This window comes from Bacillus sp. ISL-39, assembly GCF_018613295.1.
GTDB lineage: Bacteria > Bacillota > Bacilli > Bacillales > Cytobacillaceae > Mesobacillus.
Genome location: NZ_JAGGQM010000025.1, coordinates 218,407 through 273,921, shown reverse-complemented (window position 1 = coordinate 273,921; position 55,515 = coordinate 218,407). Strand labels below are relative to the sequence as shown.

Sequence of the window (55,515 nt, the reverse complement as noted above, 5' to 3'; positions counted from 1 at the left end):
ACAAACTATTAGCTGGTTTAGTTGCATAAGCTTCTTCATAATTTACCATGGAATTCCCTAAACGTAATAAATTTAGGAACTCGTATATTGAATGTCATCCAGTTTATGTTCGAATAAAATGGTGGGTATTTTAGCATATAAAATAACAATGTGATAATGAACATTCTCATGCTGCTAATCAGTGTGCTAATTCTTATGCTATTATGGCATAAACCTTGATATATCAATAAAAAATGGCATGCTAAATCGAAAGTGATTTAGCGTGCCATTTGTGTTGTCTTTTCACGTTTTGCACTCCACAAGAGAAATTGTTAGTCATTTTGGCAGGGTGGCCTTTTTCTTTTTTACTCCAGGCAAGAAGCACAGGAACATTCCCTGTGCTTTCTTTGTCCTGCCCTTCAAAAGGATCAGCCCAAGCCTTATGCTGGCTTTTTTCCTGCTAAAAAGAAGGCGGTTATCCAAGCCGTAATCGGAATGACTAATGTTACCCCGATCCCGGCACAGAGGATTGTGATCATCTCTGCGCTGAAGATTTTTGAATTGATAATCTCTCCTGCTGAATAGGACAGGTCTTTGAACCAGATGAGCAGGGCGAGATAACTTCCGAAAAAAGCGAAAAATAATGTATTGGTGCTGGTCCCCAAAATATCCTTGCCGATGCTTAGTCCTGATTTGAACAAATCCTGTCTGCTGATATCTGGATTATGATAATGAATTTCGCGCATCGGAGAGGAAATCGCAATCGCGGCATCCGTTATCGCGCCAATCGTGCTCATGATGATGACCGACACGGCAATTTTAACAAAATCTACCCCGATATGAAGGGAGAACATGCCAAGCTCCTGGATTTCTTCTTCGCCAAAACCCTGGATTCTGGCCCGATCAGCAATGATAAAAATGAATGAAAGCAAAACAATCGTTGAAATCACGGTTGAGATAAAAGCAGTTGTTGTTTTCTTATTCACTTCATTGATGTAGAACAGATTGATGACGCTGATGAAAATACAGGCAATTAACGTAATCATAATCGGGTTCGCTTTTGGGTCATTCATGAAAATCACAGCAATGAAGATTACGCTGAAATTGAAGAAAATCGCCAAAAAAGACCGGACGCCTTTGCCTCTTCCAACTAAGGCCATCAAGATAAATAAAATGGCAGCCAACACTACTAGAGCATTCATAATCCAGCCCTCTTCCTGTTGATGAAAAAGATCGTCACATAGAGACCGATTGGGATGGTCAAGACGATTCCAATCCCGCCTGCCAATGCCCTGGCCATTTCAAGTGAAAGGTTCATGGAAAGAGCAAAGCCCAATGGAGAACCATTTTTAAAATAAAGAATCAGGATCGGAATCGAACCGCTGACATAGACAAAGAACAGAATATTCGTCATCGTCCCCATGATGTCTTTTCCAATCTCCATTCCTGATTTGACCAGTGCCTTAACAGGTATGTTATTGTTCTTTTCGAACATATTGAAAATAGAAGAAGACATTGTAATTGCAACATCCATGACCGCTCCGAGGGAACCAAGGAACAGCCCAGCGAGAAATACCATTTGATACGGCCGGGTGATAAACTGAAGCTCTTCGTACCGCAGTCCTTTTTCCGAGGTTCCCCAAAGGACGAGCCAGACGATGAACAGGGAAGCGAAAGTCCCTAGAAGCGTTGCGATGACAGCAGCGTAGGTTTTTTCATTAAAGCCATTAACGAGCAATAAAGAAATCACGGTAAAAAGGACAACAGCCACACTGCAGATCAGCAATAGGCTCCAATGAGGGTTGCTCAGATAAACATCCAATGCATACGAAAGCAGAAGGGCGTTGATCACCAGGCTGATGATCGAGAACAGACCCTGCTTCCTGCCGACAATCAATAGGACAAGAACAAACACCCATGCCACATACAAAAGGTATTTATCGCGTTTCACGTCCTTGATGGTACCCTGGAATTCTCCTGTATCCTCGATGCTCGAATCAATATCCACGAACAGCTCGTCTCCGGTCTTGAATTCATGGTCGTACGCTTTAGACGCAGAAAATTCATTCACCAGATAAATGAGTCCGCCTTTTTCATCGCCATTCTTTATTTCCGCGGTGATCCGCTGAGTAAAAAGAAAATCTTTGGTGCCAAGCGGATTTTCCACTTCCGTCTTTTCCGCCAGCTCTGTCTTCAGAACCTTCACAATCGTGCGGTCATACAGAAAGTAATTATTATGAACAAACACAACTGTCCCCGCAATTAAAAGGACAAACAGGGATAGCAAAAACATTTGCTTGTAAGACAACTTTTTAAATAGATTCAAGATAAGCCTCCAGATTTGGAAAAATAAAAAAACACCACGTCAAATGAAGAGGTGCAATTCAAATGATTGTAACCAAACAACATCCTTTCAGCTGTCGATTCAGGTTTCTCCAGATGTATTTAAAATCACCATGGTGTGCTGGTCAGCTCCAATTCACGGAGCCAGCCCAACAATATAGGTTTAGACACAAAATTATAGTAACAGTAGTGTTTTCTGTAAGTCAAACCGAACAGGGGGCTGTGCTCCAGATAGGGGTATCGCTAGCGGTTACAGGGCAATCGATGGAGAGGAAAGGGGTAAACAGAAAATCGTCTTATAGAAAGAGTTAAAACGGCCAGTGCCGGCTGATTAGAGATGGTGGCAACGTGTTTGGAAAGTCCCTTTTGTGAAGCAGGAGAGCTGTCCCTATGCTTACTGGTTTGGGACACGAGAACGTCCAACCGTGCCCGTGTCCCAAGTTTGCAGCAACTTGTTCCCGTCTGTACATAATTTTATCGTTTTTTCTTCTTTTCAGCATTCTTGATGGTTTCTCCATTAGGAAGGCTGTATAGTCTGCTTTTGGGCTCATGTATTTGCTGGGAGGGCCATAATCCGTGATGTCCCGAAAAGATATAACTGACCAGGCAGGCGACAAAAAAGAATTCTATTCCCTTTCCATGAAACATTTCCAGGGCCAGCAGAAACGCTGCTATTGGGGTGTTGGCGGCGCCGCTGAAAGCAGCGATTAATCCCAAAGCGGCGAGGAAGGACATTGGCAATTCTATATACGAGTGCAAAGCATTGCCTAATGTCGCGCCCATGAAAAATATGGGAATCGCTTCTCCGCCGACGAAGCCTGTCCCTAAGGTAATCGCAGTAAAAATCAGCTTGGCCAGAAAGGCAAAGGGAGGGACGTCTTCTGTAAAAGCTTGTTCCAGCATGCCCAGGCCGCGGCCATTGTAATCCTGCGAGCCGGCGATTAAAGTTAAAATCACAATCAAAATTCCGCCTAGGAATGCTCGTTTCATATGGTTCTTCTTGAAGATCCGATTAGTCGTATTTTCAATCCAGTGCCTTAATTGACTATAAGAAATGCTCAATAAGCTGAATATAAGGCTCATAAGGAGGACTTTTAAAAAGGTGATAATCGAAATTTCCGGTACAGTTGTGATAATGAATTCTTCATGTTTATGTCCCCAGACTGCTGTTGTTGTATAGTGGCCAACAAAGCTGGCGACAAGGCAGGGAATCAGTGCTTCGAATTTCAATTTACCCAGTACTGCCATTTCCATCCCAAACACAGCACCGGTTATTGGTGTGCCGAATGCTGCGCCAAAACCGGCACTTATGCCGCTCATGATGATCATCTTTTTATCCAATACGGTTACCTTGAAGAATTTGTTGACGGCTTCAGCTACACTTGCTCCCATTTGGACAGCTGCACCTTCCCTCCCTGTGGACCCGCCGAAAAAGACGGTAATAAAGGTACCCAGGTAGACGATCGGTCCCATTCTCCGCAGCACATGTTTCTTCCCATGAACCGCGTCGATGACTAAGTTATTCAGCTCGGCTGCATCATTTAAAGTATCATTTATAAAGACTTTGCCGAATTTCATATATATATAGCCTATGATAATGCCGCCGATTGGGAGGAGAGCGATAAGCCAGCCGTTTTTTTCGCGGACGGTTCCTAGGTAATCGTTTGTTTCCAGGAGGAATGTCGTCGCAGAACCTACTACTAACCCTATCAGTGCTCCGAAAAAAATCCATTGACTAAGAATGCCAAAAAATTTCTTGTACTTCTGGCTGGTATTCAACCGCAATCACCTCATTCCAACTTTTCAGGATGGCCTTTACTATGGCCTTGATTCTTTACTTCCTTAAAAATATCGTCCGAACCGCTTGCCGGTGAGGAATTATTGTTAAAGGTCGGCGTCGGCTGGCTGCCTTCTATCAGCGATTTGAGCATTTGAATATCCTCTTTCGTGGCATATTGTTTTTCGGGCTTCAGCATATATCCTAATTGGCCATTTGATTCAATCGTTGCCCATTGCAAATCGCTGAACTTTTGGATGTTTTGCTGCCTGAGCCGGACTTCCAGCATATCGACTGTTAAGCGCAATTTTTTTAAATTGGCTTCGTTTAGCTGGCCGTTCTCTACTACGAGGCGGGATTTCCCATAGATAAAAGTTTCCATAACGTTATATTTCAAAGTGATATATTCAATAAAAATGAGAGTGATGACCATCAACAAGGTAATGACCAGAGTAATCCATATATTTCTCTCGCTTACTGGCTGAATGATCAAGGAACCAACCGCGACCATCATGACCGTCTGCGCAACCGTCAGCTGGGAAATTGATTTTCTTCCAGCCAGGCGCAGTATAAGCACTCCACCAATGACAATGACAACAGATTTCCATATAAAATGTAAATCCAAGACCAGACCTCCTTTTCAGCAATCAATATGTATGTTGCTAAAAAGGGTGGAAATGTATGCATATAATCAATCTTATATGTAGGAAATACCGATTCCGTCATCGTAATAGCCGCCAAAATGAAGAAAAGCAAAGGGTATGTGCCCCTTTGCTTCTCTTTGGCTATCACTTTTTCGCAAGCGGCCTGTTCTGGAGATAGAGTGACAGGTTCGGGCTGCTTCCTGAGATGATATCTTCAGCAATGATTTTCGCCAGCATTTGGCTGTAAACTGTGCCGTTGTCGCCAAAAGCAAACAGGAAATAGCTGCTTGGATGTTCGTCATAGATCCCAATAACCGGAAGGCCGTCCATGGTCCCGCCATAAAAAGCTCCTAAATAATAATCGGGTTCAAACTGGATGGAAGGGAACATTTTGTGAAACTCATCGACCAGCTTGTCTCTCTTGTGAATCAGTTTACTGTCCCGGTCTTCCGGATAAATCGTATTTTCATCCAGTCCGCCAATGATGATCCGGTTATCAGCAGTTGTCCGTAAAAAAATATAAGGCCTGGCGGTTTTCCATAAAAGAGTCCGCTTGTGCCAGGAGGACAAGTCGTCAACAGGCTTAGAGGTGACCGTATATGTACTCACGAAGGAAATAAGCTTGTCCTTTTTCAATTCGACACCCTCATATCCGGCAGCAAAAATAACGCGTCCTGCTGAAATGGAGTATCCGTTTTTAGTAGAAATGATCACTCGTTTCGTTTGTGAGTCATAATGATGGCCATTCATTTCTGTGTTTTCAAAAATCTGTACTCCCTTGCTGGCTGCGTAGTCCATTAGCGCATGGGTGAATTTGAAGGGGTTCAGCTCGGCATCATCATAGGAGTAAATCGCTGCCTCCCGGCTGAAGGGATATTTCTCCTCAATCTCTTCTTTTGCGAGAAAAGCAACATCCAAGTCTTGCTGAAGTAAAAATTCATATTCTTTTCTCAAGGCCGCAATATCCTCAGGGCAGCTTGCTGAGTAAAGCGAATCCCTTCGGCGAAATTCACAGTCGATGTCAGAGGATTGGTATGCTGTTTCGATGTCATTGATGGCTTCCTGCAAGAGCTCTAAATGTCTTGAAATATACTCTTCTCCAAAGGTATTGACCAGGTTCGTGAACAGTTTCTCCCCGGAATACTGGATGAGCGCCGTATTCGAACTTGTGCTGCCGCTGCCAATTTTCTCTTTTTCAATGACAGCAATCTTCAATCCGGATTCTGCTAGATAATAGGAGCATTGCGCTGCCGAACTGCCCCCTCCGACAATCAAGACATCACACTCCAGGTCCTTCTCTAATCGAGGATAAGAGGGAGGAGAAGGGAAGGTTGCAGGCCAATAATAGGTACCGGTCATTAAATTCATATGTTTCCTCCTGCTTGGCAAAAAGATAATCCTATTATTTCCCTGCTTTTAAATGACATTCATATTTTGTAATTTAGGCCTCTGGATTTCATATCGATTACAATAATGAGGAAAATCTTTTACTTATTACAAAATTTTTATATTTATGTCATCGATATCAACTTTTTATTTTGTTAATCGTCTAAAAAGAGAAGCTAAACTGGGGGTGAAGCAGTGGAGAGAGAGGAAGCAATTGTTGATTTGATGGAACGCTTCGGCACAGATGTTTTGCATCTTGCTTATTCATATGTACGGAACAGGCAGACTGCGGAGGACCTGGCTCAGGAAATATTCTTGAAGTGTTACCAGAAGTTTGACACATTTGAGGGGAATTCACAGATACAGACTTGGCTTTACCGTATTGCCTCTAATCATTGCAAGGATTATTTGAAGAGCTGGCACCATCGAAGGGTTTTGGTAACAGATTATATCTCGGCGAAACTTGCTGGCCATCATGATGGGCCGGAATCGCAACTGGTCAGGAACACTGACAATAAAGAACTGATCGAAGCAATGTTCAAGCTGCCGGTGAAATACCGTGAAGTCATTTTCTTATTTTATTACCAGGAGTTATCGCAAAAAGAAATTGCAGAAGTCTGCGGATTGAATTTAAGCACCTTAAAATCCCGTTTGACCCGGGCAAAAGTGTTATTAAAGGAAATTTTACAGGAAAGGGGTGTTGGGTTTGGAGGAGCGGTTGAAGAAACTGAAAGCAGAAATGTTGAAGGGTGAACTTTCAGACTTTGAATTTAATCATAAAATGAAGCGGGATGTCATTAATCGTTTTGGAAAGCAAAGAAATGCTCATCGATTTCAAGGGCTGTTGCCAGCGGGATTGAGTGCAGCTGTTTTACTCTTTTTTAGCATGGGGATTTACTGGCTCGTCGAGTCTCATTATACAGAGCAACCCGGTGATACACCTAAGGTTGAAGAGGTCCCATTGGTCGACACTCCAGATACACCCGTTGCTGCAGAATTCGATGAAGGTATGGCAACAGCCTTATTGGATCGATATAAGGATACCATGAACCTGGTACTTGAGAATGCGAAGGACCAGCCGGAATTGAAATTTAAATCCTATTCAGAAGCAGCCGATATCCATGAATTATTTAATGATTTTATGGTCAGGAGCTTGATTGAGGAGATTTTAAAAGGAAGAATCGAGGAAAGGCAGGATGGATTGTATCTGATTTCAACCGGGGACTTCAATATTTATAGGAAAGAATCACCTTTTACACTCGAAAAAATAACTGAAACGGATTACCGATTTATCCAGACTCAGAATTTTGAAGATGGCAGGGTCGTGGAGTTTTCCGCCAGCTTTGGATTCAATTCTGGTTCCTGGAAAATCACTTCAATGGAATCAGAAGAACTGAGCGCTCCACAGCTTGAGGAGCAGGAAGCCGTCGACTTGCTGAACAAATACAATAGTGTCAGGGAAGCCGCCTTTAAAGATGCATTGGATCAGCCTAATTTTGAGTTCCGAACGTATAAAACGAAAGAGGAATTTTATCAGCTATTCCTTGATTTCATGTCGAAAGATGAGGTTGAACCAACCTTCAGCATCAGATTGGAAGAGAAAAACGGCAGCTTATTTTTGGTACCGATGGATTCAGTGAGAACCTTCTGGCCGGAGAGCCCGTATGTTTTCGAAAAAGCAGCTGATGGAGGATTTGTTCTGACTCAAATTCAGGAAGGCGATATGAACGGCCGGGAAAAGCTGACCGTTACCTTTAAGCAAGTGGAGGGCAAATGGAAAATCACTTCGATCAGAACAGATGCGGATTCTGGAATTTGGCTGAGTCAAAGAGATGCAGTGGATTTACTGCAAGAATACCATACGAATGTAGAGGGAATTTTTGCAGATGCGGTCGGCCAGCCAGAGAAAAAATTCAAAAGCTATAAAAGCTTAGAAGAAATCAATAATGAATTCAAAGGGTTAGCATCTGAAGAATTTTTAAATGCCCATCTCAGCGAGCATGTAACCGAAAAAAACGATGCTATCTATCTTTTGACAGAAGAAGAACCAATAAAGTACTCATATCAACATCACTCCAACTTAGGAAGAATCAACGACATAGAATATAACCTAACTCAAAAACAAGATGACAACATTATATACACTGCATCATTCAAATTAATTGGCGGCAAATGGGTAATAGATGGACTGGACATCACCGAAGCAGACTAAAAAAAGTGAAGCACAGGGACGGTTCTGCTGCTTGTTTTTAAGCAGTAGAACCGTCCCCCTGCTTTCAATATACATAATAGTCCAAAAATGTTACGGTTTAGGTAATAAAGAAATGAAAGGGAGGAGATATCATGAAAAAAGTAACGTGTTTTTTATTATCTGCTGTGTTGGTTTCGAGCCTCTTTTTATTCAATGGAAAAGCGGAGGCCAGCTCGTTCAGTGACATCAAAAATCACTGGGCAAAAGAGGACATGGAGTATTTGGTGCAGAAAGGGATTATCGGAGGCTATGCTGATGGTACTTTCAGGCCTAATGAAATTGTCACTCGAGCTCAGGCTGCGATCATGATTGGCCGCGCTCTTGGCTTGCCTGGGGAACAGCCGGTGAACGCCAGGTTCAAGGATGTTCCAGCCAGCGTAACGGGCTCAGGCTATATTCACCAGTTGGAACTGATTGGTGTGGCGGCAGGGTATGGAGACAGAACTTATCGGCCGCACAAACCGGTAAATCGGGGAGATGCAACCATTCATTTAATCAAATCGACCCTCGCTCCTTCAGACCGGAAAGGGTATCCAGAACATCCATTTAAAGATGTTTCAACAAGCCAGGCATCAGGAGAATATGTCATCCTTGCTTACCGTAACGGAATTGTGGATGGATACGCAGATAAGACATTCCGACCATATGAACCGATCACCCGCGCTCAGTTCTCGGTCTTTCTATCTCGATCTCTGCAAAGTGAAAAGGCCAGCGCTCCCCAGCTTGAGGAGCAGGCAGCCGTCGATTTGCTGAACAGATACAATTCTGTCAGGGAAGCCGCCTTTGAGGATGCATTGAATCAGCCAAATTCAGAGTTCAAAACATATAAAACGAAAGAGGAATTTTATCAATTATTCCTCGATTTTATGGCCAGAGATGTGGTTGAACAGACCTTCAGCATCAGATTGAGAGAGGAAAATGGCAGCTTATTTTTGGTGGGAATGGATTCAGTGAGAACCTTCAAACCAGAGATTCCTCATGATTTCGAAAAAGTAGCGGATCGATTATATGTGCTGAACCAAATCCAGGAAAGCGAAATGTATGGGCGGGAAAAGCTCATCATAACCTATAAATATATGGATGGAAGCTGGAAAATCAGTTCAATTAGAGCCCTGAATTTATTACAGTAATTCTATCGGAACGTGCGAGAAATAGGGCGACACGGGGATTTTTAGGTGTCTCTGTGAAAAAGTTGATGTTTCGAAACCACTGGAAAAGTTCCTTATTAAAGATTCTTTTCCCAGTGGTTTTTGCTTTTCTTGGTTTCTTAGCTAATTTGATTCTTAAATGTGGAGCATAACTTCATAAGGGTACGATTAGTGCGAAAAGGTACCCTTATGAGAAGGGGAGAGGATGCATAAGGGTACGATTAGTGCGAAAAGGTACCATTATGTGAAGGGAAAAGGTTGCATAAGGGTACGATTAGTGCGAAAAGGTACCCTTATGTGAAGGGGAAAGGGTGCATAAGGGTACGATTAGTGCGAAAAGGTACCCTTATGAGAAGGGGAGAGGCTGCATAAGGGTACGATTAGTGCGAAAAGGTACCCTTATGTGAAGGGTAGAGGCTGGATAAGGGTACGATTAGTGCGAAAAGGTACCCTTATGTGAAGGGAAAAGGTTGCATAAGGGTACGATTAGTGCGAAAAGGTACCCTTATGTGAAGGGTAGAGGTTGGATAAGGGTACGATTAGTGCGAAAAGGTACCCTTATGTGAAGGGAAAAGGTTGGATAAGGGTACGATTAGCCCGTAAAGGTATCCTCATGCGAATTAAAACCGCACGATATGGATCATTACGCGGTGGCGCAGCAATTCAATGTGCCTGTTTTTTAATCTGCCACTAGTTTGTGTCTCTTCATCCATAAAAAAACAGCGAAGCCCCTAGGGTTTCGCTGTTTCTATACTCATCAAGAGGCTTGTTCTTTATCCTCGACTGAGTAAATGAGAGAACTTTCTACGCTTAGCAGGCTTTTGCGCAAATCCTTCTTGTCATTGAGGATGATGACACAAGTATCCTCGAACTCTCCAAGGCCATTGATATACTTTTCGTATAACGCCTCTTCGGCTTCGTCGAGATCCGTACCTTTCGGAAGGTTCAGCTCAAGTCCGAGCACATATTGTTTACGCTCAGGGATCGATGTGATTTGCTTGCGGACAAGATATGCATTGGCAATCTCCTTGTACTGGGCAAGCTGATCCAATCCGGCCAGGATTTCGCCTGGCTCCTTGTCATGGGTAGTAAAGTGGTCTGTTGGCTGGATAAAATCGCATTCTTCAATGGAGGCTTCCACGCTTTCTGCCCACTTCTCCAGTTCTTCTTTCGTATGTTCAAATAACTCGCTTTGTTCCGTATCATAATAGTATCCGCATAATAGATCAAGAGCTGGCAGACGCAATTCCCAATCATAGGTCATCGCAAGGTTGATCAATTGTATTCCTTTATCTGCAGTGTCACTGGATTCCAGGTAATGTTCTCCCAGGGTTAATAGTGCTCCTGCGGTTCTTGGATCTTAATGATGCTTTTCAGCAATTTCCTCATACAGTGGGATTGCTGCTTCCAGACTATTAAATTCGACGGTTAAATAGGCTTTTTCCAGCAGCTCATCAAGAGTGGTCACTTGTTTTTTCGATAATTCTTCAAACCGCTGCTTTGAATCATTGAAGTTTTCAATCTCTTCTTTCCAGGTATCCTCATTGTGGTCGACCCACATTTTATTGAAGTCACTTACAATTCGGCCCGGGTAGGCGAAGAAATAGTCTAGCGCTGATTCAGCTTGTTTTTCCGGCAAATTGGCTTCTACCCCCAGAGCAGAAAGTCTATCCTTCAAGCATGGATGGGTATCTGTCATATAGCTCTCTTCAGCGAGCTGCTCATTGAAATATTCAGCTGCCTTTTGGTGATTGAGTGACTGGAGCTTTTCGGTAAAATTCGAATATGGCTGTGGGACGCTGTTTGTCCTCGCACATTCCTCGAACAGCTCGCTGTAAAAATCACGGTAGTAATATGGTGCAGCCACAGATGTAGCAGCCAATGCTTCTCCCATAGCCTGCGGGGAGGTTACGATCGCAGCCGAACGGTCTGCATCGTATTCCTCTTGTCTTGCCATGGCAAATGTATAGGCGTCAAACCGTGGGTAAAACCATTGGAAGAACTTTTTGAAAATAAATGTGCCGAATTGTTCGTTTTCCTCCAGTGAATGCAATAAACGCCCCCAGCTCATTCTCAGGCGGTAAATCTTTGCGCCAAGAGCCGTATCGGAATTGGAAATATGGGCTAGCTCGTGGGCAAGGATAGCTGTAAATTGCTGCTGGGAAAGTGTTGTCAGAAGCGGGATGCCGATGACGAGGACGTTCCGCTTTTTCCCGAACATGCCATATGCCGAAATTTGTGCGACAGAGGCATTGAATTCACTATTAAGTACAATCTCATCTATTTGTGGTGTGTTGATTTTAAGGCGTAAAGTGTCAATCATCTCGTACAGCTTTGGAGCTTCTTCCTGCTGAAGATAATATCCATCAGGCATGTCCATCTTCACAATCAGGGCCTTGATGATGAAGAATGACAGAGTTCCTGTCAAGAGCAGAACTTTCAGATTACCAAAGGTGAAATTCCCATCCGCGATCATGCCAATCGATATGGCCATTAAAAACAAAAACAGCGACAAAAATAATGCAACATAACCAAAACCCAATCCAGTGAGCATGATGACCTTGAATCTGTAAAGCTTCGGGTTGGCGGACGCCTGCTTTTCCAGCTTGTTCACCAGTGTTTCAAACTCTTGATTTGTCATTCTCATTCCCCTTTAATAAGTTATCGATAGTATTATAGCAAGGAGGAAGTTCTTGCTAAAAGATGCTTTTTATTGGAAAATATTAAAATATTTGATGTTGAAATCCTGAGTTAGCTATGTACCAAGAATGCGAGGGTGGGTCATTTTACCTGCGACTCATGGCTGATTGACCCGTTAATGTGAAAAAAGTAGAGTAATAGAGCAATCATCTATTGAAGGAGGAACCGAGATGTCATTGAAAACAAAATTGTTAGCGGTTACATTGATCGGGACTTTAGCAGCGGGGGGCTTTGCAGGAATCAACAGTTTAACAACAGACAACAGCCAGGTATCGGCGAAGTCTGATGCAGCAAAGGTATCAAAGGAGAACGTTTCCCAAAAACCGCCTAAAAACGTCATCGTCATGGTCGGGGACGGAATGGGGATTGGCCAGCTTGAAGTTGCTCGTCTGATGGAGTACGGCAAAGAAGGCCGTCTTAATATGGAATCATTGGAGAATGTTGCTTTGATGCATACATACTCTGCAAATAATACTGTCACAGATTCTGGAGCTGCTGGTACGGCAATTGCGACAGGAACGAAAACGAATAATGAGTCAATTGGTGTGGATGAAAACGGAAATGAAGTGAAAAGCATGCTTGACGCATTCCAGGCACGCGGCAAGAAAGTCGGTGTCATTTCCAATAATACAGTAACAGACGCAACACCTGCTGCTTTTACTGCGAGTGTGCCGAACCGCTGGAGTGGACAAGCTGAAGTAGCGAAGCAGATGCTGGAAAATGAATACGATGTCCTTCTAGGCGGAGGCGCAACCTATTTTGAACCAAAGCGTCATAATGGTGTAGATTTGGTTGAGAAATTTGAGGAAAAGGGCTACACATATGTTACGGATCGTAACGAACTGAACAATGCGGGCACTCCCGATAAATTGCTGGGTCTATTCCATTCGTCTTATATGAACTATAAAACAGATAAAGATGATGTTAACAGCAATGAGCCAACGTTAAATGAAATGACGAAAAAAGCAATCGATGTTCTTTCCAACGGCAAGGATGGCTTCTTCCTGATGGTAGAAGGTGCGCGTATTGACCACGCTTCTCACGCCGCTGACTTTACGGGAATTTGGAAGGAAACCATTGAGTTCGATAACACAGTTAAAGATGTAGTCGAATGGGCTAAAGATCGCAACGATACTCTAGTTGTAGTGTTAGCGGACCACGAAACGATGGGTGTTTCCGCAACAGAAACTATGGATATCGAAGGACTTAAAGCCATTGATGTGTCACCTGAATTCATGGCTGGAAAGCTAGTCATCGAAGACGGGACAGCTACAGCCGAAAGCGTTAAGAGCGTGTTCAAGGAGTATGCCAACATCGAACTGACTGATGAAGAAGTAGCAGAATTCCAGGATAATATTAAAGATGCTGAAGGAAAAGTGTACGCTGCATACAGAACCGGCTGGGAAATCGGATCTGTCATTGCCAAGCACAATAAAGTAGGTGTATTGGACAGAGCAGTACGTGCAGAAAGCACAACTGGCGGACATACAGGCAACATGGTTCCTGTATTTGCAACAGGAACTGGATCCGAGCGCTTTGAAGGCGTTCTAGATAACACGGATGTGATCAAGCTGATTGCTGAAGCTGCACGCCAGGAATATGCACATCCTGCAGGGAAATAACAGTAATGTTAAAGAAACCGAGGAGCATGGGGACGTACCCTGTGCTCCCTTTTTGCGTAAAAAATGCAGGCCGGGGGAGGGTCATCCCCTTAAATGAGAAGGACATCTGCCTGTATTTCTTCGTAAAAGTATAAAAACCACACACTGGTTCTTCCTCCCATCTCTTCAAAAATAAATAATAGCATAGAGGTACAGACATTCCGTATTCCATGAACTAATATGCCAGGGACTCCAACATACTCTATGATTTTGATATTTTGGTTCCTATTGAGATGCCCATTAACATTCCGATATTCCACGTTTCCAATAATTCTTGTAAAATTGTAAGGAAGAAGAAAGAGACCAACCGTAAAGTGGTGAGGGTGATTCAACAGTTATTTTTACTTCAGCGTGTCATTGATTATATAGAGAATCATATTAAAGAGGAGCTCAGTGCTGAAGAGCTTGCGAGAATGGTGGGGTATTCTCCTTATCATTTTTCGCGGATTTTTCAGAAGCAGACGGGTTATACCTTGATGGATTATGTGGTCAAAAGGAAGCTCCAGTTTGCTTTGTACGAGTTGGTGAATGGGAGAAAGATCATTGAAATCGCCATGGATTATGGCTTTGAAACACATGCTGGCTTTACGAAAGCGTTCAAGAAGTGTTTCGGAAGCCCTCCTAGTCTTTATAAGGAGCATTGTCCGACATCACTGCCGCAAAAACTGGATCTGATGAGCCTTCACGAAAAGAACACTGGGGGCATTGTCTTGCAGCCTCAGATTGTCCGCCGAAGTGCTTTCAATGTCGCCGGGAAAATCTTCAGGATAGAGAATTTTCCTTCTGATAGAAATGTACCGGCCTTTTGGGAGCAGGAGGGGTTGACAGATGGTTCGATTGAAACATACTTGTACAAAGAGTTGTCTCCGAAAAAGCATGGAGAGTATTGTATCAATTTGAGCCGCAGCCTTGATGAAGGCATGTGCCGTTATCTATTTGCTGTAGACTATGATGATGAAAAAGGCTTCCCGGATGGAGTAACTGCTGTACAAATTCCTGAGGCTGTCTATGCGATATTTCGGACGCCTTTGGTTGAGGTTGATCAATTCGCTGCGGCAATCAAAGGGACGTGGAGATACATACTCGAGGATTGGTTTCCGCACTCATCCTATGAAGTGGATGAAGAGGGCTTCGATTTTGAATTTTATGATGAGCATTGCCATTATTGGGATTATAAAAAAATCTATATGGAAATTCATATTCCGATCAAAGAAAAATCTCGAGAATGAAATCATCCTCGAGATTTTTTGATGGCCAGTTGATATAAATAAATCACTGGCGTTAAAAGAATGGCACTTGCAAGCATGGCGATTTTAATCGAAAAATTGGCGGCAATGAGTCCAATAGCCGGTCCTCCGCTAATCTGGCCAATTGCATCAACCTGGCCTTTTACCGAAAAGAAGGTCGCGCGTGTCGAGGAATCAGGAATGATTTTGTTCAGCCATGTATCCTCAAGCGGGGCCATGACAGACCTGGTTCCTTGGATGATCAGATAAAAGCAAAGCAAACCGATGATACCAGTCGAAAGGGCAAAACCGGTCAGTGACGCGATAATCAGAACACATCCGATTAATAAGGATACATAGATGGTGTTTAACTGATGATGGAGAGAACTACGGCTGATAAAATGAAGGCCGACAAATGACAGGAGCATCACGGCAAAACTAATGCTCCCAATCAGGATGACCAAATTCCCTTCTGTCAAGTTGGCGAGACCAGTTTCCTCAAGAAAATGAGAAATCCATAGACGGTCAAAGCCTTCACTGTATAGCCCGAAGAACAAGGCAATAAGGAAGAGAATCCGCATCAGATAACTAGCCTTTGTATAATGGACCATCTGATTCATATTACTTTTTAGCGTCGTCCAAGTGGATGTATTTTCATATTGAGCGGGTTTGAAATTCTCTTCCTTCATAAAAAGGAGCAGAAAAACAGCCAATCCCACCATGGATAATCCGCCAATGATGATCGGCAGATTGACCATGAAATAGTAACCGATCAACATGCTTAAAGGAATAGCGATGACTTCACCAAGCTTGCCAGCCTTAGCACCATTCACGAACGCCAGGGAAGCACGATCTTCCCCGACCTCGTCGGCAATCCAGGCTTGGTGTGCACCGCTTGTAAACGTGTAGCCAATTCCCCAAAGTACTTGAGACACTAAGACGGCTGCGAAAATCGGAAACGAGCCCTCGATGAGAAACCCGGCCCCAATCAAAAAATATCCAATAATTACAGAAAGCCTGCGACTTTTTAAGTCGGCCATAAACCCAGTTGGTACCTCAAACAGGAAAACAACTGCCTCCAGCACAGTGCCGACCAGAACGAGCTGCAGCGGATCAAGACCCACGACCTTCACATGATACAGCAAGTTAACCGTAAAAATAAATGTAAAAAAGAACTGCGACCAGAAACGTGTATATATATAAACACGATAAGAATCCATTTTCTTGATAAACGTCAATTTCATCTCCCCCTAACCAGATTATAGAGAGGGAGAAAGAGGTTTTCTTTTCCAAATTTGCGGTTTTTTTAGGAGGGTGGGGAAGTTGTTGCTTTTACGGCATGGACTCAACCAAGAATAATCAGTGGTTTCCTGTAACTATTTCGGTTCCCGAATGAGGCTGTGAACCGTCCCTGTATCTCAAGATAAATAATAAAACGGCCAAAGCTCTTATAGAATAAAGGGCTATAGCCGTTTAAATGGTGTTGATGCTATTATCGTTGTCATCTTGATAGGGTGTGGTTCAATTTTTTGCTGTTATTTTGGAACTAACTTCGCCTCTCCAGCGGGAATTGTTTATTACCGTTACATCCAACCCAGTAATGAGTTGGATGTATTTTCAGAGGCAGTCATTCTTTGGAATTAATAATATACTTCAACCCTGCGTGGGCCGTGCTGAATATGGGAATGGTTCTATTTAGTTCTCCGGCGGACATCGCCAGCTCCGGGGTAATTCCCACGAGTACGCATTGGGTGCCGATCAGTCTGAGGCAATCAATGATTCTTTGAAATTCCTGTTTTGCTTCGGTCTCGAACTCATGCAGTCCTCCAAGGTCAATCAGCACATACTGGATCTCTTTCTGGGTGCATTCCTTCAGCACTGTTACAAGAAGCTGGTCTGCCCGGTCTTTATCGAATTGACCGATCAACGGGAGAGCAAGTGTTTTCTCCCATACTTCGATCATTGGAACAGAAAGCGCTTTGATCAGCTTATCTCTTTCCTTGTCTTCCTCTGCTTTAGTTGTCACGTCCATCAGCATTACTACATACCCTTGCAGCTTGTTATTCTTGTCTTTTATCGGTGTAATGACGATATCCGTTACATAAAGATCCTTAATCGTTATTCTGGTACGGTGGCTCCCGCTAAGCCCGTCCATGATCCTCCGCTGATATTCCGGATCCTTATGGAAACGGGACATATTGAGCCCTATTATTTCTTTGGGGTCTGTGATGCCATACAATGAACCTACAGCAGATAGCAGCTTTGCTGCACTTGAGTTCATCCAAATAATATTATAGTCGGTATCTGAGATGACAATATTTTCACCGATGCTGTCAAGAGCAAGCACAGGGTCCAAATTTCCAGGCAAAGAGCCAATGGCGCTCATTTTCATTCCCCTTTACTGAGTAATCTTTTGTTGTTATTCCTATTATAATAAATGATAGGTTTCCAAGTCCATCATAGTAGAAACCTAAATTAAGATAAATAGAGCGTGGTTCTGCTATCTAAAGATATTTCGGCAGCCTTCTAGATCTCCACAGATAAAGCATTTTTAGTAGCTGGTAACAGATCCTACGATAATTTGGTGCGTTCTTATTAAGCAAAACCAGTGATCTTGCCATCAGAATGGTGGCTGTAGCTTTAGGGAGTTGACTAGCTCTTTAGACGAGAAGATTCTGGTTCTGCCGATTCAGGCTGACGCCTTTCCTTAATAGTACTCACTCCAAACAAGCCAATTAGAGAAAAGACGACAGGAATGATGAAGCCGTAAAAATAGCCTTCGGTCATACTGCCTGAAACAGACTGAAAATGATCCAATACTTTTCCGAAGAATCCTGGCAGTAAAACAGCACTTAGAAACCCACCAGTATTCGCAAAACCCGATACAAAACCAGATTCCCTCATAGGAAAGGATTGACGAACAACAGCAAAAGTTAAGGCACTTGCTCCAAATCCAAAGCCAATGATAAAGAAAAGCAAAATGAGCATGAAAAGTGGAGGATTCCCTTTAAATAAAAGGAAAGCGGACCAGCTTGTCATAATAATAAAATGAACAATGACATATGGGCGCTTAATTGTCTCAAGCCGACTTGAAATCCAACTGGTTAACGGGGCCCCTATAAGTGCGCCTATAAGACCGACCATTATTAGTTGGCTGGCATCTGATCGAGTCAAATCATACATATTCATCCCATAGGGCACTGCCCATGAACTAATAAAGCCTAAATACCCGCCAACAACCCCAAAATGACAGAAGAATAAAGCCCATGCCTGCCGATTTAAAACGATTCTTTTCAATAACATCGAAATGTTTTGACGCTGGATCTCATCTTTTACAGTTACCGATTCATTAGGAAAGAGCTGTCTAGGTTTCTTTATCAGTACAATATAAAGAAGAATTCCTGATAAACATAAAGCGATACCCGCTGAAAAAAATGCTGCTCTCCAGCCAAGTAAGTCAATCCATGCCGAGAAAGGAACTGTCGCTAGAAGGAAACCAAGACTTCCCGTCATTCCCGCGAAACCAATTAATCGAACAAATTCCTTAACTTTAAACCATTGGCTTAAAATCAATACCAAATTGACCCAAATCGTCGCATCTCCAATTCCCGTAAGTATTCTGGCGAAAAACAGGACAAACTCATGTGTCCCAAGACTATAAATGATGGTGCCTAACCCAGTAACGATTGCACCTATAATTAGAAAGAAATTGGGCCCAAACCGATCAGCTAAAATCCCCATAGGAATTTGCAAACTAGTATAAACAAAGAATTGCATACTCGTTAGTAACCCAATCGTTGTAGCTGTTACATGAAAATCCTTCATCACCTGCTCTGTAATCAATCCCGGAGCTGTTCGCTGGCTCGACATTAATAAGTAAGTGAACAATACGGAAACAAATACAACCCACCTAAACCTGCTATTTTGTTTGTCCAATAATTTCTACTCCCGTTCGCTTTTACACTATCTATATGGATATCCAGCACCGGTAATGATAACTTACTGAAGCACCGAGCTTCCTTATGTTCGCTTTTTATGGGAAATGGCGACAGAAAAGCTCAGTGAAGCACGGGACTTAACAAGTGTTTCTTTAACTGATTCATTTTAGGAACGTAAGATACGTCCCTATGCTTCCGTAATTGTGACAGCTTTCAGTGTGGAGAGCCCAAAGCTGTCAAGAAAAAGCAGTAATTGTGACAGCTTTCAGTGTGGAGAGCCCAAAGCTGTCAAGAAAAAGCAGTAATTGTGACAGCTTTCAGTGTGGAGAGCCCAAAGCTGTCAAGAAAAAGCAGTAATTGTGACAGCTTTCGGGTTGCAGAGCCCAAAGCTGTCAAGAAAAAGCATTTATTGTGACAGCTTTCAGGTTGCAAATCCCAAAGCTGTCAAGAAAAAGCGGTTATTGTGACAGCTTTCAGGTTGCGTAGCTCAAAGCTGTCAAGAAAACTAGGTTATTGTGACAGCTTTCAGGTTGCAGAGCCCAAAGCTGTCAAGAAAAAGCATTTATTGTGACAGCTTTCAGGGTGTATAGCACAAAGCTGTCAAGAAAACGCAGTAATTGTGACAGCTTTCGGGTAGCAGAGCTTAAAGCTGTCAAGAAAAAGCAGTAATTGTGACAGCTTTCAGGTTGCGTAGCTCAAAGCTGTCAAGAAAGTGCTAATGAAGACGGGTTAGTGGTGTTGAAAAGCTAAAAAATGGAGAGAGCCTAACTCCAAGAAATGTAGTAAAAGGTGTGTTGAAGAAGGATTTATTGTTTTAGGTGTTGAAGAATGTATCGAGCAGGAAATGACTCTAGAAGCATAGATGCAGGAGGAATGATGATGATGCAGATGAGACCGGAATATAAAGATTTTCCATTAAAGGCATACGACAAGATCAGGTATGCCGATACGGATCGTCAGGGACATGTAAATAACGCACTGTTTTCAACCTTCCTGGAAACGGGAAGAACGGAGCTTCTCTATGCAAAGGAGCCGCTGCATGCTGAAAAGGCCTCGTTTGTCATAGCAAGTCTAAAGCTGGACTTACTTTCAGAAATACGTTGGCCTGGAACAGTAGAGATCGGCAGTGCCATTACAAGAGTTGGCAACAGTTCCTTTTCTTTATTTCAAGGAATCTATCAAAATGGAAAGCTTGCTGCAGTGGCAGAAACCGTCATCGTGCAAATGGACGACCACACTAGAAAATCTGCGCCACTTTCCTCTGAAACAAAAGATCGATTAAAGAAATATTTAGTTGAAATTCAATAGAAGAATATAATTCATGATCGAAATGCAGGGATGGTTTCAGTGTTATAGACAGCATCAGAACATGAGTAAGGGGATTAGAAAATGAATGTTCTCATCGTATTTGCCCATCCGGACGGACAATCTTTGAACGGGGCACTAAAAGACGTAACGGTTGAAAGCCTGGAACAGATTGGCCATAAGGTAGAAGTATCAGACCTATATGAAAAGAACTTTAAAGCAATTGCAGATAAAGAGGATTTCCTTGTACTTAAAAATCCAAAGCGTCTCAATTATATTTCCGAACAATACCATGCGCTGATACATAATACCTTAGCAGCTGACATTGTCGAAGAGCAAAGATTAGTAACCTGGGCAGATTTAATCATTTTTCAATATCCAATGTGGTGGACGGATGCCCCTGCGATATTGAAAGGATGGTTTGATCGAGTTTTCGCGTACGGCTTTGCCTACGGTCCAGGCCGTTATGAAGAAGGGAACTTGAAAGGGAAAATGGCCATCGTATCTGTGACTCATGGAGCAGCGGATCTGTCGGAGTATGGAGAAACCGCAATAAAAGGCAAAGTCGAAGAGCGTTTGTTCAATATTCAGCATGAGAAGCTTTACTATTGTGGGATGACTGTCTTAGAACCTTTCCTGTTCCCGGCAGGTGCAGATGAAGAGACGAGACTGCAGCATATTGAAGATTGGAAGGAGCGGCTGGCGGGCTTAAAGGACGAAATATTGGTAGACATTTAATTATGTCCCTAAGTGTGTAAACGAAAGCCGTCCCTTTGTCTATAATCGATAATTAGGAGTGATTGTGGTGGAATTGAATGATGTGATCCACGGGCACATATCCATCCGTGAATATGAAGATAGGGAAGTTGGTCAAGATCTTCTCGACAAAATTTTAGAGGCAGGTATACGTGCGTCTTCAAGTGGCAATATGCAAACGTATTCGATCATCGTCACGAAAGACAAAGAACTTAAGAAAAAATTATACAGTGCCCATATGGAGCAATCGATGGTGGTGGATGCGCCGATCCTTTTAACATTTTGTGCTGATTTTAACAGAATGAGGAAATGGCTTGCGCTCAACGATGCACCTGTCCAGTTTGATAATTACATGAGCTTCATGATTGGGGCCATTGATGCAGCCTTGGCATCACAAAACTGTGCTTTAGCAGCTGAAAATGAAGGACTGGGCATTTGCTATATGGGCTCTACGCTTGCCAATTGTGATCAAATTGGTGAACTGCTGAACTTGCCGCCCAATGTCGTACCTGTTGTTGGTTTTTCATTAGGATATCCAGCAGAAAACCCTGCCCCGCGTGACCGGCTGCCCATGCATGGACTGGTCCACTACGATCAGTATCGGGATTATTCAGATGAAGATATTCAGGGAATTTATCAGGATCGGAACGAAAAAGGATGGAACCGCTATATGGCCGTCCCAAAACTTAAAGAAATGACCGAACAATTGGGGTTAAAGAATCTTGCTCAAATTTATACCATAGCGAAGTATACGAAGGAATCACATCAGGAATTTTCACAAACGGTGCTTAATTATCTTGAGAGACAAAACTTTATGAATAATGAATAAGGACGGGATATGGGGAAGAGGATGGAGCTCAAGATTAACTAGCGGGCAGCAAAACCATCCCTGTGTATGAAATGTTGAGCGACCTAATCTTTTGAAAGAGGGATTGTGAAAATGAATATCTTAATAAAGAGCTTACCTGAAACGGAAATCGCGTATATCAGACGAACGGGGAGTTACTTTGAGCCGCAAGAACACTGGGGAAAGCTGATCGATTGGGCAGTCAGCAATGGGTTATATCCTCCACAGCAGTCATTTGTCGGTATATCATTAGATAATCCGGCTGAAGTGGAAAGTCAGGACTGCCGTCACGATGCCTGTGTTACATTACCTGATGGATTTAATAAAGATAACCATAAAGACATGAAGTTCAGGAAGGTGGACGGCGGGCAATACGCCCTCTATTCCTTTTATGAAAAACCTGAAAAGCTGAATGCTGCTTATCAATACATGTTTGGCGAATGGCTGCCAAATAGCGATTATGCAGCTGATTACCAAAGATATAACCTCGAATTCAATTTAAATAACCCTTCCGAAGATCCTGAAGGGAAATGCAAAGTTGATTTATTGATACCTGTTAAAAAGAGATGATCCTAGGGCAAAGTGTCACCAATCAACGGTGACATTTTTGCATTTTAAGAAAGGGATAATTATCTCTTTTAGCTCATTATGATTTTGAAACTAAAGGGTGAAAACAAAGTGATGCTCAAGTTCTCAATTGATAAGGATAGAAGCTTTCATTTAAGGTCTGCGGCCATTATCCAACACAATGGAAAGGTCTTATTTCAAAGGCCGGTTAATAGTGAAAATTGGTTTTTACCAGGAGGAAGAGTCGAGCATTTTGAGTCAACAGAAGAGACATTAAAAAGAGAGTTAATAGAAGAGCTTGACTTAAAAGCAGACCATATGAAACTCTGTTGGGTGGTGGAATTTTTTCTGGAAGCAGAGGATAAAAAAATTCAGGAATTAGGTATGCATTACCTTGTAGACATTCCTGAACATCATCAACTAGTTAACCATAAAGCTGAGTTTAGAGGAGTGGAAGACGGATATATTCACAAATGGATTGGGATTGATGAACTTGATCAGTACAAAATCGTACCCGAATTTGTTGTGCCTCAGTTACGAAAGTTGGCTGAGAGCAGCAATATTGTACATACAGTTTTAACAGTAGTAAGATAGTTCCGTTATAAGTGTTGATCCATGAGGGGTTGGCCGCTTTTTTATTTAGCACTGTTTAACATCCCGGTTGATTTTGTGTAGGAATAAAACTAATAAGCGGAGAAACTCCGGCTATTGTATTAGAGAACGCTTTTGAAGCAGAAATAAGCGGAGAAACTCCGGTTAACTTAAAAAAATTAGACAAAATCCAACGATTTAGATTGAATAACCGGAAAAAGTCCCCTTATTTTAAGGAAAAAAGGGTCGTTTGCAAATTTAAGCGGAATTTTTCCGTCTATTTTTCAACACTGTAAAATCAATATCGTGATATACAGAGCTTTTGGGAATAGTGCTTCGGCTAGGGAAGAATTATTATTATTAGATATTATGGATTAAGTTGAAAGCGCGGGTTGCGGTCTGGAGGCCTTCGTTCCATTTAACATAGAAAGAGGAGAAATCTTAATGAAAACAGAGCAACAGTATTTTGAAGAGGGAAAATCAATTCAAACCTATATGGATGAAATGGGTACATTAAAAGAAGAAAGTTATGCTGTTTTTGAACAGTTTCATCTCCCTGAAGATGGATTTGCTGAAAAGTTAAAAGAATATCAACTGCATTTCCTTACGATTACCGAAGATTGGTGTGGAGATGCCATGATGATTAATCCTGTCATTCGCAAATTAGCCGAAGCGGCAGATATTGAAATGCGCGTCGCCTTACGAGATGCAGATACAGATTTGATTGATCGTCACTTAACAAATGGTGGTCGTGCCATTCCGATGATTTTAATCCTTAATGATCAAGGGCATTTACTTGGAAAGTGGGGACCTCGTGCACCAAAAGCTCAGCAAATCGTCGATGAAGTTCGTGCTGCATTGCCGGCAAAAGAGGATCCCTCCTTTGCGGAGAAGCAAAAAGAAGCCTTTGGTTCTTTAAGGAAAAGGTATACAGAGGACCCAAATCTTTGGTCAGATGTTTACGATCATTTTAAGGAGACGGTATTAGCTATTTTGAAGTAGAGCATAAGATTGTATGAAAGCAGAACCGATTCGGTCATCCAGGAAAAGTAAATATCATTCAGGATAAGGAAATTGGGGCCGTCCTGGTGCATCGTGAAAGATAAACTTTAAGGTTCCGTGTATTAATGTTTGAGATAAGCAATCTGCTTATCTCTTTTTTTATCGATTCTTGTGGACAAGAGAACTGTTCCGCACACTATCCACAAGTCCTATCATCCATAGTGTCTTAGTAGTATTTTAATGACCTATAGTATGTATTTTGCCCTTGAGGCAGAGGTAAAACGAATGGGGCTCACGTATTCTTTCCTTGAAACAAGATTTTTCGAGGAGGGTTTTGCGTAGATGAAAAAAAGAAAGCTCGTGACGGCTGTCTGTTCGACGCTGCTGGCTGGCCAGGTTTTGTTGACAAGCGGAATACATGCTGATCAGGTTACAGGACCTGTGACCGCAGAGGGAGTCCATGAGGATCATGAGTCCCATCTGTATGATGTCCGAAATGTAGTAAACAGTGTTCTGCCGACCCAGAATCAGCTTGATGCCGCTAATACACTAGTTCAATCAGTGGGGGCAGGAACGAAGATTAAATGGAACTCTGTGTTTGGAACCCCATCGACCATTATCAAGGAAAAGGGATATTTGACAGCTCCTTCTAATGAAAGCGCTGAGACGATTGCGCGCAGCTGGCTAAAGGAAAATGCGGCGCTATATGGGCTGGAGGCCTCAGACATTGATTCATTTGTCGTTGCCAAAAATTTTGAAATGCCGGGAACAGGGCTTCGTCCAGTCACTTTGCAGCAAACATTTGATGGCATTGAGTCAGCTTACGGAGGACGAGTGATCATCGCGGTAAACAAAGATGGCCAGATCCTGTCTGCAGCAGGAAACCTAAGCCGTAAAACAGGCTTGATTGCAGACTTCGAGCTTTCAGAAGCAGATGCCTTAAATAAAGCTATTGAGCTGGAATTGCCAGACGCAAGCTTTGTTCCTAAGCTGTTAAGTGAGGAAAAAGGCTGGGCTGTTTTTGATGGAGGAGAGTTGCTGCCAGCTAAGCAGCGTGTGAAGAAAGCGACTTTTATTACGAATGATGGTGTCCGGCCAGCTTATCGTGTGCTTTTCATCAAGGAGCTGAATGAAGGCTTTGAGATGGTGATCGATGCAGCGAATAGCAAGCTTTTATACCAACGCTCTCTCGTTGACACTCTATTAGAAACAGAAGGACTCATTTTTGAAAACTATCCTGGTGCACCGGCTGGCGGAACTCAAGTTGTGAAGTCGTTTAAAGGGGATCCAAAGGCATCACCAAAAGGCTGGCTTATTCCTGGCACAAGCTTGGGATTGACGACATTTGGAAACAACGCCAACTCCTATGCGAACTGGAGCAACTTTTTAGTCCCTGCAGATCAGGCTGTTCGTCCGCTTGCGTTAGACGGCGATTTTAGCTACTTATTTAAAAACGCGTGGCAAAAAACAAACGGGCAAACGACACCGCCATCCTATGCAGAGGATTTAAACAGTGCAGCGACGAACTTGTTCTATCATCATAATCTATTCCACGACTATTTCTATAACCTCGGATGGACAGAAGCAGCCGGGAACCTTCAGCTATCAAACTACGGAAAAGGCGGAATGGACGGCGATGCCATCCTAGGTCTTGTCCAGGCAGGAGCGCTTTCAGGCGGTGCGCCAACGTATACGGGACGGGATAATGCCTATATGCTGACGCTTCCAGATGGAATTCCAGCGTGGAGCGGAATGTTCCTTTGGGAACCAATCCCAGGAGCATTTGAAGGACAATATGCAGATGGTGATTTTGATGCTGGGATCATTTATCATGAATATGCCCATGCATTGACTAATCGTTTCGTAGCAGGCGGAGAAGCACTCGGCAGCCACCAGTCGGGTTCCATGGGCGAAGGCTGGGGCGACTTCTTTGGAATGCACTATCTGGCAAAAAAAGGCCTTCAGGAAAAGCCGGTTGTCGGAGCCTATGTGACAGGGAATGCTGAACGAGGCATCCGCAGTTATTCACTTGATGAGGCGCCTTACAACTATGGAGATGTTGGCTATGATGTTGGCGGGCCAGAGGTTCACTCTGACGGCGATATTTGGGCAGCTATTTTATGGCATGTAAGAGATACATTAATTGAGCGACTTGGAAAAACGGAAGCAGAATCAGTCATCGAGCACCTTGTGATGGATGCGATGCCAATCTCTGTTCCGAACCCATCGATGGAAGACATGAGAACGGCGATCCTTGCCGCAGATTTTGAACGCTACGACGGAAAGCACTATGATGCTTTATGGACTGCATTCGCACAGCGCGGGTTAGGAGCAAATGCATTATCCAAAGGCGGAGACGATACAGACCCAGTTCCAGGATTCAACCATCCGGATGGACAGCGAAATGGCCAGTTGATTGGAAAGGTAGTTAACGCGGCTACAAATAAACCGATCCAGAATGCACGAATCATCATTGGTGAGTTCGAAGCAAGAACAAGTCCACTTGCGGTATCCGGGCAAAAGGGAGACTTCGGGGCATATATTGTAGAAGGAACTTATGACATTACGATTCAGGCAAAAGGCTTTGGTTCGAGGACGATCCGTGATGTTGCCATCAAGGCAGGAGAGAAGAACCGCTTGACGTTTACAATTGGACCAAACGTTGCATCATCCTTTAACGGAGCATCGATTTCCAACGTATCAGGATCATCGGACAGCAACCCGGTTAAATTTGCGATTGACGACACAGAAGCAAGCGTGTTTGCTTCAAATACGCAGGAAAATGGATTCCTTGGCGCGGACTTCACCGTTGACCTGGCGGGAGATGATCCAGTTGAAATTTCCCATGTTCAAGTGAGTGCCATGAAGGATATTTCCGGTTCACGATTTGCGACACTGAAAAACTTCAGTCTTCAAACGTCAATGGACGGTGAAAACTTCACGACTGTCTGGAAAGGGAAGTTTGAAGCCGGAAAGCCAAGGCCAACGGTCGCAGACCTTCATTACCAGGGTATCGATCTTCCGCAAACTGTGGAAGCAAAATACCTCAAATTTATCGCGCATGATGCACAGGACAATACAAAAGGCTTTGTTCAAGTGGCTGAGGTTCAAGCCTTCTCTGAGCAAAAATCAAAGATTGAACCGCTTGAACTAGAACCAGAAGAACCGTTTGTTGCGGAAGGTACTGTGCAGGCAGGAAATGCAGGAACAGGAATTGGAAGTCTGGCAGGTGTGCCAGCTACCCTGGCCGTGACAGAGAATGAGTTCGTGACAACGCAAAATCCAGAGCCGGCCTCTCAAGGCGTCGATGGATATGTGGTTACTCTACCAGAGCAGTATGGCGATGGCATCCATAATTTCACCCTAAAAGGCAGCAATGACGGATCGTATGACTACGATGTCTACTTCTATAATAAGAACTTTGAACTGATTGGGAGTGTCGCGACTTCTGGGGCGAACGAGGCAGGAGTCATTCCAGGCGGCACACGATATGTGTATGTTGGATTATATTCAGGAGCAAATGTACCGTTTACATTTACAGCGACGAGTCCTTATTAGGGATATCCCGGAAAAGAGCCTTAGGGCTCTTTTTCAGTTCTATTCATGTTCAGTTAATAGATAGTAGAAATGGACAGGTATTTGGGAAAAGTTTAATAATTTTACGCATGGATTTCGGGTGGTGAAACAAACCTTATTCATCGGGGGATATTTTCCTAACTAACCATTTAGGTTTCAGACAAAGGATCCTCCTCACTTGATTTGGCCTTAAAAAAATATATAATACAGGATAAAAACGTTTGTGGATGATGAAGTGAACACGCTGGTTCGAAGGGGGCTAATGCTGATCATATTTTCAGCTGTTATCTATGCATTTGATGTCTGGATTTCCTTTAACATGATCTATAGTTCTATTTAATCATTGCCGGGTTCCTTTTTAATAAGAGGGTGGATCAAACCCGGCCGAAAATTGTTCATCCTGCCCTTTTACCTGGTATCCCTGAATGCCTCCGTGATGCTTTACGATAAAAAGTCAGCCGCCCCATTAACCTATCTGATTACCTCCGGATAGAACCCTGTAGAAATCCTGGCAAACACATGGAAATGGAGCACCCCTCCAGAAAGCAGCTCATCAACTTCAATGTATGGAGACAGCGGTAATTCAGGAGGAGGAGGAGCTGGTGCTGATTAATACCTTAAATATCGTATGAGCGAACACCACCCAGAAAATGGGTGGTGTTAACTTTTGAAAGGAAGATAGTGGAAGCATCATTGTCATATAAAGATAGATGTTTGTGTATTTTAGGGATGGAAGAACCGTCAGTATGTCCCACTTTCCACGCTTCGTTTATTTCGCCCCCACGATTGTGATGCGAGAACCATCCCTGTGTTCTGCTTAAAGTTCCTTCGTCATAAATAAACTATTTGGATCTTCTACATAATCGGCAAATGGCGGACAGTAGTGGAAGCCGAACTTCTCATAAAGCTTCCTTGCAGGGAGGAAAGCCTCCATGGAACCCGTTTCCAGGCTTAGTCTTGTATAGCCATGCTTTCTTGCCTCGTCAATGATGTACTCCAGCACAACTCGCGCAACCCCTTTTCGTAGATGAGCAGAAGCAGTCCTCATCGATTTGAGTTCACCGTGCTGGCTATCAAGCTCCTTCAGTGCACCACAACCCATCAGCTGATCGCCATCCCAGACAGTCCAGAAGGAAATCTCCGGTTTTTTCAATCCCTCAAGATTCAGCGCATGAATGCTTTCCGGCGGGGAGTAAAGTGTCATTCCATGTAAATGCTCCCCAATTAACGAAATAACCTCTGAACCTGTTAAGTCATCCGCTTTGATTTCCATAATTAACCCCCCATAAACTTTCAATACGATGATAAACTAGAATTTGGTAAATTAGAAATATCATAACCTGCCGATATAAAAATAGACAACTAGTTTTTTATTACAAAGGGACATGGGGAAAGTTCGACAGTTCAATGGAGGGAGTTTTTAATTTTTTCCATTCTTCCATTAGTCTTAACTATTTCAGTTCCCAATGAGACGCGAGAACCGTCCCTGTGTCTCTGTAAGAAACATAGGGAGAAGTAATGTAAAGAATTAACACACTAACGCACCGGGGGTCTGACCCCCGGTGCGTTAGTGTGTTAAAGCAAACTCAATAATGTCAAAATAAAAGAAAAAGACCATCGAGTGGTCTTTTCCTGCAATTAAAGGAAATTTTTTAATGTCTCTTTAAGAGTCCCTCTTGTTTCTGCATCTTTTTCAAAAAGAATCCCTCCATGTACCATTGTTCTTACAAGGTCAGGTCGGAGTCCGGTCAGGATGGCTTTGCAGCCCATCATGGCCACTCCAGTCAGAATCTTTTGGAAATAGTCGATAACATCCTTATCCATCATGGCTACGCCTGATAGGTCGATAACTAAGTTTTGGAACCTTGTGTTGGCTATTTCGTTTAAAACTTTTTCTTCAATTATTCTAATTCTAAAGGAGTCAATTGTGCCAATTAGAGGTAAAACAGAAACAGTCTCACTTACTGGGATTATTGGGACAGACAAATGTTCAACCATTTCTCTTTGCTTATGAAGCATTTGATCTTTATATTTTGAGTAGCTTAGAAAGAAGCTGTTAAGAAATTGGTCTATTTGTTCGTTTATGAATTCTTCCATTTCATAAAAATCTTTTTTTTCATCAGTCAGGTTCTTTTCCTCATCAATGTCACTAATTATTTGCCAAAAAGTTCTTCTGATTGCTTGAACCCATTCTAATTTTAGAGATAGAGTTAGAGAATGTCCTGCCCAGGCAATTCCCTCCTCCTCTGCAAAAGTGATTAGATCCTTATCATTTTGATTAATTATGAAGAAAATTAATTTCCTGGCATTTTTTAAAAGGTCAATGTTCCCTTTTTCTAAAATCTCAGTGATTTTCCCCGAAACATTAATTGCTTGAGATAGTAAATTCTCATCAAATATCTCACCATTATCGTTAAAGTAGTTTTTGATTTCTTCTCTTAAATCATTGATGTTCTTCAATTTTATTACCCCCGAAGTAATAACTTTACAACTGATATTACATACCCTGTTAGACGGTTTATAAACCTATTTGCCTATAAAAATGCGAATATTTTTTTGAATTCTCAAAAGTTGGGAAAAATGAACCAAATGCCGTTGGGTGAGAGCACAGGGTGCGTACTCAGTGCTTTTTTTCAACGGATTAATTTTGGGAGCATAAGGTACGTGATATGCTATTTTCTGTTGTTTAAGTTATTTTAAAAAAATTCGATAATAAAATGTAAAAATCTCAGCCAAAAGTTGTAGATAGGTTACACCATTCTTCCGAAGAGATCGCTTAATGGTTTTCTTATACTAAAGATAAGAAAAAATCATAGGAAGGTGTTCAAAATGAACCATTATATATGCAATACTTGCGGAGTCCAATATCCCTATTCTGCTCATGCTCCTGAAACCTGCTCGATTTGCGCTGACGAAAGACAGTACATCCATCCGGATGGACAGTCATGGACAACGCTTCAACAGCTTGTAGATTCAGGGGAATATGAAAATACCATTGTCAAAGAAGAGGAAGGACTATACAGCATTACCACTACGCCTTCGTTTGCCATTGGGCAGACAGCCTATTTAGTCCGGAATGAAGGGTTCAACTTGTTATGGGACTGCATCACCTACCTGGACGAAGAAACAGAAAATGAAATACATGCTCTAGGAGGAATCGATGCCATCGCATTATCCCATCCGCATTATTATTCGACACAGGTTGAATGGGCTGAACGATTCGGAGCAAGCATTTATATCCACGAAGCGGATCGCCAGTGGGTCACTAGGCCGAGTGACAGGATCATATTCTGGTCTGGTGATTCTCTGGAGCTTGATGAAGGTGTAACATTGTATCGTTTGGGTGGTCATTTTAACGGGGGAAGTGTTTTATACTGGGAAAATGATGTGAACAAGCAAGGGGTACTTCTTACTGGTGATATTATTCAAATAGTGGCCGATCGACAATGGGTAAGTTTCATGTATAGTTATCCAAACCTTATTCCATTGCCAGCTAACAAGGTACAGGAGATGGCAGCTAAAGTCGCCGTTCTACATTTTGACAGACTTTATAATGCATTCCATCGTGTGATTAAGGAAGATGCCCATCAGTCTGTTCAAAATTCCGCTAAGAGGTATATTGAGGCTTTGGAGGGAAAGTTCGTTCCTATGAACAATTAAAATGTTCATTTGAAAATAGCGCCTGGTTGATAAAACTAGGCGTTCAATGGGAGCAAGGGGACGAACCTTATGCTCCTTTTTTCGTAATTGTTTTTGGAAGCAAAAGGTACGTCCCGCAGCTTATAGTGTAAGTGCAATTTTTCATAATATCGAGAATATTATTAGTAGGCGATTCCTACACGCGATTGGACATAATCGCTACTTTCTATCTGACGATAAGTAAATTCTGCTGTATCTGGAACTGATATTTTCATACCACCTTCTGGCAAAAAATTACGTTCAATTCGATATTGTCCTTCCCTTTCTCCATCTGGCAAATATGTAGGACATACAATCGTCCAATCGAGTGTTGATTGTCTCAGCATATCGTAAACTTTATGATGTTCTTCTGCTGCTCGGGTTGATTTACGTTTTGATTCACTTGACTGATAACGGATTACGGTTGGTGTAGTTCTACTTTGTAAGATCCCTGCGGTTCCTACCGTGATAATTCGTTGTATACCTTCATTTTCCATTGCATTGATAACTAGTGGCATACTTTCTGAAAGAGTGGTTGTGCCATCAGTATTAAGTGCACTAATAACTACATCAATCCCATGCATTGCACGTACTATATCATTTTTATTTAAAACATTCCCTTGAATAATGGTTAAATTTCCACTATTTATTTGAATCTTTTCTGGAGTGCGAACTAATACAGTAACCTGATGTCTATCATGAAGGGCATAAGTTAGTATTTGACTTCCAACTCGCCCAGTTGCACCTAAAATTAAAATATTCAAAAGTGTAATCCTCCTATTTACGAATACCAATATTACAATACACTATAAATGCTATTATTCCGTCTTTTACAGCACTCTTCCAATAACCTGAAGATTTCCTTCTTTATCTAAACTGCCCTGTTGAATAAGCTTCTTCTAAATTTACCATATAACTCCCCGACGAACATAATGTGTTTAGGAACTCATATATTGGGTGCCAAGTCATGCTGAATCACATGCGATTTAGCACACCAAATTTTGATATATCAAGGTTAATGGCGTTTTATCATAAGAATAAACACTGTAATTAACACACTGATTAGGATTATGAAAGTGGCATTTTTATGTTGTTTTTTCGCGTTTTGCACTCCAAAAGAGTGCCCGTTATGTCCATTGGCAGGAAAGGCCTTTATTTTGTTTTTCATCACTCATGAACTGTCATATGTCTTCCATCGGTACCATTCTAGCCCATTGAAATTAGAATATACTATTGCTAGTAGTCTATAATTATAGATTATTGGAATATGAATCTTGTGGATGTTGGTGCGATTTATCTATCATGCCCTTCATGTTTGAAAGGTATTTTGAATGGTCTTGTTGTTCAAAGACTTAAGCAGATGTAAACAGAAGGCTTCTCTCATATATTATATTGGGTCACGAATGCCACATGGAAACCGTCCCTGCTCCTTGTTCAGCATTAGGGAGTGGCAATAGGTGTAAAAAGTATTGTCGGCACAGATAGACGCTTCAGGTTCAGGCTTCTGAATAAGCGAGAGGTGGGTGCAGCGAAATGTGGAATAGATTGAAAAGACTTCATCATCTGAATGGATATGCTACCTTATTTTTATTCATAAGTGGGATCTTGCTTTTCATTCCTTCATTAAGAGGGCCGTTGGCTTCATACCGTGTCATGTTGAAGGATGCCCATATTTGGATTGGTTTTGCAACGGTTGCCTTCCTTCTGCTTTATTTCCGCTATTTTGCTTTCCATTACAAAGTCATAAAAAAACAACCAGGGAAGAAACGGAATCTTGCGATGGTTATTGGATTGATCATTGGCTGGATTATTAGCGGTACGGTTCTGACGTTTCAAAGGAGTCTTCCTGAAGAACTCGTTCAAGTTTCATTGATCGTACATGATGTTTTCACCTGGATTGGTCTGCCGGTCATCCTTTTTCACTCAGTGACTAGATCAGTATGGTTTAGGAAAAGTTCAGATCAACTGCATGAAAAAAAGAAAGAACTATATGCCTTCAGCCGCAGAGGATTTTTCAAATACGGCATTGTCACTTTGCTTGCAATCTTTTTGGGTCCATCTATATATAAATGGCTAAAACAAGTGATGGATGATGGAGGGTCGACACTGCAGGAGGTGGCGCTGAACAGCACAAATGAGCTCTCGCCACTGCCGATTCCCACCACGCAATCCTCCCCTCCAATTGGTGGAGGGTATGAAGGCAAATTCCGTGTTTATACAGTAACGGAGACACCGGTTTTTACGAATGAAAACTGGAATTTTACGATTGATGGATTGGTTGATGAACCAGTGTCGTTGTCATGGGAAGAATTCGTCAAATTGAAGAGGACTGTCCAGGTCAGTGATTTTCACTGCGTTACGGGATGGTCCGTGCTTCATGTCACATATGAAGGCATCCTGCTGAAAGATCTCATGAAGAAGGTAAAGCTGAAAGAGAACGCCTCCCATCTAAAGTTTTATTCGGGTGACGGTGTCTATACTGACTCATTATCCCTTGAACAGTCAGCTTTGGATGATGTCATGGTCGCTGTGCTCATGGATGGAGAGTTGATCCCGTCAGATTATGGAGGCCCCGTCCGGCTGATTGTTCCCAAAATGTATGCCTATAAATCCGTGAAATGGCTTGTCAGAATACAAGCTATCGATCATGTACACGAAGGCTACTGGCAAGTGAGGGGATATGATACCGACGCATGGGTAGGATCAAAAGAGACAACTTGAGCTAATTGTACAGAATGATGGAGCGTGTACGAATAAAGGCAGCAAACATGGAGCAAGGGTGACGGACCTTTTGCTCCTTTTTTTTAGACAAGGGGATGGTTCCGGCGTCTAGTGAATGGAAAAATTATAACCATGTAATCTCTAGTACAGTCTCGTACGGCATGGACTCAAATAAGAATACTCAATGCACTTCTATTATTATTTCGGTTCACGATTGAGACGAGAGAACTGTCTCTGTGTCTCTGTGTTTACTTTTTTTTGATTTTTAAAGAAAAAATAGTTGACACCAAAAATAAATTTATGATATTATGATAAATTTGCTAAAAAATAATATATATGTTAAGGTTAAGAAGGTTACCATATATGGAGGTGGATTATTTGTTTCAAATTGACGATACGATTGTTTATCCAATGCACGGAGTAGGTATTATTAAAGCTATAGAAGAAAAGGAAATCTCAGGGGAAAAACAACAGTATTATGTCATAAAAATGTTAATCGGTAATATGCAAGTCATGATTCCTGCGGGTAAAATATTGAATTCAAATATACGACCTGTTACTGACATAAGTGCAATAAAACACATCATTAACATTTTTCAACATGGAGAATCTGATCGATTACTTCCGTGGAAACAAAGGTACAAACTGAACGCGGACAAAATGAAAACAGGTAACATTCAAGAATGTACGGAAGTTGTACGTGATTTACTGCGTATAAAGAAAGAAAAAGTGCTTAATACAAGCGAAAAGCAAATGCTAGATAACGCACATAAATTTTTGATCAGTGAACTGGGATTAATTAAAGGGATTACTGATCATCAAATAAAAAGTTTCTGTTAAGGTTTCTTTCATACATTTCCCGAAAATATTCTTTTCCAAGACATTCAACTTCTCCAACTCACCTGTAGAGCATGAACCTCTTTTGTTTTTTTCTACAACCTAATCCATTTTTATTACTTGAATTTCCTTTACGAACGTTTGAAGTTTCATCAAAAACTCGATAAAATAGTCACTTGATTTTTGCAATCCTGATTCACACTGGCACGGACTAGGAGCCGTAAGGATGAAAGAGAGGTAGGGCTTTCATTGTTTTAGGGATACAATTTATTATTTAAGTCATTATTCAAGAAAAAAACAATCAAATTCACCTCTGTCTTTAAAGAAAAGAGCCCAATAAATAGTGATATCAACCTAAAAGCAGAGGGATTCAGTTTTTGAATCCACTGCTTCTTTTATTGCAATCGACTTTCATCACATTTGAACCGTAACGTTCTCATCCTACTAAAGTCCCTTGCAATTTTTCCTAAATCTTGTTATTCTTAGGTAGAATTATTTTTGTTCGGTGTAAAGTTCGACTCTTCGTTCTAATGATCACTTTGGGCAAGGATAGTAATACAATGTGCATTAGCACTAGGAGGCAACAAACATGGAACAAGGTACAGTTAAATGGTTTAACGCAGAAAAAGGTTTCGGATTCATCGAGCGCGAAGGTGGAGAAGATGTATTCGTTCATTTCTCTGCAATCCAATCTGAAGGCTTCAAATCATTAGACGAAGGTCAAAAAGTTACTTTCGACGTTGAGCAAGGTGCACGTGGACCTCAAGCTGCTAACGTTCAAAAAGCTTAATTTTGATATAGCATACCGAAACAGACTCCAAAAGGGTCTGTTTTTTTATTTTCAAAAAAACAGCAATAAAAAACCCTACTCAACGAACGAGTAGGGGCATGGAACCGGTAAAGTAAAAAATTTAAAGCAAAAGGTTATTTACATTATAACACAACAATCTCATAATCAAATGATTAGCAGAAATTTAGCAAGTGCATGATAATGACAACATCGAAGGCACACAAATGGAGGAATGGATGATGAAATTTCCAAACGACGCGGATGGAGAAGCATTGCGCAGTTTGTTTAATGAAGGTGTAAGTTTTAAAAAGCCGCAGCCAGTCGAGTTTTTTATAGCTGTGCCGGATAAGGCAACTGGCGAGAAGCTTCTGCCCGTATTGAAGGAAGAAGGCTTTCATGGCTTGCTCGAGCAGGATGATGAGACAGATGAGTGGACTTGCGGTTGCTCGAAAAGGATGCTCCTTAACCATAGCGAATTAAAAAAAGTGCAGGAAAAGCTGGATAAAATAAGCAAGCCTTACGGCGGCCATTCTGATGGCTGGGGCGTATTTATAGATTGAACTACTCACCACTTAACTCCCTTTCGGATAGTTTGAAGTGGGAGATTCTTGGGAACAGAGCGTACTTGTTGGCGTATTTCTTTGCCAACAGAGGTTTCTCTTATTGACCAAGCTATCCCCGTAGATTCCTACGGTTCTATATTTTGTTTAAGCCAGAACTAAGGTTCTTAAGCCTTCGGCGAGGATGTTTTTGCTGGCATTTAGATCTCTATCATGATGTTCATGGCAAACAGGGCAACTCCAATCCCTTATTTCAAGAGACTTCTTGCTATCTAGATGTCCACAACGGGAACAGATCTGGCTGGACGGAAACCATTTGCTTATTTTCACGATTGTTTTGCCGTACCATATCGCTTTGTATTCTAATTTAGTTACAAAAGCAGACCATGATACATCAGAAATTGACTTTGCTAACTTATGATTGCGTAACATTCCTTTGGTGTTCAAGTCTTCGATACAGATCATATCGTGGTTTTTGATAATCTCTGTACTTAACTTGTTAAGGAAATCGTCACGCTGGTTCATGACTCTTTCGTGTAATCTAGCCACTCTACACTTTTGTTTCTGATAGTTTTTTGCATCAAGAAGGGTTATGCCTTTGTTCTTAGCATTCAACGCACGTCTTGAAAGTTTTCGCTGTTCACGTTTTAGTTTCTTTGCCATTTTAGATGTGAATCGATGATTGTCAATCCTGCGACCATCAGAAAGAATGGCAAAGTCAGTGATGCCTAAGTCTATACCGATAGATGATTCCGTATTCTCCAATGGCTGTACTTCTAGTTCTGTAAGAATGGAGACAAAGTATTTGCCACTAGGATTTCGCCTAACAGTGGTATTTAGGATACGACCTTGTACTTCACGACTCTTGGCAAAGCGAACAAGACCAAGTTTCGGTAATTTGATTTTGCTGTCCACAATGGCAATGTTATGGTTTGTTTCTTTAGTCGTGTAAGATTGTACCTTATTCTTTTTAGACTTGAAGCGTGGTGCTTTATTTTGTTTCTTGAAGAATCGAGTATAAGAATCAGCGAGGTTTTTCAGGGAGGATTGAAGGGCAATGCTATCAACTTCTTTTAGCCATACTAATTCCTTTTTCAGTTTCGTCAAACCAGCAGAACAGGAATTGTACGTTAATCCTTTGCCAGTTTCTTTGTATATATCATTCCATTGTCCTAAAAAGTGATTAAATACAAAACGACTGCATCCGATTGTTTTAGCGATTAAGATTTCCTGTTCCTTGGTCGGATAAATCCGGAATTTGTAAGCTTTGTTGACCAACATTGTTCTCACCTCACTTTAGCCTTTGATTTTCAAGTACTGTTTAACTATGTTGATTGGCAATCCACCAGTCAAATACTTTATCATCAAAGAATTTTCTACGATATTTTACAACTCGGACAAGACAAGATGTCATTCTAACATCAGCCTTTCTCTTATCTAAGACTGATTATATCAATAAGGGTATGAAGTGGGCAAAAAAAAGCCTCTCGGCTATCGCCTAACCGACATTCATCTCCCACTTATCGTTGGGCTTCACCCTTCACACGATTGAAGAGGGAGTCTTCTGTCGGAAAATGATAAAATGCAGGTGATGACATGCTTCATACTTTTTTAGGTGAAACAATCGGGTATGATTTGATTTATAAAAATCGGAAAACAATCGGCATTTATATGGATTTGTACGGCCATGTCGAAGTCCACGCTCCTAAGGGGACCTCAGATGCAAGTGTGCTTCAAATCCTAGAAGGCCAATGGGACTTGATCCTGCAAAGGGCGAAGGAAATGAAAGGCCGGGCCTCAGCCGGTAGGGAAAAAGAGTACGGACCAGGCGGACAATTTCTATATTTGGGCAGGCTCTATCACATTCTGATTTCACAGGATGAAGATATCGAAAAAGACAATGCCGTGTTCGAGGCTGACAAGCTCCACGTATACGTGAAAGAGCAAAATGAAGAGAGCATCAAACAGGCTTTGAAGCGATTTTACTATCAGCAGTGCAAGGCATTAGTCGAAAAACGGGTTAAATTTTTTCAAAGCGAATTCAAAATAAAGCCGCGCTCGATTCGAATCACGGACAGTAAGACGAACTGGGGAACGTGTGATTCCATGAGGAATTTGACATTCAATTGGAAGCTGTCCATGGCACCAATGGAAGTGATTGATTATGTTGTCGTCCATGAAATGTGCCATATGGTCCATATGAATCACGACCGTTCATTTTGGCGGCTTGTCGGAAAAATCATGCCTGAATATGAACGGTATGAGCGCTGGCTCGCGGTGTCGGGGTGGAGGATGGAGGTTTAGTGTAGCGGGGGTGATAGATCCTCTCAGCGGAGCAAAAAACTTCAAAAATATTATCCTTATACTAGTCCACGAAGGCTACTGGCAAGTTAGGGGATATGATACCGATGCATGGGTAGGATCAAAAGAGACAACTTGAGTCCAATCTTGTACAGAAAGATGGAGCAAACGCAGCAAACAGGGAGCAAAGGGTGACGGACCTTTTGCTTCTTTTTTTGTGATAGTTTTTGGAAGAGAAAGGTCCCTTTGCTTCTGAACCCATTATTTTGCTATGTTAATGGCGTAAAGCTTAAGCTCCTCATCGCTTTGAGGAAGAGTCACGTATCCTTCAAGTGCTAGACCAAGCTTTTCAAGGAGTTTAGAGGAGGAAACATTGTCTTTGGTTGTAATGGCAACGATCCGATCTAATCCTAATTTACGGGCATATTCCAAGGTTCCTTTGGCAGATTCAAACGCATATCCTTTTGATTGATGTTGTGCAAGAAAGGCATATCCAATATCGACATCCTCTAGCCCATCCCGTTTAATCAAGCCGCATAAACCAACCGGCAGTTGACTCTCTTTTAGTTCAACCACAAAAAGACCGAACCCAAATCGTTCATACATCTTTCTTGGCCCTGTCAAAATATAATTCTTAGCATCCTCAAGCGAACGAATGCCTTTATCTCCAATAAATTTTAGCCATCCTGGTTCATTCAGCAATTTAAAAATAAACTCTTGATCACTGACTTCTAGCCAGCGGAGTTTCAAACGTTCCGTCTCAAATACAAGCACATGCATACCTCATTTCTAAAAAATAGTTCAGTGTAGCATTATCTTATCATTATAGAAAGTTTTCGAGAGGTTTTTTCTTCATTTTTTCGGTTCACAAGTGCGACCCAGGAACAGGCCATGTGTCTAACTCCACGTCCCATTTCTCCCGTCCTTACTCATCGAACTTCTTACCTTGACAAAACAACTAAAAACCGAATCGTCTGATCTGTATGATTGTACCAGTAATGTGTTTCGCTGGCGAAAAAGAACCAGGATTCTCCTTGTTGCAGTTCGATCATCTTGGTACCAATTTGCAGTGTCAATGTTCCTTCTATTACATATACGAATTCATGGCCGCTATGTGAAAATGGTTGTCCGTTGCTTTGGTTTGCTGGGAGAGTGACCAGTATAGGGTGAAAATCTGGATTTAAAACTTGCTGCGGGAAGCACGGGAACTACCAAGTGCTTCTTGTCATCTGACTAATTTTGGAAACATAAGGTACGCCCCTATACTTCGCGGCTATTCAGGGGGAGACAGCGGAGGTGGTAGTGATGGAGGAGGGGCTGGGGCAGATTGATCGTATGCTTAATTGAAACGGAAAAAAGAACTTGTAACCATTCCTGTAAAAGGATTTAGGTGACAAGTTCTTTTTATATAGAGGACATAGGCCAGTTACTACCTCTTTTATTGCGATTTCAGAACGGGACTTGAGACCCATATGCTTTATAAATTGATAAAAATTTCCCAACATGCTTCAGGTTTTAATATGGGTAGAAGGTCAAACTTAAGGGGTTTACGTTTAAAATTACATAAAATAGATGAGTATTTTCCCAATAAAATCTCATTTTTTTACAATTTAAAAGTATATTTATCGTGATATTATGAAGTTGTAATTGTAAAAAAATGAAAGAGGAGGAATTTTTTTGAAATAAGATTATTTTTTTCGGTAGCACTCATGTCTTTGTTGCTCATTGGAACATTCGGATCAGGAAATTTTGCCAGCGCTGAAAATCAAAAGAACAAAAGGGGTGATATAACCACTCAAGAATATCAAAACCTGCTTAACTTGGGGTTCACAGATGAAGAAATTGAATTTATGGATCAAGAAGAACTGGAACAAAATAAAAACTTAAAAGGTAAAGTAGTCGGACAAGACATAAATTATGTAAAAACAACCCATGGAACCGAGACAAAAGTTGAAAAACTTGATGAAAAAACCTATAAAGAAGAAGTAAATAAGGTAAAAGAAAAAGAAAAGAAAACGAGTGATATATCTGCTCAGCTAAGTAAAAGCACTACTACAAGCTACAAAACAATGACTACTTCTGTTGTATTGCTTTCGGGTAGCACTTATCGTGTAAAAAATAGTGTGACTTGGGATAGAATGCCGATGTATAGCTATGTTGATGTTACTGGAGTGGGTATAAACGAAGCTTACTGGGGACCTCTTCCAGGAACTGAATACGGAAAACAAAATTGGAAAACTTGGAGCTATTGTAATGGGTATCTAAATGGAAGTGCGACTTATACTAAGGATAGCACGAAATGGAAAAGGGGATCTGGCGGATACTCATTGAAAATCAATCTTCCCGACGATGAAACGACTGGAGGCTGTGCAGCCGATAGAGTGGAAGAACTTTCTAGTTATATGTACTATAGCGTTTCACCAATGACCTCAACCAATAGACTTGACGCTTACGGACAATATGCACATCAAGAATCAAATTATACACTTACACCTTCAATTTCTTTATCAGGAGTTGAATTTTCAGTCTCTCCATCTAAGGAATTTTCATTTCACCCTAATACTCATGTTCTTTACTGGAGATAACAAGAATGCCTTCTTTTGAAGGCTTTTTTAGTTATTAAATTTTTTCTTTATGAAACTCCTTAAATCAATAAAGAGATAAGTTAGTCCAACAAAAATGAATATACCCACAATCCAATCTTTATTATCCCGAGGAAAGTATCCCTCAAAACCATTAAGCAAGTAAAACAAAAATCCAAAGGAAATATAAATAGCCCCGATTAACTGACGCATCGTAAACGACTCCTTTATTTTGTCTTTAATAGATAAAAAATTAGTAAATTAGTAAATTCATCAATGAGACTAAACCATATTACTTCTTCTCTAACTCCTTAATAAGCAATTACCTATGGTGAAATGGAAGCTATGTGTTGAAACTGCAAAGCTTATTTTGTTTTGAACAGGTCAATAGGGCTTTGCTGTCTAATTTAATTTGTCAATAGTATAGCTATCCAATATGCCATAATTTCGACCATCATATAACAATTTCCTTCTTTGCATATCCCAAAAATGTTAGAGAATACATATTGATAAGCCCCTTAGTTAATATCTTGTTTTATATGGGAGTACTAAAGTCTACAGATTACAATATGCCTGTTATCTGATGAATAGTATAACTGAAGAAATACTTCTAAATTTAACTCCCACGACCACCAGGGGATTAGAAACGTCTCCGTACTTACCAAGTCCACTTACCTTGACGACACAACCAAAAATCGAATGCTCTGATCTGTATGGTTGTACCAGTAATGCGTTTCGCTGGCGGAAAAGAACCAGGACTCTCCTTGTTGGAGTTCAATCATTTTATTGCCTATTTGAAGTGTCAAAGTTCCTTCTATTACATAGACGAATTCATGGCCGCTATGTGAAAAGGGTTGTCCGTCGCTTTGGTTTGCTGGGAGTGTGACGAGTATGGGATGAAATTCTGGATTTGATACTTGCTGTGTCAGGTCTTTATAATGGAATGAAGATTCACTCACAGGTTCATTATTACTTGGAAAAAAGGTACTTGGATTGACGCCAAGAACTTCGGATATTTTACGAAGGGACTCTAATGTGACACTGGACTTTCCTCGCTCTACTTGTGACAGAAAGCTGATGGACACCCCGGCCCCTTCGGCAACTTCTTTCAAGGTCATTTTTTTTTCTTTACGGATTTCTTTCAGTCGCACACCGATCATAAAACTCCCACCTTCCTAATTACTATTTTTAACATAGAAGGAGATTGTGTCAATTTGAACAAAGTTGACAGAATATTAACCATTATCTAAAATTTAATTGAAGTATCACTTCAATTTTAAAAAGGAGGAAGGGAAAATGCAACAATTGGACAAGAAAACAACTTATCGTGTATTGATTGCCAGCCTTGTTGGCAGTTCCATTGAATGGTTTGACTATTTCTTGTATGGAACAATGGCCGCACTTGTATTTAACCAGTTATTCTTTGTCAACGAAGATCCAACAGTAGGCTTGCTTTTAGCGTATGCATCGTTTGCCCTTTCGTTTTTCATCCGACCATTTGGAGGAATTATTTTTAGTCATATTGGAGATCGAATCGGCCGGAAAAAGACACTCGTTTTAACATTGAGCTTGATGGGCGCTGCGACATTTGCAATGGGTATTCTGCCTACATATCAAGCTATTGGTGTAGCTGCACCGATCATTTTGATTACACTTCGTCTGATCCAGGGACTTGGAATCGGCGGGGAATGGGGAGGAGCACTGTTGCTTGCGACTGAGTATGCTCCGCCAGAACGCAGAGGATTCTTCGGTTCCATTCCGCAGATGGGTGTGACAATCGGAATGGTGATGGGTACACTCGCTCTTTGGCTAATGAGCTTATTGCCTGAGCAGCAATTCATGACATGGGGCTGGCGCGTGCCATTCATCTTTAGTGCATTGCTCGTCGTCTTCGGGTTATGGATTCGAAAAGGAATCGATGAGACACCAGAATTCAAGGAAGTTCAGCAAAAAGGTGAAATTCCAAAGCTGCCAATCGTCGATACCCTTCGCTATTACTGGAAAGAAGTGCTGATCACCATCGGTGCGAAAGTGGTGGAGACCGCTCCATTCTATATTTTCAGTACGTTCATTGTTTCCTATGCGACAAGCACTCTAGGATTCAGCCGCTCTGCTGTGTTAGGTTCCGTCATGGTTTCAACTGTCATTACGACAATCCTTATCCCAATCATGGGAAGTCTGTCAGACCGCGTTGGCCGTAAGAAAATGTATATCGCCGGTACATTAGCGATGATGGCTTTCGCTTTCCCATATTTCTGGATGATTCATCAAGGCAGTGTACTCATGTTGGTTTTGGCGACAATTATCGGCCTGGGGATCATTTGGGCTCCGATTACGGCAGTACTTGGAACGATGTTCTCAGAAATCTTTGATGCCAAGGTTCGCTATACCGGGGTTTCACTAGGTTATCAAATCGGGGCCGCAGTCGCTGGCGGTACAGCGCCACTCGTTGCCACTGCGCTGCTCGCATCATTCGATAATTCCTACGTCCCAGTTGCACTCTACATCATGTTCACTGCAGTGGTGTCACTGATTGCAATCTGGGCAGTGAAAAGTCGCGTTGAACCAACTGTGATCACTGGTAAAATGAGCTCGGCCAAATAATTTGGCCGAGTTTTTTCATAAAAGGAGAGATTCTATATGCTTATACTGAACGAACAACTAATCCAATCCATCTATAAAATCGAAGATGCCATTCGCGATGTCGAAAACATGTTGGTGGCCATTCATGAAGGACGTGTTGAAAATCCTCATCGGACGGTACTGAATGTCCCCGAACGCAACGGATCGGTTCTCTATATGCCAAGCTCGGATGGAACATCCATGGCAGCAACCAAAATTGTCTCGATTTTTCCTGATAACAGCTCAGCCGATCTTCCGACCACACAAGGAGCCATTTTACTTACAGAACTACAAACAGGAAAACATATAAGCTTACTGTCCGCTTCCTATCTGACACGATTGAGAACCGGCGCATTAAGTGCCATCTCAGCCCGCCACCTCGCCAGGCCCGACAGCCAAGTGCTGACCGTCATTGGCACAGGAGGTATGGCGTTCGAGCAAGTGCTAGGAATAGTGAACGTTCTGCCGATTCAAGAAATCTATTTAATTAACCGTACGGTTGAAAAGACATATGCATTCGGAGAAAAGCTAAGAGAGGCCGGTGTGACCGCCACTATACAAACCGGCGTAGACCGGAACGAAGCCGTCGCACAGTCCGATGTCATTTGCTGCGCGACCAGGTCTACGGAAGAAGTATTTGATGCTGATTATGTAAAAGCAGGAACCCATATCATCGGTGTAGGCAGTTACTTACCCAAAATGCGTGAAATCCCCTTAGGTGCCATTGAAAAAGCAGCATTGATTTATGCAGATGATTATGATGGCTTGAAAGCAGAAGCTGGAGAATTCATTGATGCAGTGGATCGGGGGAAATGGTTGTTTGATCAGTTATCTGGAACATTAGATGAACTGCATGTGAACCAAGTTGAACGTGGAGTTGAGGATATTACTATATTTAAATCAGTTGGGGCTGCTCATTTTGATTTGGCTGTGGCTAAAGGGGTTTTTGGGAAGGCGGAGGTAGTTAATGTAGGGGAGGAAATTTCTCTGTAGAGTTGCAGGGACACGGGGATGAATCTCATGTCCCTAAAAAACTTATCAAACTTTTGATGGAAAATCATTAAAGTTTATTCTGTGTTTTGAAAAAAATGAAAGTCTCCTAATTTTCAACTATGCCAAAAAATATTAGAATTTCCTGTGATTCTAAATGCGCTGTCCCGATAGTTAACAATACTAATTTTTTAATAGAAGAACCACAAAGCGACTCCATACTCCTGTTTATTTCGGTTCCTGAATGAGACAAGTGAACCGTCCCCTGTGTCTCAGGAAGTGATAAAGAGCCCCAATTTGATGTTGGGGCTTTTTGTCTTTCCGCCAATTAAAATGAAAGTACTTCTTAATAATATGTTTCCGCAGACAACCCATTGTGAAGTTGTTGCTAAGATTTCTTACATAAATATGAGAGCCTTATCCTTTGGTGGATAAGGCTCTTTTAGTAGTGAGAATTAGTATTTTGATTCTCGAAAGATGCGCGAGAACCGTCCCTGAGTCTCATAAAAAAACCTCTATAATAGTAATTCCTACTTTATGTATGGTTAATTATACATACTTCTTTTGTGAGCAGTTTTAATTGTAGATAGTATTATTAATTTCATAACTTGTAATTTTGCGAATTTTTATACCAAAGTGGAATTTATTTTCGACAAATTTTGGTAAAATAGAAGTAAGGTTATCGCTCTTTGCAGAAGATAGTTATAATTTGAAGATGAAATTTGGTGTTACTGAGAGATCCAAGACGGATAAAAAAAGATTTTGGCAATGCCGTAATACCAGAAATGGAGCATCAACCGGACATAACATTGAAACATAAATACAACAAATGTATATAAAGAGTAAGAGATTTGGATTTAGAGTGTCCATGCTTTGTATTTTGTAGGGTGGTAAATAGAATATTAGTATAAATAATAAACTGGAGATGGTTATTATGATAATAAAGAGTCTCAAGATTAAAAACTTCAGATCTTTTGGAGACGCTGAAACTACAATTGATTTATCTAACATAAGTACATTTGTGGGTGGTAATAGTTCTGGTAAGACCGCAGCACTTCAAGCAATTCAAAAACTCTTTGGGCTAACCGCAAGTGAACGTGCTTTAGTGAAGGGCGATTTTCATACTTCCTTTTCGCAAGTTGATTCTACTCGTGAAAGGGATCTATACATAGAGGTACAAATTGACTTCCCAGAATTAAAGAACACGGAAAAACTAGATGGTAAGTTAAGCGTCCCTCCATTTTTTAACCATTTTACAATAAACTCTCCTAATGATTGTCCATACGTAAGAATGAGATTAGTGGGGAAATGGAGTGCTGGTACTACACCTGAAGGGGAAATAGAACAGAAACTTTATTTTATTACTGTCCCCTACGGTGAAGAGGTAAATGAAACTACAATTTCGCCAGTATCTCCACATCAGCGCTCAGTAATTCAAATGATTTATGTACCTGCAATAAGAGAACCATTAACACAATTAAAGAATGCTTCTGGGACTATTCTATGGAGAATCTTAAATAGTATTAAATGGCCAGAGAATATGGACCAACAAATAGAATTAGAAATGAAATCGGTTGATGACTTGTTTGAAAAAACCGAAGGTGTAGGTGAAATAAAAAAAGTAATAGGTGAACATTGGAAGAAATATCATTTCGAAAATCGGTATCAGGATGCAAATATTAAATTTAATAGTACAACATTGGACTCAATATTAAAAAAAATCGAAGTTCAATTTTCTCCTACACAAGAATCTAGTACTTATACGATAGATAAGTTAGGAGATGGATTAAGGTCTTTATTTTACTTATCACTTGTTTCTTCGTTATTAGAAGTAGAACAGCAAATTACAAAAAAAACAACTGCTGCACTAACAATCCTTGCGGTAGAGGAACCAGAGAATCATATTTCACCACATTTATTAGGAAAAGTTGTCGAAAATTTAAAAGAGATTTCACAAAAAAACAATGCACAAGTTTTACTTACATCTCACAGTGAGTCAATAATAAAAAATGTTTCACCAGAGGATATTTCTCATCTTAGAATTGATAAAAAATCAGGTCAAACAATCGCAAAAAAAATCAATCTTCCTAGTAAGAAATCTGATGCATATATGTATATCAAAGAAGCTGTTAAGGCTTTTCCGGAGATATATTTCGCTAAACTTGTTATTTTAGGTGAAGGTGATACAGAAGAAATTATTATCCCTAAACTACTAAAGGTAAAAGAAATTTCATCTTTTGAATCTAGTATATCTATTGTTCCATTAGGGGGGAGACACGTTAATCATATGTGGAAGTTACTCAACCAATTAGATATACCTCATATCACATTATTGGATTTAGACCTTGAAAGAGGTGGAGGAGGATGGGGAAGGATAAAATATGTTCTCCAAGAATTAATCAATAATGGATATAATACTAAGAAATTATTGGTTGTCGATAAAGAAAATGATATAGAGATGACTAAAGATGAGTTTGAAGGAATGCATGAATGGGGTTTAGATAAGGATTCTTTAGAAGCAATGCAAACATGGATAGATATGCTGGAAGGAACAGAATTCAATGTTTTCTTTTCTGCCCCACTAGATATGGATTTTCTTATGCTTGAAAAGTTACCTTCGGCGTATAAGAAAGTAATGAAGGTTGGACCAAGGTTGCCAGATAAATCTGAGATGCCTGATGAATATAGAAAAAAAGTTAACTCTTCTATTCAGGCAACTCTAAAAAGTATTAATGCTATGGGTAAGACATACTCAGTAGAGCAACATGAATTAATGGTATGGTATAACTCCTTATTTTTAGGAAGAGGCAAACCTAGTACTCATATAGAAGCTTTGACCAATATTAGTGAAAACGATCTTTTAAACGAATGTCCCGAAGTTTTGAAAAGGTTAATAGACCGGATTAAGTTAAAAATATTGATGTAGGTGTTTTTTATGATGAAGAAGATAAATTGGCAAGCTTCTGGTGGAATAAGCCTGGAGCATGCAGCCGAATTAGCAGTTAAAAGTAATAGGAATACTTTAGTAGTAGCTGGTCCGGGTGCTGGGAAAACAGAATTACTCGCCCAAAGAGCATCTTATCTATTGGAAACAAAGACTTGTGAAGAACCACGAAAAATCCTTGCAATAAGCTTTAAAGTAGATGCTGCTGATAATTTACAAAAGAGGGTTGAAAAAAGAGTTGGTTCTGAATTGGCGAAGAGATTTGAATCTAGGACATTTGATTCTTTTGCTAAATCCATACTTGATAGATTCAGACTTGCGCTTCCATCAGAATATCAACCATTGTCTGAATATAATTTGATATTTAATGACGGAGAGTTAAAGGACATTGTAAAGGGGTTTGTAACAGAGCAACATCCGACCCATCCTAATTGGCAATATGAGATAAATTTCGGCACCCTTTTCAAAAGATTTACAGAATCTCCTTTACCTTTTTATGAAGGATTTGATGATTTATATAGCTGGGTTGGTCTCCGTTTGTGGAATGTAATGGTTAAAGGCCAAGGCTCATTTCAAAGTTCGTTAACATTCCCAATGATAGCAAGATTAGCAGAATATATTTTGAAAGTGAATCCTATGATTACAACTGCGCTAAGAACAACCTATAGTCACGTATTTTTAGATGAATTTCAAGATACTACTTACATTCAGTACGACTTGTTAAAAAAAGCATTTTTAGGGTCAAGTTCTGTTTTAACAGCAGTTGGAGATGATAAACAGAGAATAATGGGTTGGGCAGGTGCTATGGAAAATTCATTTAAGGAGTTTTCTGCGGACTTTGACTCTGAAACTCACCATCTAATCTTCAATCATCGATCAGCCCCTAGATTAGTTGAAATTCAAAATGTTCTATCACAATCTATTAATACTAACTCAGTGAATGTAAGATGTTCAGATAAGTGGACAAGCGAGGATGGAATATGTGAAGTCTGGACTTTTAGAGATCATGTGCGAGAAGCAAAGCATATCTCAGAGTTCGTAAAATTAAAACTCGAACAGTCAAAACCACGTGAAATTTGTATTTTAGTAAAGCAACAAGAAAGTATATATGCTAAACAAATAATAGAAGAATTAAGTAAATTAGGAATCCAATCACGAGTTGAGAAAGAGTTCCAAGATATTCTTTCAGAAGACTATGTTAATTTGATTGTTGATATATTAAAAATTACACAATTAAAAAGTGCTGCTGATAGTTGGCAATCAGTTATTAGTATTTTAATAGACTTAAAAGGTCTTGATTATAACGAAGAAATAGAGAATATATGGGAAATTGAGTTACAACTTGAAAAATTTATACAAGAACTCAAATATGTAATGAAGAATGTTCCTAATGATATAAAAGAAGTTAAGAACTATATCACCGATTTGTTCGAAAAAATAACACATTTTATTGGATTAGAAAAAATAAAAAACTTCTATGTAAAGTATTCTACGGGTAACTTACTTGAAAAAACTAGGGAAAAGGCAATAGAAAAAATGTGCGAATCCTTTTTAAAACATCAAGAATGGGAAAAAGCAATTCAAGATTTTTTAGGAGAATTCAGTATCCCTATAATGACAATCCATAAAAGTAAGGGGTTGGAGTACGATACTGTCTTCTTTATAGGCTTAGAAGATGATGCATTTTGGAGCTTTAGGAAACAGTCAGAATCAGATATAAGGGCATTCTTTGTCGCCCTATCTAGGGCAAAAAATGAAGTTTATTTTACATTTTGCGAATCGAGAGAAATCAAAAAATTTGGGAGAATGCAGACTGCTAATCAAAATAGAGCCAATATATCCTTCCTATATCAGATGTTAGTGGAGGCACAAGTTGAAACAAAAAATTATTAATTTGGAAAAATATTTTAACATATATAGTAGATAGTGTAGTACAGGGCTATTAAGAAAGATCAGATGTATAACACTATCAAAGACTTATCATAAATGAAGCAAGTGATAAATCATAAATAAATTTATAATTGTTTGTTAGCAATTTGTTACTTTAACTACAGAAAGCGTTAAATAGTAAAAATAAATTATTATTAGGAGAGATGTATTGATGAGAGCTTTTATAAGCTGGAATTCTGATCAAAGTAAAAATCATGTAGCTTCCATAAGGGGGGTTTTGAAAAAAAACAACATTAAAACTGTTGATATTTTTGATATTCCACAGAGCGAAACAATGAACAACTTCTTGGAAGACAGAATAGCAAAATCGGATTTGTTCATTTCTATTATAGATAATTTTTCACCAAACTCTTTTTATGAAATTGGAATTGCAAAAGGTTTAAACAAGCCTATTTTTATAGTCATATCAAAAGACTTGAAAATTCACCCCAATTTTCTATATGACTTTTTATATGTCAGAGTTAGTGAGAATGAGAGCGAAATAATAGAATTTCCATTGAATCAATTTATAAGTAACTGCACAAAAAATAAGAGAAGAAGTCAAACTAAAAATAAAAAAAAGGATATAAAACTGCCTATTTCATCAGACCTACAACAAACAGTATTGAGATCCACAGGTACAGGGGAAGAAATTACAGAATATTTGATGAATATATTTGAACTAAATAATATAACAGTAAAAACTGTGTCTCAAAACAAAGGAGTAGATTTTGTATTATGGATTGACGAAATGAATGAGATACTAGGAAATATATTAATGATTGAGGTTAAGATAGGAAATATAACCAAGGAAATGCTCAATAATAGTGAGAGTGAATTGCAAACAATTCTTAGAAATACAAATAATAAAGTTGGTTTATTGCTTTACCTTGATAGAATTGGAAGACGTTTTGATATAGGGAATTCTCTAGATCCATTAATTATTAGGATGGATATTGAGGATTTTATAAAGGAAATTGGAGATAAAAGCATTAGTGATGTTATTTTTAATTGCAGAGATTTAATTGCACATGGAAAGGAGGAATAATTGTGGCCTCTTATTCCCGAACTAGAATAAGTAATTTTTTCTCTATAAGTGATAATGCACAAACTATGGTAGAGAAGGGTAAATGTCTTGAAGACTTAGCATGCTATATTTTTGGGAAAATACCGGGAATATCGATTGCTAAAAGAAATCGAATGAATACATTTAATACTGAGGAAATAGATGTTGCACTATGGAATGACCAATCTAAAAAGGGATTGTATTTTTTACAGAATATTATATTAATAGAATGTAAAAATTGGAGTAATGCAGTTTCAAGTAATGAAGTGAGTTGGTTTGCCCATAAACTTGAAAGTAGGGGGTTGGATTTTGGCATACTGATTGCGGTAAATGGTATAACAGGTAATAGTGAAGATTTTACAAGGGCTAACAGTATAATTGCTCATCATCTTGTAAAAGGTAGAAAGATAATAATCATAAATAGAAATGAGATTGAGCAACTTGATAATACAGACAATCTATCTTTGTTAATAAAAGAAAAGTTGTGTGAACTTGCTGTAGCGGGAATTATTTTCCAATAATAATACTTTTTATTAAATTGATTTGGACACGGGTACGGTTCTTGCGTCTCACCATAAAAAATTTATAAGTGGTCAAATTCTATACAGGGATTTGGCTCTTTTTTTATTCAAGATTATTAACAATACTCTTCTCAAAACATAAAGAATGATAGAATCAAAATAAACATATTACAAATTAAGTAAACCACTGGAGTGAGCACCATATGAACAAAATCCGCCAAATAATCTTAAACTTCCGCGACGAACGCAATTGGAAGCCATACCACAATGAAAAAGACCTAGCTATTTCGATTTCCCTTGAGGCAAACGAGCTGCTTGAAAACTTCCAATGGAAAAACAGCGAGGAAGCGGTCAGGGATTCGAAGCAGAATATAAAAGAGGAAATGGCTGATGTTTTGATTTATCTTGTTCAGTTGGCGGATAAATTGGATATTGATCTGGAAGAGGAAGTTTTGGAGAAGATGAAGAAGAATGCTCTAAAGTATCCCGTGCAGAAGGGGTGAGGGTAGTTGATCGTATATGAGGCTACGAAGGATGAGTTCTTGAAGGATGTTTTTGATGATGAACTAGTAAATAATATTGTCAGCAATTATAACAGCAAGATTGGCCGCATTAATGAGCGTGAGGTTCGGTCTTGGGACAACTCTATGCAGTATATGTATAGGGTGTTGAGTGACAGCGAGATTCCTAAGGATGCTGGCGTTGCAATTGAGTTTAAGATTCCTCACACCTCGAAGCGTGTGGATTTCCTTATCTCCGGTTCCGATCAGGATGCCAAGCAATCGATTGTTATTGTTGAGTTAAAGCAGTGGGAAAGTGTTGAAAAGATTGAGGGCAAAGAGGCAATCGTTAAAACGGTCATCAACAGGGGAGTGCGTGAAACGACTCATCCGTCTTATCAGGCTTGGTCATATGCTGTTTTGATCAAAGACTATAATGAGAATGCGCAAAAAGAGGAAATTCAACTTTATCCGTGTGCATACCTTCATAATTATATAAACCAGGGTGAACAGGATCCGCTGACTGACCCTGTTTATGATTATTATATTGAGGAAGCTCCGGTTTTTGTAAAAGGTGATTCCGGCAAGCTGCGCGATTTTATAAAAAGGTATATCAAACACGGTGATAATAAAGAAATATTATATACGATCGATAAAGGGAGGATTAGGCCGTCTAAATCACTGCAGGATTCATTGAACAGCATGCTCCAGGGTAATAGGGAATTTGTTATGATTGATGACCAGAAAGTCGTTTATGAGACGGCGATGCAACTGGCAAGTGAAGCAGTACGGACAAACACTAAGCAGGTATTAGTGGTTGAAGGCGGTCCGGGTACTGGGAAGTCTGTACTGGCGATTAACTTGTTGGTAGAGGCTACGAATCGTAAATTAGTCGCTCAATATGTCACTAAAAATGCAGCCCCAAGAAACATTTATGCGACCAAGCTAAAGCAAAACTTCCGTAAAGGCCATATTGATAACTTATTTGTTGGATCAGGCAGCTATATCAATGCACCGGCAAATGAATTTGATGTTTTGGTTGTTGATGAAGCCCATCGCCTGAATGAGAAGTCCGGACTTTTCAGCAACCTTGGTGAAAATCAAGTCAAGGAAATTATCAATGCTTCAAAGCTGGCAGTCTTTTTTATCGATGAGCGACAGCGGGTGACTCTGAAGGATATCGGAAGTATCGGCATGATTAGAAAGTTTGCTGGAGAACTTGGAGCAGAAGTGTCGACGGTCAAGCTGGAATCACAGTTCCGCTGCAATGGCTCGGATGGTTATCTGAGCTGGATTGACGACGTGCTGCAGATTCGGGAAACGGCTAACTCGAATTACATCGGTACAAACTATGATTTCCGCATCTATAAAGACCCGAACGAAATGCGCCAGGAAATTCAAAGGCTGAACAAAAAGAATAATAAGTCGCGGATGGTGGCCGGCTATTGCTGGAATTGGATCAAGGAAGGAAAGTCCAACACCAATTTCCATGATATTGAGTTACCGGAACACAAGTTTAGCATGAGCTGGAATCTCGATAACTCTGCAACATGGGCAATTGACGAAAAATCAGTAAATGAAATCGGCTGCATTCACACCTGCCAGGGACTAGAGTTTGATTATGTGGGTGTTGTTATAGGAGACGACCTCGTATTTAATGATGGAGAAGTAATCACCGATTATACCAAACGCGCTAAAACTGACAACTCATTAAAAGGCTTGAAGAAAATGCTCAAGGAGAAACCAGAAGAAGCTAAACAGCTTGCTGATGAGATTATCCGTAATACTTATCGGACATTGATGACCCGTGGACAGAAGGGCTGCTTTGTTTATTGTACGGATAAGGAGTTAGAGGGTTATTTTATCGAACGGGTTAAGGATATTCAGCAGAGCTATGAGGAGAATGAGTTTTTTAGGGAGATGCCCAGGGTTGCTGAGGATAAAGAGGAATATAGAAATTAGTTAGACTTTAGATTAGTTTTTAATAGCCTAAGGCTCTTTAGAGTATTCCTCTAGAGAGTCTTTTTTTCTCATAAGTAGTTTAAATTTATTGAAATAAATTACATTTATTGAAACAAATTCATTTTTCAAACGTAAAGTAGCTAGGAGGTTGTCTATGAATATCTCATTAGTTACTACACTTTTAATTCCAATATTTATTCCATTTATATCAATTTATGTAGCTTCTATAATTACAAAAAAACAGAATGAGAAGGAAATGGTGAAAAGTCAGCAAACTCAACGTATTAAATTGCTTACTTTACTAAAGAAGGAAGCTGAAATGTACAAGGATTATCGACTCACTAACAATATGCATAGGTCTAAAGAATTTCTTAGTACAAATCTAATTATTAGTAGCCCTGTATTTAACGTAGAAGAACATGCTGAGTTGATAGAACTAGCTTTAGAAATGGAAAGAATAAATCAAAACCTTGATATTGTACTTAATACTTCAACGGCTCTTCATTCTGCAATTCTAGGTGGTTATCTAAGTAATCTGTCAACTGGGAATCCATTAATGACCCTTGCTAATTCTAAGCTAATGAAATTGATAAATGGTAAGACTCAAGTAGAGAAAGTTGCAGCAGGACTAGAAGTTATGTATAAAAAATCCATCGAAGAATCTACAAAGGAATCATTACCAATAATCAATAAAATTATCCTGGAAACAGACAGGCTGTTGAAATTAGAGTTTGCAAAGCCAAAAAGATCCTATGGTAGAAATGATTAATTGGTAAAATACAGTAAATATCCAGGGGTATATAAAAATATTGGACTAAATTCAGGTTCTCCGAAGAAGTCAGTGTAGATAATTTTGTGGGAAAACAGCAATACCGTCTCGGTGATATACTAAAAATACTATAAGTATTATTAATCTATATTTCTTTTTTTCAAAGAGCCTACGGGATTATGGAGGTTTTCCCAAAGAAGTAGTAAAAGCGGCGAATAATTTCATTAAATGTAGAAATCCTGCCTTCGTCAGATATTTTTCTGAATTCTTGGCACTAAAAAACATGATTGTCCGCTACTATGTTCAAACCAATATTCCCAGTCCGCATTAACTCTTCCTATTAGCTTTCTTAATTGATTTGGACCATCATTCTTTCTGGATTTTATACATGTTTTATCATTTGCATTCAAAGCAGTACAAGCATTATTCATATTTTTACAATTAACGCCTTTATATACTTCCACTACATCAACACCTTCAATATTTTGATATTTTTCTTTGCTCTTAAGTTAATTTTATAACTATTTAAGGATATTAGTACAATTTGGTATAATTGGAATAAATTATTATATCTGTAGTGAAAGGGTTGAGTTTAGTTGGAAGGTAGTTATATAGACGAAAAAATAGTTGAGTTTTTAGAAGAATATAAATTTCAGGATTTAGTAATTGCTATTTTTTGTATTTTATCTTGGAGAGATAATAGGTCAGTTTTGAAAACATCATTAACTTTAAATCAAAGTCTTTCACTTTATAAAAGAGAAGGCACAAAAAGTATTAGAAATTACAAAGAGTTAACACATTTCTACGAGAAATTAAAAAAATATTTTCCAGTTACAGTTTTTGATGACTTAACTGTTAATGACTTTGGAGAAGTAAAAATCAGAGCTAATAATAATGTATACCCAATTCTAATAGGCAATGGTTATGAGTTCACTTATGAGGTTACACAATTTGCAATAGAAACTTCACAAACCCAAATATTAAAAGATGCTCTTGAGTATTCAAAACATATGATAGAGGAACTGCAAGAATCTAACATTTCTAAA

Annotated in this window: 48 protein-coding genes (1 of these 48 only partly in view); 29 read left to right on the top strand and 19 right to left on the bottom strand. The window is 40.3% G+C overall.

Annotation, left to right across the window (positions count from 1 at the left end):
- Nucleotides 1–419: 419 nt before the first annotated feature.
- The 5 genes from J7E37_RS18190 to J7E37_RS18170 form a co-directional block, all read right to left on the bottom strand.
- Complete coding sequence (locus J7E37_RS18190) at nucleotides 420–1,181, bottom strand: YibE/F family protein (RefSeq protein ID WP_215026048.1); 762 nt, start codon at nucleotides 1,179–1,181, stop codon at nucleotides 420–422.
- Complete coding sequence (locus J7E37_RS18185; RefSeq protein ID WP_215026098.1) at nucleotides 1,178–2,272, bottom strand: YibE/F family protein; 1,095 nt, start codon at nucleotides 2,270–2,272, stop codon at nucleotides 1,178–1,180. The genes J7E37_RS18190 and J7E37_RS18185 overlap by 4 nt, the downstream gene beginning before the upstream one ends.
- Nucleotides 2,273–2,796: 524 nt before the next feature.
- Nucleotides 2,797–4,101, bottom strand: a complete 1,305-nt coding sequence (locus J7E37_RS18180) for a chloride channel protein (protein WP_215026045.1) — start codon at nucleotides 4,099–4,101, stop codon at nucleotides 2,797–2,799.
- Between the two features lie 11 nt (nucleotides 4,102–4,112).
- On the bottom strand, nucleotides 4,113–4,724 hold the full coding sequence (locus J7E37_RS18175) for a DUF421 domain-containing protein (protein WP_215026042.1): 612 nt from the start codon (nucleotides 4,722–4,724) through the stop codon (nucleotides 4,113–4,115).
- Nucleotides 4,725–4,887: 163 nt separating this feature from the next.
- Nucleotides 4,888–6,111 (bottom strand): NAD(P)/FAD-dependent oxidoreductase, encoded by a 1,224-nt coding sequence (locus tag J7E37_RS18170; RefSeq protein ID WP_215026039.1) that lies wholly within the window; start codon nucleotides 6,109–6,111, stop codon nucleotides 4,888–4,890.
- Between the two features lie 213 nt (nucleotides 6,112–6,324).
- Between J7E37_RS18170 and J7E37_RS18165 the strand changes: the two genes are divergently transcribed.
- From J7E37_RS18165 to J7E37_RS18155, 3 genes are all read left to right on the top strand, one after another.
- Entirely contained in the window at nucleotides 6,325–6,882 is a 558-nt protein-coding gene (locus J7E37_RS18165; RefSeq protein WP_215026036.1) for a sigma-70 family RNA polymerase sigma factor, read from the top strand.
- A complete protein-coding gene (locus J7E37_RS18160) occupies nucleotides 6,848–8,341 on the top strand; it encodes a hypothetical protein (RefSeq protein ID WP_215026033.1) in 1,494 nt (497 codons plus the stop codon). Before J7E37_RS18165 ends, J7E37_RS18160 begins: the two co-directional genes overlap by 35 nt.
- Before the next feature lie 131 nt (nucleotides 8,342–8,472).
- The gene (locus J7E37_RS18155; RefSeq protein ID WP_215026030.1) at nucleotides 8,473–9,510 is read left to right on the top strand and encodes an S-layer homology domain-containing protein; all 1,038 of its coding nucleotides are present in this window, start codon (nucleotides 8,473–8,475) and stop codon (nucleotides 9,508–9,510) included.
- 775 nt (nucleotides 9,511–10,285) lie between these two features.
- Here the strand turns inward: J7E37_RS18155 and J7E37_RS18150 are convergent.
- Together J7E37_RS18150 and J7E37_RS18145 are read right to left on the bottom strand one after the other, a co-directional pair.
- A complete protein-coding gene (locus J7E37_RS18150; protein ID WP_215026027.1) occupies nucleotides 10,286–10,807 on the bottom strand; it encodes a hypothetical protein in 522 nt (173 codons plus the stop codon).
- 81 nt (nucleotides 10,808–10,888) lie between these two features.
- Nucleotides 10,889–12,169, bottom strand: a complete 1,281-nt coding sequence (locus J7E37_RS18145; protein WP_215026024.1) for a M48 family metallopeptidase — start codon at nucleotides 12,167–12,169, stop codon at nucleotides 10,889–10,891.
- A gap of 229 nt (nucleotides 12,170–12,398) precedes the next feature.
- Between J7E37_RS18145 and J7E37_RS18140 the strand changes: the two genes are divergently transcribed.
- Nucleotides 12,399–13,850: an alkaline phosphatase gene (locus tag J7E37_RS18140; protein ID WP_215026021.1), complete on the top strand. Its 1,452-nt coding sequence runs from the start codon at nucleotides 12,399–12,401 to the stop codon at nucleotides 13,848–13,850.
- Nucleotides 13,851–14,212: 362 nt separating this feature from the next.
- A complete protein-coding gene (locus tag J7E37_RS18135) occupies nucleotides 14,213–15,118 on the top strand; it encodes an AraC family transcriptional regulator (protein WP_353050039.1) in 906 nt (301 codons plus the stop codon).
- 2 nt (nucleotides 15,119–15,120) lie between these two features.
- Here the strand turns inward: J7E37_RS18135 and J7E37_RS18130 are convergent, their stop codons facing one another.
- The 3 genes from J7E37_RS18130 to J7E37_RS18120 all read right to left on the bottom strand — a co-directional run bounded on the left by J7E37_RS18130 (nucleotide 15,121) and on the right by J7E37_RS18120 (nucleotide 19,051).
- Nucleotides 15,121–16,359, bottom strand: coding sequence for an MFS transporter (locus tag J7E37_RS18130; RefSeq protein WP_215026015.1), 1,239 nt, complete (start codon nucleotides 16,357–16,359; stop codon nucleotides 15,121–15,123).
- Nucleotides 16,360–16,742: 383 nt separating this feature from the next.
- Entirely contained in the window at nucleotides 16,743–17,501 is a 759-nt protein-coding gene (locus J7E37_RS18125) for an STAS domain-containing protein (protein ID WP_215026012.1), read from the bottom strand.
- A gap of 266 nt (nucleotides 17,502–17,767) precedes the next feature.
- Complete coding sequence (locus J7E37_RS18120) at nucleotides 17,768–19,051, bottom strand: MFS transporter (protein WP_215026009.1); 1,284 nt, start codon at nucleotides 19,049–19,051, stop codon at nucleotides 17,768–17,770.
- Between the two features lie 881 nt (nucleotides 19,052–19,932).
- Between J7E37_RS18120 and J7E37_RS18115 the strand changes: the two genes are divergently transcribed.
- The 7 genes from J7E37_RS18115 to J7E37_RS18085 all read left to right on the top strand — a co-directional run bounded on the left by J7E37_RS18115 (nucleotide 19,933) and on the right by J7E37_RS18085 (nucleotide 27,679).
- Entirely contained in the window at nucleotides 19,933–20,361 is a 429-nt protein-coding gene (locus J7E37_RS18115; RefSeq protein ID WP_215026006.1) for an acyl-CoA thioesterase, read from the top strand.
- 81 nt (nucleotides 20,362–20,442) lie between these two features.
- Nucleotides 20,443–21,096 (top strand): NAD(P)H-dependent oxidoreductase, encoded by a 654-nt coding sequence (locus J7E37_RS18110; protein WP_215026003.1) that lies wholly within the window; start codon nucleotides 20,443–20,445, stop codon nucleotides 21,094–21,096.
- Nucleotides 21,097–21,163: 67 nt separating this feature from the next.
- Nucleotides 21,164–21,943: a nitroreductase family protein gene (locus tag J7E37_RS18105; protein ID WP_215026000.1), complete on the top strand. Its 780-nt coding sequence runs from the start codon at nucleotides 21,164–21,166 to the stop codon at nucleotides 21,941–21,943.
- A gap of 111 nt (nucleotides 21,944–22,054) precedes the next feature.
- Nucleotides 22,055–22,531: an AraC family transcriptional regulator gene (locus J7E37_RS18100; protein ID WP_215025998.1), complete on the top strand. Its 477-nt coding sequence runs from the start codon at nucleotides 22,055–22,057 to the stop codon at nucleotides 22,529–22,531.
- A gap of 111 nt (nucleotides 22,532–22,642) precedes the next feature.
- Entirely contained in the window at nucleotides 22,643–23,122 is a 480-nt protein-coding gene (locus J7E37_RS18095; RefSeq protein ID WP_251009751.1) for an NUDIX hydrolase, read from the top strand.
- Between the two features lie 441 nt (nucleotides 23,123–23,563).
- Entirely contained in the window at nucleotides 23,564–24,121 is a 558-nt protein-coding gene (locus J7E37_RS18090; RefSeq protein WP_215025993.1) for a thioredoxin family protein, read from the top strand.
- Nucleotides 24,122–24,463: 342 nt separating this feature from the next.
- The gene (locus tag J7E37_RS18085; protein ID WP_215025992.1) at nucleotides 24,464–27,679 is read left to right on the top strand and encodes a M36 family metallopeptidase; all 3,216 of its coding nucleotides are present in this window, start codon (nucleotides 24,464–24,466) and stop codon (nucleotides 27,677–27,679) included.
- 835 nt (nucleotides 27,680–28,514) lie between these two features.
- Here J7E37_RS18085 and J7E37_RS18080 read toward each other — a convergent pair.
- Together J7E37_RS18080 and J7E37_RS18075 are read right to left on the bottom strand one after the other, a co-directional pair.
- Entirely contained in the window at nucleotides 28,515–28,970 is a 456-nt protein-coding gene (locus J7E37_RS18080; RefSeq protein ID WP_215025989.1) for a GNAT family N-acetyltransferase, read from the bottom strand.
- Between the two features lie 365 nt (nucleotides 28,971–29,335).
- The gene (locus J7E37_RS18075) at nucleotides 29,336–30,157 is read right to left on the bottom strand and encodes an STAS domain-containing protein (RefSeq protein WP_215025987.1); all 822 of its coding nucleotides are present in this window, start codon (nucleotides 30,155–30,157) and stop codon (nucleotides 29,336–29,338) included.
- Between the two features lie 369 nt (nucleotides 30,158–30,526).
- Here J7E37_RS18075 and J7E37_RS18070 point away from each other — a divergent pair, with 369 nt between their 5' ends.
- Complete coding sequence (locus J7E37_RS18070) at nucleotides 30,527–31,357, top strand: MBL fold metallo-hydrolase (protein ID WP_215025984.1); 831 nt, start codon at nucleotides 30,527–30,529, stop codon at nucleotides 31,355–31,357.
- Between the two features lie 161 nt (nucleotides 31,358–31,518).
- Here the strand turns inward: J7E37_RS18070 and J7E37_RS18065 are convergent, their stop codons facing one another.
- Nucleotides 31,519–32,139, bottom strand: a complete 621-nt coding sequence (locus J7E37_RS18065; RefSeq protein ID WP_215025981.1) for an NAD(P)-dependent oxidoreductase — start codon at nucleotides 32,137–32,139, stop codon at nucleotides 31,519–31,521.
- A 769-nt stretch (nucleotides 32,140–32,908) separates the two neighbouring features.
- Here J7E37_RS18065 and J7E37_RS18060 point away from each other — a divergent pair.
- The 4 genes from J7E37_RS18060 to J7E37_RS18045 all read left to right on the top strand — a co-directional run bounded on the left by J7E37_RS18060 (nucleotide 32,909) and on the right by J7E37_RS18045 (nucleotide 36,283).
- Nucleotides 32,909–34,096, top strand: coding sequence for a molybdopterin-dependent oxidoreductase (locus J7E37_RS18060; RefSeq protein ID WP_215025978.1), 1,188 nt, complete (start codon nucleotides 32,909–32,911; stop codon nucleotides 34,094–34,096).
- A gap of 378 nt (nucleotides 34,097–34,474) precedes the next feature.
- On the top strand, nucleotides 34,475–34,936 hold the full coding sequence (locus J7E37_RS18055) for a CarD family transcriptional regulator (protein ID WP_215026095.1): 462 nt from the start codon (nucleotides 34,475–34,477) through the stop codon (nucleotides 34,934–34,936).
- A gap of 586 nt (nucleotides 34,937–35,522) precedes the next feature.
- On the top strand, nucleotides 35,523–35,723 hold the full coding sequence (locus tag J7E37_RS18050) for a cold-shock protein (protein WP_026694123.1): 201 nt from the start codon (nucleotides 35,523–35,525) through the stop codon (nucleotides 35,721–35,723).
- Between the two features lie 236 nt (nucleotides 35,724–35,959).
- Entirely contained in the window at nucleotides 35,960–36,283 is a 324-nt protein-coding gene (locus J7E37_RS18045) for a ribonuclease E inhibitor RraB (RefSeq protein ID WP_251009734.1), read from the top strand.
- A 147-nt stretch (nucleotides 36,284–36,430) separates the two neighbouring features.
- On the opposite strand, the gene tnpB is transcribed toward J7E37_RS18045, so the two are convergent.
- A complete protein-coding gene (tnpB, locus tag J7E37_RS18040; protein WP_215025975.1) occupies nucleotides 36,431–37,564 on the bottom strand; it encodes an IS200/IS605 family element RNA-guided endonuclease TnpB in 1,134 nt (377 codons plus the stop codon).
- A gap of 315 nt (nucleotides 37,565–37,879) precedes the next feature.
- On the opposite strand from tnpB, the gene J7E37_RS18035 reads away from it, so the two are divergent.
- Complete coding sequence (locus J7E37_RS18035; protein WP_215025972.1) at nucleotides 37,880–38,587, top strand: M48 family metallopeptidase; 708 nt, start codon at nucleotides 37,880–37,882, stop codon at nucleotides 38,585–38,587.
- Nucleotides 38,588–38,845: 258 nt separating this feature from the next.
- Here J7E37_RS18035 and J7E37_RS18030 read toward each other — a convergent pair whose 3' ends face one another.
- Nucleotides 38,846–39,358 carry a GNAT family N-acetyltransferase gene (locus J7E37_RS18030; protein ID WP_215025969.1) on the bottom strand — a complete coding sequence of 171 codons (513 nt, stop codon included), beginning with the start codon at nucleotides 39,356–39,358 and terminating at the stop codon, nucleotides 38,846–38,848.
- 167 nt (nucleotides 39,359–39,525) lie between these two features.
- On the bottom strand, nucleotides 39,526–39,744 hold the full coding sequence (locus J7E37_RS22530) for a cupin domain-containing protein (RefSeq protein ID WP_353050040.1): 219 nt from the start codon (nucleotides 39,742–39,744) through the stop codon (nucleotides 39,526–39,528).
- A 549-nt stretch (nucleotides 39,745–40,293) separates the two neighbouring features.
- Between J7E37_RS22530 and J7E37_RS18020 the strand changes: the two genes are divergently transcribed.
- Nucleotides 40,294–41,169 carry a hypothetical protein gene (locus J7E37_RS18020; protein ID WP_215025966.1) on the top strand — a complete coding sequence of 292 codons (876 nt, stop codon included), beginning with the start codon at nucleotides 40,294–40,296 and terminating at the stop codon, nucleotides 41,167–41,169.
- Between the two features lie 27 nt (nucleotides 41,170–41,196).
- On the opposite strand, the gene J7E37_RS18015 is transcribed toward J7E37_RS18020, so the two are convergent.
- Complete coding sequence (locus J7E37_RS18015) at nucleotides 41,197–41,379, bottom strand: hypothetical protein (protein WP_215025964.1); 183 nt, start codon at nucleotides 41,377–41,379, stop codon at nucleotides 41,197–41,199.
- A 458-nt stretch (nucleotides 41,380–41,837) separates the two neighbouring features.
- A complete protein-coding gene (locus J7E37_RS18010) occupies nucleotides 41,838–42,326 on the bottom strand; it encodes a helix-turn-helix domain-containing protein (RefSeq protein ID WP_215025961.1) in 489 nt (162 codons plus the stop codon).
- Nucleotides 42,327–42,471: 145 nt separating this feature from the next.
- Here J7E37_RS18010 and J7E37_RS18005 point away from each other — a divergent pair, with 145 nt between their 5' ends.
- The 9 genes from J7E37_RS18005 to J7E37_RS17965 all read left to right on the top strand — a co-directional run bounded on the left by J7E37_RS18005 (nucleotide 42,472) and on the right by J7E37_RS17965 (nucleotide 54,469).
- A complete protein-coding gene (locus J7E37_RS18005; protein WP_215026086.1) occupies nucleotides 42,472–43,770 on the top strand; it encodes an MFS transporter in 1,299 nt (432 codons plus the stop codon).
- 36 nt (nucleotides 43,771–43,806) lie between these two features.
- The gene (locus J7E37_RS18000) at nucleotides 43,807–44,781 is read left to right on the top strand and encodes an ornithine cyclodeaminase family protein (protein ID WP_215025957.1); all 975 of its coding nucleotides are present in this window, start codon (nucleotides 43,807–43,809) and stop codon (nucleotides 44,779–44,781) included.
- Between the two features lie 931 nt (nucleotides 44,782–45,712).
- The gene (locus J7E37_RS17995) at nucleotides 45,713–47,704 is read left to right on the top strand and encodes an ATP-dependent nuclease (protein WP_215025954.1); all 1,992 of its coding nucleotides are present in this window, start codon (nucleotides 45,713–45,715) and stop codon (nucleotides 47,702–47,704) included.
- 9 nt (nucleotides 47,705–47,713) lie between these two features.
- Nucleotides 47,714–49,615, top strand: coding sequence for a UvrD-helicase domain-containing protein (locus J7E37_RS17990; protein ID WP_215025952.1), 1,902 nt, complete (start codon nucleotides 47,714–47,716; stop codon nucleotides 49,613–49,615).
- 208 nt (nucleotides 49,616–49,823) lie between these two features.
- Complete coding sequence (locus J7E37_RS17985) at nucleotides 49,824–50,699, top strand: nucleoside 2-deoxyribosyltransferase (protein WP_215025949.1); 876 nt, start codon at nucleotides 49,824–49,826, stop codon at nucleotides 50,697–50,699.
- Nucleotides 50,700–50,701: 2 nt separating this feature from the next.
- Nucleotides 50,702–51,238 carry a restriction endonuclease gene (locus tag J7E37_RS17980; RefSeq protein ID WP_215025946.1) on the top strand — a complete coding sequence of 179 codons (537 nt, stop codon included), beginning with the start codon at nucleotides 50,702–50,704 and terminating at the stop codon, nucleotides 51,236–51,238.
- 203 nt (nucleotides 51,239–51,441) lie between these two features.
- Nucleotides 51,442–51,741, top strand: coding sequence for a nucleotide pyrophosphohydrolase (locus J7E37_RS17975; RefSeq protein WP_215025943.1), 300 nt, complete (start codon nucleotides 51,442–51,444; stop codon nucleotides 51,739–51,741).
- Between the two features lie 6 nt (nucleotides 51,742–51,747).
- Nucleotides 51,748–53,700, top strand: a complete 1,953-nt coding sequence (locus J7E37_RS17970) for a DUF2075 domain-containing protein (RefSeq protein ID WP_215025940.1) — start codon at nucleotides 51,748–51,750, stop codon at nucleotides 53,698–53,700.
- Between the two features lie 154 nt (nucleotides 53,701–53,854).
- On the top strand, nucleotides 53,855–54,469 hold the full coding sequence (locus J7E37_RS17965) for a hypothetical protein (protein ID WP_215025937.1): 615 nt from the start codon (nucleotides 53,855–53,857) through the stop codon (nucleotides 54,467–54,469).
- A gap of 248 nt (nucleotides 54,470–54,717) precedes the next feature.
- On the opposite strand, the gene J7E37_RS17960 is transcribed toward J7E37_RS17965, so the two are convergent.
- Nucleotides 54,718–54,933: a hypothetical protein gene (locus tag J7E37_RS17960; protein ID WP_215025934.1), complete on the bottom strand. Its 216-nt coding sequence runs from the start codon at nucleotides 54,931–54,933 to the stop codon at nucleotides 54,718–54,720.
- 132 nt (nucleotides 54,934–55,065) lie between these two features.
- Here J7E37_RS17960 and J7E37_RS17955 point away from each other — a divergent pair, with 132 nt between their 5' ends.
- Nucleotides 55,066–55,515 carry the 5' portion of a hypothetical protein gene (locus tag J7E37_RS17955; RefSeq protein ID WP_215025931.1) on the top strand. The gene runs 3,114 nt beyond the window's last position, so 450 of the gene's 3,564 nt are visible here — the first part of the coding sequence; the start codon lies at nucleotides 55,066–55,068; its stop codon lies off the right edge, out of view.

What these genes read in the sequence shown, in the direction of transcription:
- J7E37_RS17975 (WP_215025943.1), top strand. Translation starts at nt 51,442, where the DNA reads ATGAACAAAATCCGCCAAATAATCTTAAACTTCCGCGACGAACGCAAT.
- J7E37_RS18035 (WP_215025972.1), top strand. Translation starts at nt 37,880, where the DNA reads ATGCTTCATACTTTTTTAGGTGAAACAATCGGGTATGATTTGATTTAT.
- J7E37_RS18130 (WP_215026015.1), bottom strand. Translation starts at nt 16,359, where the DNA reads ATGAAATTGACGTTTATCAAGAAAATGGATTCTTATCGTGTTTATATA.
- J7E37_RS18145 (WP_215026024.1), bottom strand. Translation starts at nt 12,169, where the DNA reads ATGACAAATCAAGAGTTTGAAACACTGGTGAACAAGCTGGAAAAGCAG.
- J7E37_RS17995 (WP_215025954.1), top strand. Translation starts at nt 45,713, where the DNA reads ATGATAATAAAGAGTCTCAAGATTAAAAACTTCAGATCTTTTGGAGAC.
- J7E37_RS18050 (WP_026694123.1), top strand. Translation starts at nt 35,523, where the DNA reads ATGGAACAAGGTACAGTTAAATGGTTTAACGCAGAAAAAGGTTTCGGA.
- J7E37_RS18070 (WP_215025984.1), top strand. Translation starts at nt 30,527, where the DNA reads ATGAACCATTATATATGCAATACTTGCGGAGTCCAATATCCCTATTCT.
- J7E37_RS17965 (WP_215025937.1), top strand. Translation starts at nt 53,855, where the DNA reads ATGAATATCTCATTAGTTACTACACTTTTAATTCCAATATTTATTCCA.
- J7E37_RS18090 (WP_215025993.1), top strand. Translation starts at nt 23,564, where the DNA reads ATGAAAACAGAGCAACAGTATTTTGAAGAGGGAAAATCAATTCAAACC.
- J7E37_RS18060 (WP_215025978.1), top strand. Translation starts at nt 32,909, where the DNA reads ATGTGGAATAGATTGAAAAGACTTCATCATCTGAATGGATATGCTACC.
- J7E37_RS18085 (WP_215025992.1), top strand. Translation starts at nt 24,464, where the DNA reads ATGAAAAAAAGAAAGCTCGTGACGGCTGTCTGTTCGACGCTGCTGGCT.
- J7E37_RS18080 (WP_215025989.1), bottom strand. Translation starts at nt 28,970, where the DNA reads ATGGAAATCAAAGCGGATGACTTAACAGGTTCAGAGGTTATTTCGTTA.
- J7E37_RS18110 (WP_215026003.1), top strand. Translation starts at nt 20,443, where the DNA reads ATGAATGTTCTCATCGTATTTGCCCATCCGGACGGACAATCTTTGAAC.
- J7E37_RS18140 (WP_215026021.1), top strand. Translation starts at nt 12,399, where the DNA reads ATGTCATTGAAAACAAAATTGTTAGCGGTTACATTGATCGGGACTTTA.
- J7E37_RS18115 (WP_215026006.1), top strand. Translation starts at nt 19,933, where the DNA reads ATGATGCAGATGAGACCGGAATATAAAGATTTTCCATTAAAGGCATAC.
- J7E37_RS17985 (WP_215025949.1), top strand. Translation starts at nt 49,824, where the DNA reads ATGAGAGCTTTTATAAGCTGGAATTCTGATCAAAGTAAAAATCATGTA.
- J7E37_RS18015 (WP_215025964.1), bottom strand. Translation starts at nt 41,379, where the DNA reads ATGCGTCAGTTAATCGGGGCTATTTATATTTCCTTTGGATTTTTGTTT.
- J7E37_RS18190 (WP_215026048.1), bottom strand. Translation starts at nt 1,181, where the DNA reads ATGAATGCTCTAGTAGTGTTGGCTGCCATTTTATTTATCTTGATGGCC.
- J7E37_RS17990 (WP_215025952.1), top strand. Translation starts at nt 47,714, where the DNA reads ATGATGAAGAAGATAAATTGGCAAGCTTCTGGTGGAATAAGCCTGGAG.
- J7E37_RS18000 (WP_215025957.1), top strand. Translation starts at nt 43,807, where the DNA reads ATGCTTATACTGAACGAACAACTAATCCAATCCATCTATAAAATCGAA.
- J7E37_RS18155 (WP_215026030.1), top strand. Translation starts at nt 8,473, where the DNA reads ATGAAAAAAGTAACGTGTTTTTTATTATCTGCTGTGTTGGTTTCGAGC.
- J7E37_RS18045 (WP_251009734.1), top strand. Translation starts at nt 35,960, where the DNA reads ATGATGAAATTTCCAAACGACGCGGATGGAGAAGCATTGCGCAGTTTG.
- tnpB (WP_215025975.1), bottom strand. Translation starts at nt 37,564, where the DNA reads ATGTTGGTCAACAAAGCTTACAAATTCCGGATTTATCCGACCAAGGAA.
- J7E37_RS18020 (WP_215025966.1), top strand. Translation starts at nt 40,294, where the DNA reads ATGTCTTTGTTGCTCATTGGAACATTCGGATCAGGAAATTTTGCCAGC.
- J7E37_RS18100 (WP_215025998.1), top strand. Translation starts at nt 22,055, where the DNA reads ATGAATATCTTAATAAAGAGCTTACCTGAAACGGAAATCGCGTATATC.
- J7E37_RS18185 (WP_215026098.1), bottom strand. Translation starts at nt 2,272, where the DNA reads ATGTTTTTGCTATCCCTGTTTGTCCTTTTAATTGCGGGGACAGTTGTG.
- J7E37_RS18125 (WP_215026012.1), bottom strand. Translation starts at nt 17,501, where the DNA reads ATGAGCGCCATTGGCTCTTTGCCTGGAAATTTGGACCCTGTGCTTGCT.
- J7E37_RS18170 (WP_215026039.1), bottom strand. Translation starts at nt 6,111, where the DNA reads ATGAATTTAATGACCGGTACCTATTATTGGCCTGCAACCTTCCCTTCT.
- J7E37_RS18010 (WP_215025961.1), bottom strand. Translation starts at nt 42,326, where the DNA reads ATGATCGGTGTGCGACTGAAAGAAATCCGTAAAGAAAAAAAAATGACC.
- J7E37_RS18095 (WP_251009751.1), top strand. Translation starts at nt 22,643, where the DNA reads ATGCTCAAGTTCTCAATTGATAAGGATAGAAGCTTTCATTTAAGGTCT.